Origin of the sequence: Oligoflexus sp. (assembly GCF_035638955.1) — a bacterium.
GTDB lineage: Bacteria > Bdellovibrionota_B > Oligoflexia > Oligoflexales > Oligoflexaceae > Oligoflexus.
In genome coordinates this window covers 1-57,671 of the sequence record NZ_DASQYZ010000050.1, presented here as the reverse complement: position 1 = coordinate 57,671, position 57,671 = coordinate 1, and the positions used below count along the sequence as shown (strand labels likewise).

Annotated in this window: 51 protein-coding genes and 1 pseudogene (1 of these 52 running past the window's edge); 29 read left to right on the top strand and 23 right to left on the bottom strand. The window is 52.9% G+C overall.

Going from position 1 to position 57,671, the window contains the following annotated elements:
• Positions 1–408, top strand: the end of a protein-coding gene (locus VE954_RS05235; protein ID WP_349263796.1) for an MBL fold metallo-hydrolase. 462 nt of this gene lie to the left of the window's left edge; 408 of the gene's 870 nt are visible here — the last part of the coding sequence; the start codon falls outside the window, past its left edge; the stop codon is at positions 406–408.
• An 85-nt stretch (positions 409–493) separates the two neighbouring features.
• The gene (locus VE954_RS05230) at positions 494–793 is read left to right on the top strand and encodes a helix-turn-helix transcriptional regulator (RefSeq protein ID WP_324950388.1); all 300 of its coding nucleotides are present in this window, start codon (positions 494–496) and stop codon (positions 791–793) included.
• Here the strand turns inward: VE954_RS05230 and VE954_RS05225 are convergent.
• The 3 genes from VE954_RS05225 to VE954_RS05215 form a co-directional block, all read right to left on the bottom strand.
• Positions 749–2,740, bottom strand: coding sequence for a biosynthetic peptidoglycan transglycosylase (locus tag VE954_RS05225; RefSeq protein ID WP_324950385.1), 1,992 nt, complete (start codon positions 2,738–2,740; stop codon positions 749–751). The genes VE954_RS05230 and VE954_RS05225 overlap by 45 nt on opposite strands.
• A 70-nt stretch (positions 2,741–2,810) precedes the next feature.
• Positions 2,811–5,237 carry a leucine--tRNA ligase gene (gene leuS, locus VE954_RS05220; RefSeq protein ID WP_324950383.1) on the bottom strand — a complete coding sequence of 809 codons (2,427 nt, stop codon included), beginning with the start codon at positions 5,235–5,237 and terminating at the stop codon, positions 2,811–2,813.
• Positions 5,238–5,359: 122 nt separating this feature from the next.
• A complete protein-coding gene (locus tag VE954_RS05215) occupies positions 5,360–6,151 on the bottom strand; it encodes an ABC transporter permease (RefSeq protein WP_324950381.1) in 792 nt (263 codons plus the stop codon).
• Positions 6,152–6,230: 79 nt separating this feature from the next.
• Here VE954_RS05215 and VE954_RS05210 point away from each other — a divergent pair, with 79 nt between their 5' ends.
• Positions 6,231–7,184, top strand: a complete 954-nt coding sequence (locus VE954_RS05210; protein WP_324950379.1) for a hypothetical protein — start codon at positions 6,231–6,233, stop codon at positions 7,182–7,184.
• A gap of 145 nt (positions 7,185–7,329) precedes the next feature.
• On the opposite strand, the gene rdgB is transcribed toward VE954_RS05210, so the two are convergent.
• Complete coding sequence (gene rdgB / locus VE954_RS05205) at positions 7,330–7,923, bottom strand: RdgB/HAM1 family non-canonical purine NTP pyrophosphatase (protein WP_324950377.1); 594 nt, start codon at positions 7,921–7,923, stop codon at positions 7,330–7,332.
• Positions 7,924–7,989: 66 nt separating this feature from the next.
• Here rdgB and VE954_RS05200 point away from each other — a divergent pair, with 66 nt between their 5' ends.
• Positions 7,990–8,217: a BolA/IbaG family iron-sulfur metabolism protein gene (locus VE954_RS05200; protein ID WP_324950375.1), complete on the top strand. Its 228-nt coding sequence runs from the start codon at positions 7,990–7,992 to the stop codon at positions 8,215–8,217.
• A gap of 40 nt (positions 8,218–8,257) precedes the next feature.
• Here VE954_RS05200 and VE954_RS05195 read toward each other — a convergent pair whose 3' ends face one another.
• On the bottom strand, positions 8,258–8,542 hold the full coding sequence (locus VE954_RS05195; protein ID WP_324950373.1) for a hypothetical protein: 285 nt from the start codon (positions 8,540–8,542) through the stop codon (positions 8,258–8,260).
• A 259-nt stretch (positions 8,543–8,801) separates the two neighbouring features.
• On the opposite strand from VE954_RS05195, the gene fabR reads away from it, so the two are divergent.
• Entirely contained in the window at positions 8,802–9,503 is a 702-nt protein-coding gene (gene fabR, locus VE954_RS05190; protein WP_324950371.1) for an HTH-type transcriptional repressor FabR, read from the top strand.
• A 37-nt stretch (positions 9,504–9,540) separates the two neighbouring features.
• On the opposite strand, the gene VE954_RS05185 is transcribed toward fabR, so the two are convergent.
• Positions 9,541–10,053, bottom strand: coding sequence for a hypothetical protein (locus VE954_RS05185; RefSeq protein WP_324950370.1), 513 nt, complete (start codon positions 10,051–10,053; stop codon positions 9,541–9,543).
• A gap of 235 nt (positions 10,054–10,288) precedes the next feature.
• On the opposite strand from VE954_RS05185, the gene VE954_RS05180 reads away from it, so the two are divergent.
• Complete coding sequence (locus VE954_RS05180) at positions 10,289–10,525, top strand: hypothetical protein (protein WP_324950368.1); 237 nt, start codon at positions 10,289–10,291, stop codon at positions 10,523–10,525.
• 6 nt (positions 10,526–10,531) lie between these two features.
• On the opposite strand, the gene VE954_RS05175 is transcribed toward VE954_RS05180, so the two are convergent.
• Complete coding sequence (locus VE954_RS05175; RefSeq protein WP_324950366.1) at positions 10,532–10,906, bottom strand: response regulator; 375 nt, start codon at positions 10,904–10,906, stop codon at positions 10,532–10,534.
• Between the two features lie 178 nt (positions 10,907–11,084).
• Between VE954_RS05175 and VE954_RS05170 the strand changes: the two genes are divergently transcribed.
• Positions 11,085–12,269: a tetratricopeptide repeat protein gene (locus VE954_RS05170; RefSeq protein ID WP_324950364.1), complete on the top strand. Its 1,185-nt coding sequence runs from the start codon at positions 11,085–11,087 to the stop codon at positions 12,267–12,269.
• Positions 12,270–12,285: 16 nt separating this feature from the next.
• Positions 12,286–13,680, top strand: coding sequence for a hypothetical protein (locus VE954_RS05165; RefSeq protein ID WP_324950362.1), 1,395 nt, complete (start codon positions 12,286–12,288; stop codon positions 13,678–13,680).
• On the opposite strand, the gene VE954_RS05160 is transcribed toward VE954_RS05165, so the two are convergent.
• Positions 13,677–14,780 carry a bifunctional chorismate mutase/prephenate dehydrogenase gene (locus VE954_RS05160; RefSeq protein WP_324950360.1) on the bottom strand — a complete coding sequence of 368 codons (1,104 nt, stop codon included), beginning with the start codon at positions 14,778–14,780 and terminating at the stop codon, positions 13,677–13,679. The genes VE954_RS05165 and VE954_RS05160 overlap by 4 nt on opposite strands.
• A gap of 163 nt (positions 14,781–14,943) precedes the next feature.
• Between VE954_RS05160 and VE954_RS05155 the strand changes: the two genes are divergently transcribed.
• Positions 14,944–15,474, top strand: coding sequence for a hypothetical protein (locus tag VE954_RS05155; RefSeq protein WP_324950358.1), 531 nt, complete (start codon positions 14,944–14,946; stop codon positions 15,472–15,474).
• On the opposite strand, the gene VE954_RS05150 is transcribed toward VE954_RS05155, so the two are convergent.
• A complete protein-coding gene (locus VE954_RS05150) occupies positions 15,471–17,048 on the bottom strand; it encodes a YifB family Mg chelatase-like AAA ATPase (RefSeq protein WP_324950356.1) in 1,578 nt (525 codons plus the stop codon). The two genes, VE954_RS05155 and VE954_RS05150, sit on opposite strands and share 4 nt — an antisense overlap.
• 153 nt (positions 17,049–17,201) lie before the next feature.
• On the opposite strand from VE954_RS05150, the gene argS reads away from it, so the two are divergent.
• From argS to VE954_RS05120, 6 genes are all read left to right on the top strand, one after another.
• Positions 17,202–18,989: an arginine--tRNA ligase gene (gene argS, locus VE954_RS05145; protein ID WP_324950354.1), complete on the top strand. Its 1,788-nt coding sequence runs from the start codon at positions 17,202–17,204 to the stop codon at positions 18,987–18,989.
• Positions 18,990–18,992: 3 nt separating this feature from the next.
• On the top strand, positions 18,993–20,966 hold the full coding sequence (nadE, locus tag VE954_RS05140; RefSeq protein ID WP_324950352.1) for an NAD(+) synthase: 1,974 nt from the start codon (positions 18,993–18,995) through the stop codon (positions 20,964–20,966).
• A gap of 163 nt (positions 20,967–21,129) precedes the next feature.
• A complete protein-coding gene (locus VE954_RS05135; protein WP_324950350.1) occupies positions 21,130–21,696 on the top strand; it encodes a type IV pilin protein in 567 nt (188 codons plus the stop codon).
• A gap of 254 nt (positions 21,697–21,950) precedes the next feature.
• Positions 21,951–22,988: a class II fructose-bisphosphate aldolase gene (fba, locus tag VE954_RS05130; RefSeq protein ID WP_324950348.1), complete on the top strand. Its 1,038-nt coding sequence runs from the start codon at positions 21,951–21,953 to the stop codon at positions 22,986–22,988.
• 57 nt (positions 22,989–23,045) lie between these two features.
• Positions 23,046–23,426, top strand: a complete 381-nt coding sequence (locus VE954_RS05125) for a DUF423 domain-containing protein (RefSeq protein WP_324950345.1) — start codon at positions 23,046–23,048, stop codon at positions 23,424–23,426.
• Between the two features lie 107 nt (positions 23,427–23,533).
• A complete protein-coding gene (locus tag VE954_RS05120) occupies positions 23,534–23,794 on the top strand; it encodes a hypothetical protein (protein WP_324950344.1) in 261 nt (86 codons plus the stop codon).
• A 15-nt stretch (positions 23,795–23,809) separates the two neighbouring features.
• Here the strand turns inward: VE954_RS05120 and VE954_RS05115 are convergent, their stop codons facing one another.
• A complete protein-coding gene (locus VE954_RS05115) occupies positions 23,810–26,341 on the bottom strand; it encodes an ATP-binding protein (RefSeq protein WP_324950342.1) in 2,532 nt (843 codons plus the stop codon).
• Positions 26,342–26,564: 223 nt separating this feature from the next.
• On the opposite strand from VE954_RS05115, the gene VE954_RS05110 reads away from it, so the two are divergent.
• From VE954_RS05110 to VE954_RS05100, 3 genes are all read left to right on the top strand, one after another.
• On the top strand, positions 26,565–29,351 hold the full coding sequence (locus VE954_RS05110) for a 7TM diverse intracellular signaling domain-containing protein (protein ID WP_324950340.1): 2,787 nt from the start codon (positions 26,565–26,567) through the stop codon (positions 29,349–29,351).
• Between the two features lie 133 nt (positions 29,352–29,484).
• On the top strand, positions 29,485–30,267 hold the full coding sequence (locus tag VE954_RS05105; RefSeq protein ID WP_324950338.1) for a substrate-binding periplasmic protein: 783 nt from the start codon (positions 29,485–29,487) through the stop codon (positions 30,265–30,267).
• Between the two features lie 123 nt (positions 30,268–30,390).
• Entirely contained in the window at positions 30,391–31,236 is an 846-nt protein-coding gene (locus tag VE954_RS05100) for an SAM-dependent methyltransferase (RefSeq protein ID WP_324950336.1), read from the top strand.
• A gap of 18 nt (positions 31,237–31,254) precedes the next feature.
• Here the strand turns inward: VE954_RS05100 and VE954_RS05095 are convergent, their stop codons facing one another.
• Genes VE954_RS05095 through VE954_RS05070 form a run of 6 tightly spaced genes read right to left on the bottom strand, consistent with a single transcriptional unit; the run spans position 31,255 to position 37,918 of the window.
• Entirely contained in the window at positions 31,255–32,121 is an 867-nt protein-coding gene (locus VE954_RS05095; protein ID WP_324950334.1) for a cytochrome c oxidase assembly protein, read from the bottom strand.
• Complete coding sequence (locus VE954_RS05090) at positions 32,121–32,486, bottom strand: hypothetical protein (RefSeq protein ID WP_324950332.1); 366 nt, start codon at positions 32,484–32,486, stop codon at positions 32,121–32,123. Before VE954_RS05090 ends, VE954_RS05095 begins: the two co-directional genes overlap by 1 nt.
• A 9-nt stretch (positions 32,487–32,495) precedes the next feature.
• Positions 32,496–35,015: a cbb3-type cytochrome c oxidase subunit I gene (locus VE954_RS05085; RefSeq protein WP_324950330.1), complete on the bottom strand. Its 2,520-nt coding sequence runs from the start codon at positions 35,013–35,015 to the stop codon at positions 32,496–32,498.
• Positions 35,012–35,986, bottom strand: coding sequence for a cytochrome c oxidase subunit II (gene coxB / locus VE954_RS05080; RefSeq protein ID WP_324950328.1), 975 nt, complete (start codon positions 35,984–35,986; stop codon positions 35,012–35,014). Before coxB ends, VE954_RS05085 begins: the two co-directional genes overlap by 4 nt.
• Positions 35,987–35,996: 10 nt before the next feature.
• Complete coding sequence (locus tag VE954_RS05075; RefSeq protein WP_324950326.1) at positions 35,997–37,439, bottom strand: cytochrome b N-terminal domain-containing protein; 1,443 nt, start codon at positions 37,437–37,439, stop codon at positions 35,997–35,999.
• Between the two features lie 2 nt (positions 37,440–37,441).
• Complete coding sequence (locus tag VE954_RS05070; RefSeq protein ID WP_324950324.1) at positions 37,442–37,918, bottom strand: ubiquinol-cytochrome c reductase iron-sulfur subunit; 477 nt, start codon at positions 37,916–37,918, stop codon at positions 37,442–37,444.
• Between the two features lie 133 nt (positions 37,919–38,051).
• Between VE954_RS05070 and VE954_RS05065 the strand changes: the two genes are divergently transcribed.
• Entirely contained in the window at positions 38,052–38,525 is a 474-nt protein-coding gene (locus VE954_RS05065; RefSeq protein WP_324950322.1) for a hypothetical protein, read from the top strand.
• Positions 38,526–38,543: 18 nt separating this feature from the next.
• Complete coding sequence (locus tag VE954_RS05060) at positions 38,544–39,158, top strand: DUF938 domain-containing protein (protein WP_324950320.1); 615 nt, start codon at positions 38,544–38,546, stop codon at positions 39,156–39,158.
• On the opposite strand, the gene VE954_RS05055 is transcribed toward VE954_RS05060, so the two are convergent.
• Positions 39,155–40,567: a hypothetical protein gene (locus VE954_RS05055; protein WP_324950318.1), complete on the bottom strand. Its 1,413-nt coding sequence runs from the start codon at positions 40,565–40,567 to the stop codon at positions 39,155–39,157. The genes VE954_RS05060 and VE954_RS05055 overlap by 4 nt on opposite strands.
• A gap of 286 nt (positions 40,568–40,853) precedes the next feature.
• Here VE954_RS05055 and VE954_RS05050 point away from each other — a divergent pair, with 286 nt between their 5' ends.
• Together VE954_RS05050 and VE954_RS05045 are read left to right on the top strand one after the other, a co-directional pair.
• Complete coding sequence (locus VE954_RS05050; RefSeq protein ID WP_324950316.1) at positions 40,854–42,083, top strand: hypothetical protein; 1,230 nt, start codon at positions 40,854–40,856, stop codon at positions 42,081–42,083.
• Between the two features lie 74 nt (positions 42,084–42,157).
• Entirely contained in the window at positions 42,158–42,589 is a 432-nt protein-coding gene (locus VE954_RS05045) for a hypothetical protein (protein ID WP_324950314.1), read from the top strand.
• A gap of 1 nt (position 42,590) precedes the next feature.
• Here VE954_RS05045 and VE954_RS05040 read toward each other — a convergent pair whose 3' ends face one another.
• Positions 42,591–43,301, bottom strand: coding sequence for a phosphatase PAP2 family protein (locus VE954_RS05040; protein WP_324950312.1), 711 nt, complete (start codon positions 43,299–43,301; stop codon positions 42,591–42,593).
• A gap of 150 nt (positions 43,302–43,451) precedes the next feature.
• Between VE954_RS05040 and VE954_RS05035 the strand changes: the two genes are divergently transcribed.
• Complete coding sequence (locus VE954_RS05035; protein WP_324950310.1) at positions 43,452–43,844, top strand: BC1872 family protein; 393 nt, start codon at positions 43,452–43,454, stop codon at positions 43,842–43,844.
• A gap of 15 nt (positions 43,845–43,859) precedes the next feature.
• On the opposite strand, the gene VE954_RS05030 is transcribed toward VE954_RS05035, so the two are convergent.
• Complete coding sequence (locus VE954_RS05030; RefSeq protein WP_324950308.1) at positions 43,860–44,600, bottom strand: transporter substrate-binding domain-containing protein; 741 nt, start codon at positions 44,598–44,600, stop codon at positions 43,860–43,862.
• Positions 44,601–44,822: 222 nt separating this feature from the next.
• Between VE954_RS05030 and VE954_RS05025 the strand changes: the two genes are divergently transcribed.
• The 4 genes and pseudogenes from VE954_RS05025 to VE954_RS05010 all read left to right on the top strand — a co-directional run bounded on the left by VE954_RS05025 (position 44,823) and on the right by VE954_RS05010 (position 49,214).
• A complete protein-coding gene (locus VE954_RS05025; protein ID WP_324950306.1) occupies positions 44,823–45,782 on the top strand; it encodes a hypothetical protein in 960 nt (319 codons plus the stop codon).
• A gap of 180 nt (positions 45,783–45,962) precedes the next feature.
• A complete protein-coding gene (locus VE954_RS05020; protein WP_324950304.1) occupies positions 45,963–47,072 on the top strand; it encodes a hypothetical protein in 1,110 nt (369 codons plus the stop codon).
• Between the two features lie 120 nt (positions 47,073–47,192).
• A pseudogene (locus VE954_RS05015) lies at positions 47,193–48,455 on the top strand (7TMR-DISM family protein); the annotation flags it as partial.
• Positions 48,441–49,214 carry a HAMP domain-containing sensor histidine kinase gene (locus tag VE954_RS05010; protein ID WP_324950420.1) on the top strand — a complete coding sequence of 258 codons (774 nt, stop codon included), beginning with the start codon at positions 48,441–48,443 and terminating at the stop codon, positions 49,212–49,214. The pseudogene VE954_RS05015 and the gene VE954_RS05010, both read left to right, overlap by 15 nt.
• A gap of 82 nt (positions 49,215–49,296) precedes the next feature.
• Here the strand turns inward: VE954_RS05010 and VE954_RS05005 are convergent, their stop codons facing one another.
• Positions 49,297–50,676: a hypothetical protein gene (locus VE954_RS05005; protein ID WP_324950302.1), complete on the bottom strand. Its 1,380-nt coding sequence runs from the start codon at positions 50,674–50,676 to the stop codon at positions 49,297–49,299.
• A gap of 313 nt (positions 50,677–50,989) precedes the next feature.
• On the opposite strand from VE954_RS05005, the gene VE954_RS05000 reads away from it, so the two are divergent.
• The gene (locus VE954_RS05000; RefSeq protein WP_324950300.1) at positions 50,990–53,749 is read left to right on the top strand and encodes an ATP-binding protein; all 2,760 of its coding nucleotides are present in this window, start codon (positions 50,990–50,992) and stop codon (positions 53,747–53,749) included.
• 9 nt (positions 53,750–53,758) lie between these two features.
• Here VE954_RS05000 and VE954_RS04995 read toward each other — a convergent pair whose 3' ends face one another.
• From VE954_RS04995 to VE954_RS04985, 3 genes are all read right to left on the bottom strand, one after another.
• Positions 53,759–54,940 (bottom strand): tetratricopeptide repeat protein, encoded by a 1,182-nt coding sequence (locus tag VE954_RS04995; protein WP_324950298.1) that lies wholly within the window; start codon positions 54,938–54,940, stop codon positions 53,759–53,761.
• A gap of 234 nt (positions 54,941–55,174) precedes the next feature.
• On the bottom strand, positions 55,175–55,333 hold the full coding sequence (locus VE954_RS04990; RefSeq protein WP_324950418.1) for a response regulator: 159 nt from the start codon (positions 55,331–55,333) through the stop codon (positions 55,175–55,177).
• The gene (locus VE954_RS04985; RefSeq protein ID WP_324950296.1) at positions 55,330–55,767 is read right to left on the bottom strand and encodes a PAS domain S-box protein; all 438 of its coding nucleotides are present in this window, start codon (positions 55,765–55,767) and stop codon (positions 55,330–55,332) included. The genes VE954_RS04990 and VE954_RS04985 overlap by 4 nt, the downstream gene beginning before the upstream one ends.
• A 280-nt stretch (positions 55,768–56,047) precedes the next feature.
• On the opposite strand from VE954_RS04985, the gene VE954_RS04980 reads away from it, so the two are divergent.
• Entirely contained in the window at positions 56,048–57,328 is a 1,281-nt protein-coding gene (locus VE954_RS04980) for a GAF domain-containing sensor histidine kinase (protein WP_324950294.1), read from the top strand.
• Positions 57,329–57,671 lie beyond the last annotated feature (343 nt).

Genomic DNA, 57,671 nt, shown 5'->3' with positions numbered 1-57,671 from the left:
ATTCCCGGTCTGAGTGAAAAAATTGAAAAGTCGGGACGTCTCATCGTAGTGGAAGGCGATTCCTTGCCGGACTTCCCGCGCGAGCAGCTGTTTTTCCGCTTCAGCCATGGCCACACCCCGGGCCACATGCATACTGTGGTTCGTGGTGCGAAAGATACCATGATCTTTGCCGGCGATCTGATCCCAGGGAAAGCCTGGGTTCATCTGCCGATCACCATGGGTTACGATCGCTTTGCCGAGCAGGTGATTGATGAGAAGCAGGAACTGTACGATGTCGCTGTTCCCGAACACTGGAATATTTTTTATACCCACGATTGGGATGTGGCGGCCAGCCAGGTGACCAAGGACAGCAAGGATCGATACGTCCCAACCCAGGAGCAACGCACCCTCGTGCACTATACGCTGTAAAGAGCCAGGCAAAAACTTCTACTCAGCCAAAGGATCTGCGACAATGGAGTATTCATTTCAGATCCGGTGAGAGGGAGGCGCCTGCATGGAGATAGGCAATTTTGTGCGTTCGGAACGCAAACGGCAGGGGCTTACCCAGCAGCAACTCGCGGCAAAATCCGGAGTTGGGCTGAATTTTGTCTATCAGCTTGAGAAAAACAAGGCCTCTGTGCAGCTCGACAGCGTGAACCAGGTGCTGCGGGCGCTTGGCTACCAGATTGGTGTCATCCGTGATTTCAGGCCCTGGGATCAGGATTTCACCATGCCACGTGCCGGAGCGTCAGCTGCCGACGCTGAAGTCCTAGAAGCGGGAGACGCCGGCTTCCTTCCGGCGACTGATTTGTAAACTGGACGGGCAGCGACCCCCACCCTGAAAATGCAGACGTCGCACCGAGTCCTGGTAAAGGCCGAGCAGGGCCTGACCCGGCTGCATGCTGGCGAGGCCTGTGGCGACCTTCTGCATGCGCCCCTGCAATTCCTCACTCAGCCGGCCTTCGCAGTAGCTTTCCCGATAATGCCGGTTCGGACTTGGCAGTATGGAGGACAGGAATAGAGCCTCCGCGGTGGAAAGTTGCGCGGGTTCCTTGCCGAAATAATTCTGGCTCGCCCTTCGGATGCCGTAAATATTCGGTCCGAACTGTATGATGTTCGCGTACACTTCCAAAATATCCTGCTTATCCAGCGTTTGCTCCAAAGCCCAGCTGATCAGGAGCTCCTGCAGCTTCCTGCTTAAGACCTTTTCGCGGCTCAAGTAAAAGTTTTTCACCATCTGCATGGTAATCGTCGAGCCGCCGAACAGGACCTTGCCCGCTTTAAGATTGGCTTGAAAGGCGGCTGTGAGCGCACTGGTTCGGAACCCTTCATGCTGCCAAAAGCTGGCGTCCTCGGCCGCGATCACACCCCGTAGAAAATCTTCGGCGATACCCTGGACCGCGACAAAGTCCTGGCCCCGCATGTCCTGGACCCGCTGCCGAATCCAGGTCTTGCTGAACTTTTCCGGAGCCTGGGCGATCTTGCACGAAAACGTTTGTTTTTGGCTGGGAAAATCGATCGCTCGTCCCTTTTGGGGCATCAGTTCCACATCCGCCTGGAGTTCGACCTTGCCACTCAATTGAAAGCCCTGCAAAAGTGGGAAGGAATGCTTCGGCAGGATGTTGAGGAGATCCTGGCAATCCGTTTCCGCAAGTTTCCAGCTGAGGCGCCAGGGATCTTCCGTCATGGGTTTCAGGAGATCATTTTTCGCCAGCGTGAAGCTGCTCTTCATTTGAGCTTTTTGCGCGGCCTGCAGAACGTAGACCAAACCACGTCGCACGGAAAGCGAGCCGCGTTCCGGATTGAAGTCACCCTGGGCCCGGATGGTGAAGGGCCAGGGTCCAACTTTTTCATTGCTCAGGAGCGGATGATTGATTTCGAGATTATTGCTGGCGATTTGCACATCAAAGTCCAGATCCTGGCCTTTTTTCAAACCATCGATCTGAAGTTTCACCAGAAGTTCCAAGCGATCCTTCGGTTCCAGCGACCTGAGATACGGCTGCCAGCGCGAGGGAATTCCCATCCGCTTGTGCCGAAGTTCGAGGGAATCCAGATCCTCGCTCACAGCACCCTGGAGTTGCCAGGGTTCGCTGCCCTGCTCACGAGCGGTGACAAAAAAGGGCAGACGGCCTTGCTTGGGCTGAAGAATGAGCTGACCGTCGAGCCTCTGTAAAATCTCGCGGCCGCGATAATGAAAACCCTGTAGCTGCATTTCAATATGCTGCTCCAGTGCCGACAGAGATGCATCCAGTCGATCGATATGCAGGACGCTCTCCCGACGGGAATCCAAAATCTCAAGACGCACTTTTTTTAATTTTAAATTGATACCGGGCCTGAGCAGTTTTTGAAAACGGCTCAGAGATGTCGGGTTCGCAGCCATCTGGCCTGCATGGAGCGATGCCGATGGCGCCGCTGCCTTGGCGACTGGTGCGCGCAAGAGAGTGATCCGCGCATGATCCAAAGTCACCGTTTCCGGACGACCGAAACCGGGACCGGGCCACAACTTGAAAGAGACCTCAATGGCTCCGTTCACCCGTATCTGCGGCGATGAGCAGGCCAGGCCTTCCACGCGAAAGCCGTCCCACATCAGACTGATGTCTTCATATTGAACTTTAAGATCGGTTTGTTTCAAAACCGAAGCCAGTTTGCGCGTGGCATAGGCTTTGGCCTTGGGTTTTAACCAAACCTGGGCGGCAAGTACAGTAAAACACAGCCCCGAAGCCAGGGCGAGCAGGGCCAAAATTCGTGAGGGACGTAGCATGGGAATCCGTGGGAAGTTGATGCTTCCATTATATCACGGTCCCAGTTTTGTGCCTCCTAAGCCTTGCAGCTCAACCCTTTACCACGAAGTTGATGATCTTGCCTGGAACATAGATTTCCTTAAGCAACTCCTTGTCTTTCATCTGCCGCGCGACCGCATCCAGGGCTTTGGCCTGGGCAAAGATTGCCGCCTTGTCTGCGGTTTTCAGAACATCGAGGGTGCCGCGCATCTTGCCATTCACTTGAATGGAAAGCGTCACGGTATCATCGATGCATTTCGCAGGATCAAAGGATGGCCAGGGTTCGTAGGTGATCGACTCGCGACCCCCATAGCGGGACCAGAGTTCCTCGGTCATGTGCGGCGCATAGGGATTCAGGATTTTGATCATGGCTTTGGCCGCATCAGGGCCGATCACGGATTCCTTGACGCCCATGTTCACGAGTTCCATCATCGCCGCAATTGAGGTGTTAAAGCGCAGGGACTCGGTGTCTTCACCCACTTTTTTGATGGTCTTATGCAGCTGCTTTTCAAAAGCCTCACTGGCCTGACCATCCTTCTGCGCCAGTCCACCTTCCGGTGTCACCAGGAGGCGCCAGAAGCGTGAGAGGAAGCGATGGGTTCCGACGATGCCATCTGATTTCCAGGGTTTCACCGCTTCGAGCGGGCCCATGAACATTTCATAAAGGCGGAAGGCATCCGCGCCCCATTGCTCAATCACGTCATCGGGATTCACAACGTTGCCGCGACTCTTCGACATTTTTTCATTGTTTTCACCGAGGATCATGCCCTGGTTGATCAGTTTTTGGAACGGCTCTTTGGTTGAAACCAGGCCGGCATCGAACAGAACCTTGTGCCAGAAGCGGGCGTAGAGAAGATGCAGGACGGCATGCTCCGCGCCACCCACATAAAGGTCGACCGGCATCCAGTAGCTTTCCTTTTTCTTGTCCCAGGCCTCGACCTTGTTCTGCGGATCAATGAAACGCAGATAATACCAGCAGGATCCGGCCCACTGCGGCATCGTATTGGTTTCGCGGCGATAGGTTTTGCCGCCCCTTTCATAGCTCAGCCAATCGGTGGCTTTGGCCAGGGGCGATTCGCCGGTTTTCGTAGGTCTGTAATCATCGAGGTCCGGAAGGAGCAAAGGCAATTCCGCTTCACTGATGCTGATTTCATTGCCATCCTTATCCAGTGCGATAGGAATGGGCTCACCCCAATAGCGCTGACGTGAGAAGAGCCAGTCGCGCAATTTGTAAGTGATCGTTCGCTTGCCAATGCCCAGCTTTTCGAGATGATGAACCATCGCTTCAATGGCAACAGATTTTTGCATGCCGTTCAGAAATCCGGAGTTCACCAGCGTGCCGTCGCCGATGTGGGCCGCTTCCTCAATGGGTTTATCGCCACCGTCCAGCACGCGTTGAATTTTGATGCCGAACTTCGTGGCAAATTCATGATCGCGTTCATCGTGGCCAGGCACAGCCATGATCGCGCCATGGCCATAAGAAATCAGCACATAGTCGGCAATATAAATGGGGATCTTTTCGTTGTTCACAGGATTGATCGCATAGGCGCCGGTGAAAACTCCCGTTTTCTCGGTGCTCGTCATGCGCTCGCGTTCGGCTTTATTTTTAGCGTTTTCAACATAATCACTGACCGCCTTTTTCTGAGCGCTCGTGGTGATGTTGGCCACTGCCGGATGTTCGGGAGCCAGGACAAAGAACGTCGCGCCGTAGAGGGTGTCGGGACGCGTGGTGAAAATTTTCGCCTTATCCTTGTGCCCATCAATGGCGAACTCAATCTCAGCGCCCACGCTTTTGCCAATCCAGTTTCTTTGCATTTCTTTGAGGGACTCGGGCCAATCCAGACCGTCGAGATCCTCGAGCAAACGATCGGCATAGGCGGTGATCTTCAGGATCCACTGCCGCATGGGTTTCTTGATAACCGGAAAACCACCGACTTCCGATTTGCCGTCAATCACTTCCTCGTTGGCCAGGACGGTGCCGAGTTCCTCGCACCAGTTCACGGCCTGCTCCGCCTGGTATGCCAGACCTTTTTCATAGAGCTTCAGAAAAATCCACTGGGTCCACTTATAGTAATGGGGATCCGTGGTATTCACTTCGCGGTCCCAGTCATAGGACAGACCGATCGATTGGATCTGACGCCGGAAATTGTCGATGTTGGTAATCGTCGTGTCGCGCGGATGGGTACCGGTTTTCACGGCGTGCTGCTCGGCCGGCAATCCAAAGGCGTCCCAGCCCATGGGATGCAGCACGTTGAAACCCTTCATGCGCTTGTAGCGCGCGACGATATCAGTGGCGGTGTAACCTTCCGGATGACCGACATGCAGACCGGAACCGGACGGGTAGGGGAACATATCAAGCACGTAGTACTTGGGCTTGGTGGAAAGGTCGGGAGTTTTAAAGGTCTTATTTTTAAGCCAATGCTCCTGCCATTTTTTTTCCACGTTCTTGGGTTGGTAGTCGTGTTGACTTTGCTCCATGAAAATGCCGCCTCCTTGGGTCGAACTCGAATTCAGAGGCCCCACCTTAACATAGAATAAATGGAGTTTGAAATGTCTGAGCCAGGCCAGGAGCGGCGGTCAACCCACCAACGTGACGCTCTTCAGTTGCTCTGAAACTTGAACTGAATATATGTAATGAAAAAGTCGAGGACGAGAATGGTGACATAGGAAGTCACCACGGCCTGCGTGGTGGCGCGTCCGACCCCTTTGGCGCCGCCACGGGCACGATAGCCTTCAAAGCAGCCAATGGAGGAGAAGACGAAACCAAAGAGCGCGGCCTTCTGCATGCCCATGAACAGATCCTCGGTATCCACGATCCATTCGAGTTTCGAGAAAAAGTCAGCGACATCAATTGAATAAAAGCTGATGCCCACCACGAACGAGGTCACGACGCCGGAAAAAACCATGACAATGGAAATCAGAGGCATGGCGATCATGCTGGCCAGGATGCGCGGAGCCATCAGGTAGGAAAAGGGATCGACGGACATCACACGCATCGAATCAATCTGCTCGTTGACCTTCATGGAGGCGATTTCCGCCGCCATGGCTGAACCCGCCCGCGCGGTCACCAGAAAGGCTCCGACCATGGGGGCGAGCTCCCGGGCCAGGGCGAAACCCGTCGAGGCTCCGATCAAGGATTCGGCCCCGAAGATGGCAAAGATCTCGCCGAGCTGAAAACCGAAAATGCCACCCACCATAATGCCGGCCATGACCGCGATTACGAAGCTGCGGCTGCCGACAAACTCCAGCTGGGCCAGCAGAAGGCCGATATTGATGCGCGGATGCACCATTCGGCGCAACGACAGTCCGACAAAGATCATGTAATTGCCGACCAGATTGACTGTATTTTCAACCATTCCGCCGATAAAGCTGGCTATAGGAACAACAGGCACAGACTCACTCCGGTCCTTGGTTTTGTATGTCTAGTTGACTATAATGCAAGAAAGCCCTCGCGACTCATGGAGTTTACCTGTGAAAATCATCGGCAGTCTCGGCGTCCTTGTCTTGATACTGATCAGTCAGCCTCTCCGTGCCGCCTGCGCGAGTCTGGTGCGTGGTCAGGTTATGCTAGATATCCAATCGTGCAGCAACGTTCAGCCCGAACAGGCCTTTGCTGCTCAAGAGCCTAAGTATAACTTTATCAGAGATTTACCACCACCGCAGCGTAAGGCTTTTCTTGATTCCTACCGAGGACTTTCGGTCAGGGCCAAGGTTGCCAAATCCTTTGCCGTCCGTAGCGGCCTGAGTCCGGAGCAGGGCGCCCTGTCGGGGGAAATGATTCAGGCCTTCATTCCACCGCAGGTGCTGAGCTGCGGAGCCGTCTACGGCAAGCGCGTCCAGGCCATCATGGATGAAGTCTGTTGTGAAGGGGGCGGCGAGGCGCCCTGCCTGCTGGGCACGAGTTATACGCTGAAAAAGCCCACGGTTTTGGGTTCAGCGAACACCAAGGCCGGACACAGTGATAGTCATCTGTCCATGAATCCGGAATATAAGCAGGCGCAGAAACTTCTGGTTCAACGCGATTATAAAAAGGCTACCGTTCTGCTGGAGAAATTGAATCAGAATCAGCAGCTCGACGTGCAGGGCAAGTTCCTGCTGGCCGCGGCCTACCGCGATATGGACAAATGTCCTTTGGCGCTGCCTATTCTGGAAACCTTGTATCAGAAGTTTGAGAAGAGCGATTACTGGACGGATGATGAGCCCTACATCCGTCGCGCGAACTTCCTCTATGCGCGCTGTCTTTCCATGCTGGAAAAAGCGGGCGAAGCCGTCATGATCCTGCAGGGGTTTCTGGTGGAGCCCAAGAAGTACCGCAAGGAAATTACCGAATCCTTTTCCCATCCAGACTTCGGCTACATCAAGACGGCCAAGCCTTACATGGAATATAGAGAAGCCGCTTCACGGGCTTTGGCAGAAAGACATTGATGCGGAGCCTTGCGAGTGATGCCGCACGGGCCTCGGCAGAAAGACATTGATGCGGAGCCTTGCGAGCAATGCCGCACGGGCCTTGGCAGAAAGACATTGATGCGGTGCCTTGCGACGCTGGTCCGCGTGGAGCATGGCTCAAAGGTCATTGGTTGCGAGTAATCAGAAACTCTTGAAACGCGACCATGGCCTTGTTGCGGTGGCTGATGCTGTTCTTCTCGGCCGCGTTCAATTCAGCAAATGTTTTATCCTGCCCTTCCGGGACAAAGATCGGATCATAGCCAAAACCCTCGCCACCACGCGGCTGGTCGATAATGCGGCCATCGCAGTACCCTTCAAAGTAATGCGCAATGCCTTCCGCATCCAGATAACAAAGCACACAGACAAAGCGGGCCCGGCGCTGCTCTTCAGGGACGCCTTGCAGCACGCGCAGAAGCTTATAGAGGTTATCGCGGTCGTTGGAACCCGGTCCTGCGTAGCGCGCTGAAAACACGCCAGGCGCACCTTCCAGCACCTCCACTTCAAGTCCGGAATCATCGGCCAACACAGGGGACGGGGTGCGGGTTCGCAGCGCCTTGGCTTTGATAAGAGCATTCGCGCGGAAAGTCGTGCCGTTTTCGTCCCAGTCGAGCTGCGGGTCCAGCTCACGGCTGGAGGCCACCCGCCATTCTGAGCCTAAAATGGCCTGTATTTCCTGCGCCTTATGCTCGTTCCGCGTCGCTAAGTAAAGTGTTGGCATCTGGTCTTCCCGCTGTGGTAAATAAGAGCCGCTCAAGTTCTCAAGCTATCTCACCTGGAGGTCATCGTGAAGGCCGAAGATATCATCAACCGAATTCGGGAAAGCATCCCAACCGCCGAGATCAAAGCCTATGATATGACAGGTGGCGGTGACCATTGGCAGCTGTCGATTCAAGCGCGGGAATTCAATGGACTCAACCTCGTGGAGCAGCATCAGCTGGTCTATAAGGCCTTGGGTGAGTGGATGCATGGACCCATTCATGCGCTGAGTCTGAATACACGCTCAGCTGAATAAAGGTCCTGGGGAAAGTGTCGCGGGCCATCGGGCCCGGGGCTCAGTCGGGTCGGCGGCTTTGGCGGCGCATAAGTTCCTGCATTTCGGCTTTCTTTACGATTTGGTAGATTTCCGGCGAATTTTGTAACCAAACAAGCAGAGTTTCCTTGAGTTCGGTTTCCATTGTGGGTAATACGGCAAAGATACCCATTTCGCGAAAATAGCTCACAATCATTTTCTGAAGCTGTTCTGGCTCAACGCGCCAGTTTTCCGTGATATTGGTGATCGATTTCTCCGTAAACCGTGTGGCGACAAAGATTTCGATTGGTAAGGGTTCGGTGAGCATAAGACCAGTCTCCTTCTGCGCTGTATCAGCTTATATATCGGAATTATCATAAGCAAATAAAGCGTAGTCCCTTGTCGGCGAACACCAGCGGGGTTTGCACGCTTGTTTGCGGAGTTTGTTTGTGTTTCCCTTCAGTTTTGTATAAGAATTCAGCAAATAGCAGGTTTCGCGTGATCCAAAGCCAGGACAAGGCCCCAGTTAAGGCAGAGAGGGGCTCCCTGGTGTCGAAAGACGGGCGCGCACACGTTAAGGGGGTAACATGGGAACTCGGGCTGAAAAAAAAGCAAAGACACGCAAGAACATCATCGGGGCGGCGCTTTCTCTCAGCACAAGCAATGGATTTGCCTGTTTGAGTTTGCGCGAGGTAACACGGAGTGCTGGCATTGCGCCAACGTCGTTTTATCGCCACTTCAAGGACATGGAAGATCTAGGGCTGGCTCTGGTGGATGAAGTGTCGCTGACACTTCGGCAACTTCTCCGTCAGGCGCGTCGGCGCGCACGCGTGCGGCGGGGTGTGATACGGACATCCGTGGAAACATTCATGGAGTATCTGGAGCACAACGAACAGCACTTCCGCCTGCTGATTGGTGAGCGTCTGGGTGAGCAGAAAGGTTTCCGCAAGGAGATCAAAAAAGAAACAAGACGCTTTGTCGAGGAATTGGCTGAGGACATTCAAAAGGAATCAGAAGCCTCACGACGCGAGATTATCAATCCTGATCTGGTCGCGGAAACCATGATCACGGTCGTGTTTAATATCGGTATGGAAGCTCTGGAGTTCCCACCCAAACAGCGCATTGAATTTGCTGAGCGCATGGTGCAGCAGCTGGAAATGATTCTGTTAGGTGCGGAAGCGATGTCGAAAGGCTGGAAGGCAAGTTCGGGAGATCGTCTGCCACGCGCAGCGGTTGCCGACTTTGGACCACTGGCTGAAGATGCCGAATACGCAGCCACTCCCATGTAATCCATGGAACTGAGGCCTGGTCCAACCGGGCCTCTTTTTATTGTCTGGCGTTGAGCAGTTCAAGGTGGGCTTTGATACAGCGGACGTGCTCCTGCAGCTGCGATCGATCGCGATAGGGAGCTTCGCTCAAAGCCAGGAAATAACGTCGACGCAAAGCTTTTTCCAGTCGTATGCAGCTTGTGAGGTTGGTGCGGCGCGCCATGTATTCGGGCAAATGCCGACCGATGCGACTGGCAAAAAGTGAAATCTCCGACGGGAACGAAAACTTTTCCTTATCCGGAATTCCACGATTGCTGATGATCATCACCGTCAAAGCTTGTGCGTGCATTTGATGCTCCGTCGCAAAACGTTCGGCATCAATGCTGGGAATGTTCAGGGCGCAATGCTGATAAAGTTCCACTGCTCCCAGTTCCATCAGAAGAGTCTGATTCAGGAGTCGAATGTAATTGTTATTTTCAAAGAGGCTGACGTTTGGCATCGAATTGGATCTTGGAAACCGCAGGGTTATCATGGATCCTGCGTCTTGAGCGAGCCATCCCAAAGAGTTCATGAGCGACCTCCCGAAAGAGCAGTCCTTATAGCGCATGCCCGTCAAAAATTCAAAGTCTTTCTAAAAGCAAGTTATATTAGGACATTAAAAGAAAGCCTGGGCGCGCGACGAGGGCCGTGCTTCCAAACTAGCCTGCTTCGCTTCTTCACGCAAGAGGCAGAGCCGCCCGATTGCCTGGCTGGCGCTCTTAAGCTAAGGTGAACCAATGTTCCTTTATTATAAGGGGATTCCCTCTATGTCATTCGAAGACGAACGCAAGTTTCTGCATGATGTCGCCAATCCCCTGTCCATTGCTCATGGCAATTTAAAGATTGCCCTTCGCAAATTGGACAGTTTCAAGGACGTGGACCCGCAGTTACGAGAGGTTCTGGACCGATTGAACAAAGCCCTCGATGCCTGCGATAAAATGGCAAAACAGGTCGGCGCGCGACGCCAGGAGCTGATGGATAAGCAAAGTCCAGCAGCCAGCTGAAGCGTGTCACGACGCTTTTTTACCGAAATCCTGAATCAATGACAGTAGCCGATTGAAATCAATCGGCTTCACTTCAAAGGCCACACAACCTGCGGCCATCGCCTCTTCCCGGTCCCTATGCAAACCATTGGCGCTGACCCCTATGACCGGAATATTTTGAGTTTTCGGGATCGCTTTCAGCTGTCTCACCGTCGTCCATCCATCCATGATCGGCATGCACATATCCATCAGAATCACGTCCGGGGCCTCACGGCTGGCGATGTCGAGCGCATCTTTGCCGTTTGCAGCCGCAAGGACTTCGTAGCCTCGCTTCTGCAGTCTGCGGATCAGCAGCTCCCGGTTCATTTCATTGTCTTCCACGACAAGGATTACAAAAGCCATGTTAATCTCCGGCTTCTTCCAGTTGGTCCAGCGACTTGGAGGAAAAATGGGTTGGACATTACCTTCTTGTATTGTCCCAAATTCATGAGCAAATGGAAACCATTCTAAACTTCGGTTCCCCACTATCCGATAGATTGATCAGGCAAGAGCGCTAGAGTTAAAGGTGGGTTAGGCGAAAATGGACAGGGTTTGTCTGCTGGTTGACATCGATCTTAAGGGACTGGATCAGACCTGGGCCGAACAGGCTGAAGGCCTGAGCTTTCCTTTGACATTGAGCTATGTGACCATGGATGAAGTCAGACCGATGTTCGAGACAGGTGCCGTGGCTGCAATGGTTATTTTTGCGGAGAAATCGCATCAGGATGTCATGACCTGCCTGGAGCTCTTCAAAAAATATGTGGGCCCCCTCGCCGAATTTCAAGCCATAGTCTCCAGCGATCCTGATCCCGAATACATGTCTGAGCTCTTTGAATACGGCATTGAAAAGTTTTTTCTGCCGGAAAATTGGGCCCTTGAAACCCTGGCTCTGGGTGAACATGTCGCCCTGCGTCTGGCTGATCGGAACGGCATTGAAAGCAAAGCCATCCACCTGAATCACAGCATTGTTTATGGTGATCAGGCCCAGATCAATCAGTCTCAGGATGCTCTCGGCGACATGCACAGCTGGGATTACGTGGCAGCTTATGTCAAGGCCAATGCCCTGCAGGCGGTCGGTAAATTTAATGAGGCTGCCGAAGCCTTTCGCAGTTCGCAAAACATGAATAAGATGTTTCGTCAGGCTTCCAGTGGGCTGGGTGAAAGTCTTTTGGTTTTGGGTAAAGTGGACGAGGCCATCGAAATTCTGGAACGTCTCGAAAAACAAAACCCCCGGCATGTGGAGCGCAAAGCGCACCTCGCCACGGCTTATATGGAAAAGGGTGACAAGGCCAAAGCCGAGGCCCTGTTGGCTGAGGCTGAAGCCATCGCTCCCGATCATCCACGCCTGCTCGAAGCCCGCGCCGAAATCCTTCTCGTCGAAGGGAAGGTCGGTGAGGCCTTCAAAATGATGGATAATCTGCATGATGTGGGCCCCTTCTTTGCGGCCAAGCTCAATGAAATGGGCATCAAGCTTTCCCAACAGGGCAAAGGCAAGAGCGCCATGGCGCTTTATAAGAAAGCCCACAAGATTGTCCGCCATGAATTGCAGTACAAAATCAGTTTGAATGCGGCGTTAGCCTGCTATCGCATGGCCGAGTATCAGATTGCCCTGCAGTACCTCGCGCGAACTGAGAAGGAATTCGGGGGACGTTATGAAAAAGTTGATAAGATCCGTGGTGCCATAAAGAAGATTTTAAACAAGGGCACCGCGAAACAAGTGGGTTGACAGGGAGAGCAGCGAGATGGAGTTCGCCAAAGGACTCACACCACACACCATACTTATACTCGTCGACAAACCTGAAAAGATTGTCACGATGGGTGCGCTGTTCAATAAAATGAACTTCAAAGTCGTCACGGCCGTGAGCCTCTATGAAGCTCTGAAAATGATTGACCAGGAAATGCCGCATTTGATCATCTGTGATGCGATCATCGCGGATGGCACAGCCGGTAATCTCTACGACCGCATGCAGCAGCAGATTCTCTTCAAAGAAATTCCCGTTCTTGTTCTGGTGGCCAGTAAGACCAAAGAGCAGCTCAGCCCACTCAAAGGCCGAAAATTTGCCGGTTTTATGCTGGGCAAATTTGATGGCAAAGCGCTGACCACCAAGGTCAAGGAAATCCTGGAAGGCCATGGTGATATCTCACCCTTCTTTGTCACCGCCGAGCAGTGTCAGCTGGCGGAAGACTGCACCCTGGCTATCAACGCCAAGGTCATCGGTCGTGTGGGTGATCAGATGATCTGTCAGTCGGAATCCGAGGTGGATGGTGAAGCCGCCCTTCTCTGTCTGCCGAACGATAAAGCCAAGGGGCCAGCCCTCTTGAAAATGGGCAGCAATGTTCATAAGGCCGGCGTTCTTTATAATTTATTCCCGATGAACGTGATCAGGGGCAGCGGCCGTACCTGGATCAGCATGTTGCCGGAAATCAATCTGGACAGCGTGGCGACGACCAACGATGGACGGCGGGTCATGTTCTATGATCCCAAGCCCGAGCGTTTTGAGCAATTTAAAAAGGTTCTGTCCGGTTATAATATTGAATTGATCTATGCCGGCAATCTGCAGTCGGCTGCCGCCATGATCATTCGCGAAGCGGATGGAACACTGGGCTGTGTGTATCTGGATGAATTGCCCACCAACTCATCGGGCATTGCCATCAAGGAAGCGATCGCGCGCATCAACGAAAAAGCGCGGCCCCCGGTGATCGCCGGAACCACATCGCTGAATGCCAAATCCAACAAGGAAATACGCTTTCTGAAAAAGCCCTTTGGCCTTGGCATGCTGGTGGAATCCATGGATCAGGCCATTAAATCCAAGACCAATTTTTCAGATGGGGCCAGTGCCAATATCGAAGTGCAATTCCAGACGCCGGCGAAGCTGTTGGGTCTGGATGAAACCGGTGGCATTGTTCAACTGAAGTTTCCGGTCGTGCCCGGCAGCAAGCTCTTCCTGCAGCATCCTGTTCTCAATGAACTCTGGGGTGGAGCGAGCGAAGTTCGGATCATCAGTGCCATGCGCCTGGAATCGACCAATGTCTGGCAGGCGAAGTTTGAGAACTTCAGCGCTCAGGGCAACAAGTCCCGTTACTGGGAACGCCTCTCGAAACAAATCGGTCAGCGTCTTGTCAGTGAATCCGCCTAATCACTGAAAAAAGTCTCGGCCCGCCCCATCAATCGCCTGAAAGCTTTACGATCCTTCTCTTCAATCGCGGTGCGATAAGCGTCGAGCAGCGTTTGAAATTCCTGCAGCAGCATGGGCGTTTCATCATTCAAAGCCTGGATATCGTAATAGAGATCCTGATTCTCGGCCACCACCTTGCCTGTCACCTGCGTTTGCTGCAGGAATGTGGTGCCACCCATGCTTTTCAGCTTCTGCAGGCTTTCGCCAGAATCACTCAGGATGCCGGCATAGAGAAGATTGATCAGGTGCGATGAACCGAGCACATAGCTCATCACGCGATCATGCTCCTGCAGATCCAGGGTGATGAGTTGGGCGGATGTTTGCTGGAAGTGGAGCTGCAGGACCTCTTCCGAGACAAGGCCGTTCGCCGTGCAGAACACAATATTTTTTCCCGCCAGAAGCTCCGCATCGGGACCAAACATCGGATGAATGGACGCTATACGAATGCCTTGGGCAGCGGCTTCCAAAATGGAATCAATCACGGGCGATTTGAGTGAGCATATTTCAATGACCAGGCCGCGTGGCTTGAGTGCGATAAGCTGCTTCAGCATGGCATCGGTGACAGTCATCGGCGTGGCGAGGACGATTAAATCATATTGGTTGATACTGGCTTCCAGATCCTGGACCAGCGGATAGTTATGCTCGGTTTTGCTGTCGGGGTCGTAGATGGAAACGGAAAAACCCATCGATTCATAAAATTGCGCAAACCATTGACCCATCTGCCCGCCACCACCCACGACGACAGCCTCCTGGCCAAGGCCGGCAGGCATGGTGACGCTTTTTCTTTTCAGTTCATCCTGCCTGAGGACGGAATATTTGATGATGGTGGTCATCAGATCTTCGGCAAGAGACGGATAGAGTCCCAACTGAGCCGCCTGGTCGCGTGATTTTTCGATGATCTGCTTTTCCACCCGAAAATCTTTAACCGGCAGGTTATGCTTCTGTTTATACGAGCCTATTTTTTGCGCCAGATGCATACGTTCGGCGAGCAGTTCCAGGATCTTGGCATCAATATCGCGAATGCCCTGGCGCCAGGGTTCCAGCTCGTTTTGGTGGCTCATGGAGTCCTCTATTGTCCAGCAGTTTGACAGGCGTAAGGGCCTGGGATGAAACCCCACCATGATTCCACGTTAACTCTTGAAAATCAATGGAAGGGATTTACTCACGTCTGGCCTTTAAATTGCAAAACACAGTGCGGTAGGTCCTGCTGTGGAGGCTCCTGACATGCTGTTGTGTGGATTGCGGAAATCATTACTGTCCTTTTGTTTGGGTTTGATAGCGTCATCCGGTTGGGCACAAACGCCAACGGAATGCTTGCAGCAGGCTACGGCCGTTGAGCAAAGTTCCGCCTATTTACAGGCGTTCACGTCCCTGCCGACCCCACCGTTTGTCCCTCTGATCACGCGTGGTGAAGCCCGATTCGTGAATACGGCGGCGCTCTTCGCCGAAGTTATCGGCGTCTCGCCAAAAGCCATTATACTCAATGAAATTGAAGAATTACGATTCATTTCCTATACGCTGGCCGGATCGTCCCTGCTGCTTGTCCTCCCATCCGCTCCCGATTGGACAGCGGAAAAAAGTCGCAAGGTCGTGGCCGTGGCGCGTGCCCTCAATCTCTCCCTGTCCCTCGTGTGGTTGGATGAGAGCGCCATTCCTTCTCAACTCGTGACAACCATTGTCGAAACCAATGGCCACGTGGTTCGTCTCAATGAACTGACGCGAGCGGTGCTTGAAAAATTTTGTGTGGCACCTTAAACAGACCTTTCTCCTCGCTCCTTGGCCGCCATGACCGCTTGCCATGACACGGCTTGCCGGACATGTGGGATCCGGATGGCCTCGCTGCTGTCGCTATCGGCCAGAGTTCGTGCGACGCGAAGACTGCGAAGAATGGCTCGATTCGACAAGCGCAGAGGAATGAAAATATCCACCAGTGATTCAAATTCGCGTGCGGCACAGCCCGAGGCTCGCGGCATCTGGTCGGCGCTGATTTCAGAATTACTCTTCACACCGAGCTCGGCATGGCGCGGGCCAGCAAATTCCACACAGCGTTGCACAGCTTCTCGTAATTTTTGAGTCTGGCCCTTCGGTGCATTCTCAGGGCTCGCAAACAGCTGGATCGCGGGCTGATCCGGTTCCGGCACGTTGAAGTGAATATCAATGCGATCCAGAATAGGTCCTGAGATGCGGCTCCAATAGGCCATCAGACGGTTGCTCGGGCATCGGCATTCATGCCGCGTGGACCCATACCAACCGCAGGGACAGTTATTGCAAGCGGCTACAAACTGAACCCGCGCCGGCCACTGACATTTTTTCTGCGCGCGTGAAATATTCACGAGCCCATTTTCCAGGGGCTCCCGCAACGCCTCGAGCAGGTCCCGCCGAAATTCAGGCAACTCATCCAGAAAAAGAACGCCCCCGTGCGCCAGACTTAAATCCCCCGGTTCAATCGCCGTGCCGAGCAGCGCCTGTGGACTCGAACTATGATGCGGATGGCGGAAGGGAGGCCGCCCCTGCAGGATGGAAGTGGGGACGAAACTCTGATGCATGCTGTAGGTTTGCAAAGCCTGAAAATGCTCCTGCTGATTCATGGCGGGCAGAATGGAAGGGAGCCTCGTCATGAACATGGACTTGCCAGCACCCGGGCTGCCGCGCAGGAGCAGACTATGGCGGCCCGCAGCGCAGGTCACGGCCAGTTGCTTGAGCTCAGGTTGAAGGTGCATATCATCAAAGTCCTGATCATTCCTTTGGCCAGGTTCAAGCGGGATGTCGGCGCGGTTTTTGCGCGGACTTTGATCATCATAAAGCCATCCGAGGACATCCTGCAGCTGATCAAAGAAAAGATACTGGACGGACGTTTGGGCTTCCACAAAGAGCCGCCGCATGGCCTCGATTTCTGGAGCATTCGCTGCGGCCAGCACAATCCCTTTCAGACCATTTTTGATCGCAGCCAGCGCCAGGGGCACCGCTGCCCGTATCGGCCGCAGCTGCCCATCCAGAGAAAGTTCAGCTGCGAAAAGATAATCAGCCGGGACATGCATCGGTGGCTTTTCACTGCAAAGGCAGGCCAGGCTCAAAGCAATGGGCAGATCAAAGTGATTGCCTTCCTTGCGCAGATCCGCGGGCGCGAGGTTAATCAGGATTCTCTTGTGACCAAGTTTGAACCCCAGTTTTTCCAGCGCGGTTTTGGCACGTTCCTTCCCGTCTCGCAGGAGTTCACTGGTGTTGCCAATAAGCTGAAGACCGGCAAAGCCGCTGGTTGTGCAGCATTCCACGTCAATGATGATGGGATTCGGGCCTTCCAAAGCGGCGGTCCGAGTCAAAGTCTGCATGCGCATTCCTCCTTGGCGTCCACGGTAGCGGGAAGGGCGGGAAAAAGGAGCGGACATCTTCCCCTCCTTACTGACATCGAAGCCGACCTTGTGCTAGGCTGAGGGGGCTTTTCGACCTGTTTTGCCGAACCTTTTGGAGTTATCAAAAGCATCATGACCGCATCATCCACCCCTGTCTCCTCGATAGATTTCGGCCGGGCGACTCTGTCCCAGGCTTTGTATAAAGCACTCGCCGCAATCACTGACAACAACGTGCCGGAATCCATCACGCCTGCGCTTCTGGCCACGGCTTTGGAACGCCCGCCGGAAGCTCATCTGGGTGATTACGCCTTGCCTTGTTTTCGCATGGCCAAGGATCTGAAACGCAAGCCGCCTGAGATCGCATCGGCACTGGCGGCCGCTCTGCCAGCCGCGAATCCCGAGTGGATCGAAAAAGTGGAAACGGTCGGCGCCTTTTTAAATATCACGCTGAAACCTGCGGCTTTGGCCAAGGTTCTGGTGCCGCAGTTGCGACAGGACGAATATTTTACCCGACTGAAAGCTCCCGGACGTCCACGCGTGATGATTGAATATTCGCAGCCCAATACCCATAAGGCCTTTCACGTGGGCCATATGCGAAACCTGGCTTTGGGTGACGCCCTGGGTCGCGTGTATGAGGCCTGTGGTTATCCCGTGGTGATGGTCAACTATATCGGGGATGAAGGCGCGCATATTGCCAAGTGTCTCTGGCACATTCACAAAACGCAGCAGAAAGCACCCGCGGCACGTCGCGGGGAGTGGCTGGGCGAGATGTATAGCCAGGCGACCATCACCCTGGAAGATGCTCCCAAGGACCAGGTTCCGACGTTGAATGCCGAAGTTTCTCAGGTTCTGCGAGCTATTGAATCGAAACAAGGGCCCATTTACCAGGAGTGGAAAGAAACCCGGGAATGGTCGCTGTCAGATTTTAATGATATTTATCAGTGGATCGGCGCCCGCTTCGATCACTGTTTCTATGAATCGGAAGTTTCCGAGGAAAGCCAGCGAATCGTCGACGATTATCTCAAGTCCGGGGTCTTCGCTCCCTCCGACGGGGCGATTGGACTCGACCTGAAAGAGGAAAAACTCGGCTTTGTGATTGTGCGCAAAAGCGATGGCAACACCACTTACGCGACCAAGGATCTGGCGCTGGCCCGGGTCAAATATCGGCAATTTCAGGTGCAAAAATCCATCTATGTCGTGGCGTCGGAACAAAACCTCCACTTCAAACAGGTGTTTCGCACGCTGGAAAAAATGGGCTTCAGCGAAGCCAAGGACTGCTTCCATCTGAGCTATGGCATGGTCGTCCTTCCCGACGGCAAGATGTCGTCCAGAAAAGGCAACGTGATCAAATTCCGCGAGCTGCGGGAACGCATGGAGCAGGAGCTCGACAAGAACCTGGAAAAATATCGCGGGGAATGGAGCGAGGCGGAAATTCTCGACATTCGCCGCAAGCTCGCCGTCGGCGCCATTCGCTATGGAATGATCTGCTCCGACCCGGCCAAGGACATCGTCTTTGATTTGCCCGATTGGCTATCCTTTGAAGGCAACACGGGTCCTTATTTGATGTATACCTATGCCCGGACGCGTTCGATTCTGCGCAAAGCCCAGGAGCAATCCTTCGCTCCGGATCACGGTCATCTGGAGCTTTTACAGGGTCCCGAGGAACGGGAACTGCTGCGCTATCTGAATGACTTGAATGGTGTGATTCAACAGACTCTCGATCAGAATAAACTCAGTCTTTTGTGTCACCACATCTTCAACACCTGCAAAGTTTATAACCGGTTTCTGGCTCAGGTCCAGGTCCTTAAAGCAGAATCGAACGAGGCCCGCGGCGCGCGTCTGGCTTTGCTCGACGGCTTGAGCCGGGCTTTGAAGTACAGCCTGGAACTCCTGGGCATCCAGCCACCGGAAAGGATGTGAACTATGGATCGACTCAGAATCGCCGGGGCGAGCATCAATCAGACGCCTATGGATTGGGACGGTAATGTCGAGCGGTTGGCTCGACTGATTCGTCAGGCGCGGGCGCACAAGGTTCAGGTTATGTGTTTCCCAGAGCTTTGCATCACGGGCTATAACTGCGAAGATACCTTTGGATCCGTGCATACGGCCCGCCGTTCGCTGATGGCACTGGAACAGTTGATCCAGGAGACCGACGACATTACGGTTGTCTTTGGTCTACCGGTCTATCACCGCGGCAGCATGTTTAATTGTGCGGCAGTCGCCCAGAATAAAAAACTGCTGGGCATCAATCCGAAAAAACTTCTGGCGCGTGAGGGCGTTCATTATGAACCCCGTTGGTTCCGACCCTGGCCTTTTCATCGGGTGGATACGATCGCGCTGCTTGGACAGAGCGTTCCGTTTGGTGACGTCACCTATCAACTCGGCAATCTGCAGATGGGGATCGTCATCTGCGAAGAAGCCTGGTCAGCGGAAGGCACGGCCTCCGATTCGGCCTTGAGCCGCTGCGAACTCGTGGTCAACCTGAGTGCCTCGCATTTTGCATTGGGCAAAGCCCGCGTGCGTGAAACCCTGGTCGCCGATGCCAGTCGCGCTTTTCAAGTGCATTACCTTTATACCAACCTTCTGGGGTTGGAGGCGGGTCGTTCCATTTATGATGGCGAAATCATACTGGGGGAATGCGGTCGCATCAGCAGCCGATCGCATCGGTTTCAGCTCAGCGACGGGAACCTTCTGATCCGTGATGTGGATCTGGATATGGCCCGTGTGGCCAAATTGAAAAATCGCTCGGTGCTCGACAGCAGCATTCCTGATGAAGAGACGGAACGCGTGGTCAGTGGCCAGCCGATTGTCAGTCTGGGTAAAAAGGCCCCGGAAATTCCCGCGGACTTTTTGGGTCGTACCAATGATCCTTATAACAGTCCGCAACTGGAATTTTTGCAGGCGGAAAAACTGGGGCTGTTTGATTACCTGCGAAAATCACGAAGCAAGGGCTGCATGATTTCACTGTCGGGTGGTTGCGACTCCAGCGTGATTGCCGTGCTCTGCGCTCACATGATCGCGGAAGCTTTGAAAGAACTGGGTCCTGTCGGTTTAAGCCAAAGGCTGCATTGGGCTGTACCATCAGGTGATCCCAAGGATCCCCGCAGCTGGATTCGTGAGCATGTGAGCACCCTGTATCAGGGCACTAAGCAGAGCGGTGACGTGACCCGCCGTGCCGCGAGCGAACTTGCATCGGCTTTGCATTGTGACCATCATGAAGTGGAAGTTCAGGATTTGGTCAATGCCTACATAGGCAAGGCAGAAGCCCTGGTCGGACGCAAACTTGAATGGCAGACGGATGATGTGCCGCTGCAAAATATTCAGGCACGCGCCCGCGCCCCCATGGTCTGGCTCATGGCCAACCTGCGTGGATTCCTGCTGCTGGCCACGAGCAATCGCAGTGAAATTGCGGTGGGTTATGCGACCATGGATGGTGATACAGCCGGTGGACTGGCACCGCTTGGTGGTATTGACAAACACTTTTTGCGGCAGTGGCTGCGTTGGGCGGAGCACGACTGCCCGCTTGGTTTGGGCCGCATTCCCGCTTTAAAATTAGTCAATGAGCAGGAACCCACCGCGGAATTGCGACCGGCGGCTGCGGGGCAGAAGGATGAGCTCGATCTGATGCCTTACGAAATTCTCAATGCAATCGAAGCTGCTTTTGTTCGTGATAGAATGGAACCAGAGTCACTACTCAATACCTTGCGAGAACGGTTCACTGCCTATTCCGAGAAGCAGCTGCGGGATTTCCTTGCGCGATTCTATCGACTTTGGAGCCAGAACCAATGGAAACGTGAGCGCTATGCTGCCGGTTTTCATCTGGATGATTACAATTTGGATCCGACGTCATGGTGCCGCTTTCCCATCCTTTCGGTCGAATTAAAGTTCCCCGATTGAACCCCGGTAACGGGGAAAACTGCAGACCCTAACTTCTCGATATTATGGCTTATTTAGTAGGATTCCCGGCTGGCCGAGGAATCCTTCTAAAGAATCGGTCTTACAAACCCGAAATGTCTGTATAAGCCTTTCGTCGAGATTCAATCAATTAGGGGAGTCTGCAATGAAGTTTGTGTCGCTTAAAAACCAGAAGGGTTTCAGCCTTGTCGAGCTGATGATCGTAGTTGGTATCATCGGTATCCTTGCAACCCTTGCCTTGCCACGCTTCAAGCAGTTCCAGGCGAAAGCCAAGATGGGCGAAGCGAAGAACATTCTTTCGCATGTTTATACCCTGCAGCAAACCTATTCTCTGGATAACAACACATTCATCGCCGTTGAAGCCTTGGGCGCAGGCTTGGGTTCGGTGAATGGTAATAACCTTTGTACCCCAACGGCCGGTGGCGGCGCTGAATTGATCGGTTTCCGCCTTGATCCCTGCCAGACGACTTCTCCGGTACCTCGATATCAGTATTCCGTTCCAGCTGGTTCGGTGACAGCCTCGGCCTTCATCGCCCAGGCCGTAACTGGTGCCTTAGTGAACAACCGCGTATGTCCTGGTAATGCTGCCCACCACTATGCCATCAACCAGGCGAACACCGTTTATGGTGCGACCGGTGTGGCCCCTGTGACGATTACGGGCGTTGCCCAAAACGTGACAGAGCCAAGCGTCGGTGCGGTTTGCGGTAACTGATCTCAGTTAAGTTCCTGCATTGAGTATTCTGCAAAGCCCCGGTCCATCCGGGGCTTTTTCTTTGCCTTATGTCGAAGTGACTTTGCAGCACCTTGTGCTTTTCCTTCCAACTCGCTATAGCTGGGTTTGTCATGCCTTGCAGGCTCTTGCCGAGCAGGGTACGATGCGGCGAAACCATGTGAGCCTTCCGCCCAAGCAGTCGAAAAGGCTATTTTTCCAGCGGAAGGCCGCGAGTCCAATGAAGGAGCGGTACTATGGCCTTGATTCCCTTGAGAGCATTGCTTGATCACGCGGCTGAGCACAACTACGGCGTTGCCGCCTTTAATGTCAATAATATGGAACAAATTCAGGCCATTATGGAAGGCGCTCGGGAAACAGACAGCCCGGTGATCATCCAGGCTTCACGAGGCGCCCGTAAGTATTCGCAGGATGCCTATCTTGTGGGTTTGATGCGCGCCGCTGTGGAATTGTATCCTGAGATTCCCATTGTAATGCACCAGGATCATGGCAATAGCCCCGAAACCTGCTTTTCCGCCATCCGTAATAACTTCACTTCGGTGATGATGGACGGCTCGCTCAAAGAAGACGGCAAAACCCCTGCTGATTTCGATTACAACGCTCGCATTACGCGCAAGGTCGTGGACGTGGCTCATGCGTTCGGCGTCTCGGTTGAAGGCGAGCTGGGTTGCCTCGGTTCCCTGGAAACCGGTAAAGGTGACAAGGAAGATGGGCATGGGTTTGAAGGCACTCTCGATCATGATCAACTTTTGACGGATCCTGAAGAAGCGGTTCGCTTCGTCGAGTTGACCAAGGTTGACGCTTTGGCGATTGCGCTCGGCACCAGTCACGGCGCTTATAAATTCACCCGCAAGCCGGACGGAAAAATCCTGGCCATGGATCGCGTGCGCGAGATTCACCGCCGCCTGCCCAACACGCACCTTGTGATGCACGGCTCGTCGTCGGTGCCTCAGGATCTGCAGGATATCGTCAATCAGTTCGGTGGCAAGCTGAAGCAAACCTGGGGCGTACCCGTGGAAGAGATTCAGGAAGGCATTCGTCACGGCGTTCGTAAAATCAACGTCGACACGGACAACCGCCTCGCCATCACCGGTGCCATCCGTAAGGCCCTGGCCGACAAACCCGAAGAATTCGATCCGCGCTATTACAATACACTGGCCCGTGATGCGATGAAGAAAGTCATCAAGGAGCGCATGATTCAATTCGGCCAGGCTGGCAAAGCCTCGAAAATCCGCCAGGTGACTCTCGCTGAAATGGCAAAAATCTACGGTTGATGACCCAGGGTTTCGATGTCGGTCGAAACCCTGTCCGGTCTCTTGAGGAGTCAATGTATGCTTTGGACCCTCTGGGTTGGCCTCGGCGCCCTCTTTGCAGCGATCGGTGTGGGTCTTGGAGCCTTTGGCGCGCATGCGCTCAAGGTGCGTCTAAGTCCTGAAGATTTGGCCATTTTTGAAGTGGGTGTTCGTTATCAGATGTACCACGCCCTGGCGCTGATTGGTGTGGGCGCAGTCGCCATGCGGCTGGAATCCAACCTTGTGAAAGGGGCCGGCTGGGCCTTTGTCATTGGTATTCTCATCTTTTCCGGCAGCCTCTACGCCTTGGTCGCAACCGGAACCCGCATCCTGGGTGCTGTTACTCCGATCGGTGGCGTGGCGTTTATCGCCGGCTGGCTTATGCTGATGATTGCGGCTTTCAAGGCTCATTTCTCGTGACCATGGGGGGCTGAAAAAGCCCTCATTTTCGCAATCGCGGTCCACACTTCCGGAAAAGTCTCTGCTAGAAATTGTGACGTACAGCACAATTTATCTGGGGGAACTCCATGGAACAGTCCAACATGCAAACCTTAGCCACGCCTGAAACCACCGCCGTCCCTGCTGCCAAAATCAAAGTCCTTCCCGCTGCCGTCATTAAAGAAATCGAGCAACAAAACAAAGCACGCCGCCTCATGGGTCTGAGCGCGATCGATATCAAGATTCGTAATTGCCTGCACTGTGGTGGTCTCTTTCAATCGGCCGGTCGTCGGACCTGCGGTTGTAATACCATCCATACGTCCAGCCTTGCAGGCGTTGAGATCATTTGATGGGCAGCGGGTTTTTCACCCGCTTTTTCCGGATCCGCCTATGTATTTCTTGATAGCCTGAATCAGACTCAATCGATCAATCGGCTTCACCAGATGATCATGAAATCCAGCATTGAGACTGTTCTCGCGATCGCCTGACATGGCATGTGCTGTCAGAGCCAGAACCGGCTTCGCATACGCCTGGGCACGCAGGTGACGCATGGCACCAAAGCCATCGAGTTCCGGCATCTGAATATCCATCAAAATGATATCGAATTCCTTCCGATCGGTCAGCTCAATCGCCTGAAGGCCATTGGCAGCCGTTTCAATGAAAGCGCCTGCCGAGGTCAGAAAACTTCCAATATAGGTGCGGTTATCGGGGTTGTCATCCACCACCAGGATGCGCAGTCCCGCCAGTTCCTGCTGTGGTGAAATTTTGAGGGTTGAAACGGGCTCGATGGATGGAGCCATGATGCTTTCGGGAGCGCCGATATCAATGGTAAACGAGAACGTGCTGCCTTCGCCGACCACAGATTTGACCAGGTGCAACTCACCACCCAGAGCCTCTGCCAATCCTCGCGAAACGGCCAGTCCCAAGCCTGTTCCGCCGAACTTCCTGGTCGTGGATGAGTCCGCCTGCATGAAGGGTTCAAAGATTCGAGTGTGTTGAGACGGTGGAATCCCAACCCCCGTATCCACAATATTAAATCGAAGTTGCGAGTTGCCGTTGGGCGTCCGCTCACGGGACATGCGAATCTCGATGCGACCCTGGTCGGTAAATTTAATCGCATTGCCGAGCAGGTTGATCAGAATTTGCCGCAGACGTGTGGGATCGGAATGAATCACCTCCGGAAGATTGCCAACCGCCGCGAGCACCAGCCGCAGATTTTTCTCCTGAGCCTTGAATTGCAGAAGCGAGATGACTTCCTGGACCAACGGAATAAGTTCAAAGTCGATTTGCTCCACTTCGAGTTTTTCCGATTCAATCTTCGAAAGATCGAGGATATCGTTGATCATATCCGCCAGCAGATGGCCATTGCGCAGGATCCGGGCGATACAGTCGGCCTGATCCTCGTGGCTCACGCCGTCTTCACTCAGCAGTTCAGCAAAACCTATGATGGCGCCCAAGGGTGTGCGAATTTCATGGCTCATATTAGCCAAGAATCGGGATTTTGCCAGGTTCGCGGCTTCGGCTTCCTTGCGTGCGGAACGCTCCAATTCATAGAGTCGCGCCCTTTCAAAAGCTTGCGCGCATTGATCGGCAAAGGTCAGAACGAAGCGCTGAAAATCCTTATCAAAGATCTGGGGCTGATCATATTCAAGCCCGATGACTCCGAGCAGAGTTTGATTCAGCATCACTGGAATGGCGCAATGGGAATCCGGTTCCTCTTGAAACAGAGACTGACCTTTGATGCTGGCCTGAGCGATGGGCAACAGAGAATCCCGGGCAACGTTTTGCAGCTGGTCCAATGCGTTGGCCGGATGACCGTGGGCCTGCACCAGCACCAGCTGGGATGTTTCCTCACAATAACGATGAACGGTCACGATCCGGGCCTGAAGATTCTGGACAGCGAAATCCATGATAATGGCTGCGAGCTGCTCCATAGTCATGGCCTTGGCTATCTGCGAACCCACATCACGCAGCTGATTGGCTTTGATTTCGGCCAGTCGAGTGTCTGTAACATCAATGACAGTCCCGCTCATACGGATGGGGCGACGGCTATCATCAAGGAAGACTTCACCGAGTCCCATGACCCACTTGACGTTGCCATTGACGAGCACGCGATGGTCTGCAATAAAATGCTGATCCTGGGAACCTTCGAGGGCTTGCTTGATCTCATTGACCATGCGCTGTTGATCGTCAGGATGAATGGCTTTGTGAAAATCATCCATGGTCACCTCCTGAGTGAGCGGGAATCCGTAAATATTCTTCACGCGATCGGACCAGAATAGTTCGTTGGTGATGATATTCCATTCCCATATCCCGACGCCACCTGCTTCGGAAGCCATACGCAGGCGTTCCTCGCTGCGGCGCAATCCTTCGCGGTTTTCGACTTCTTTGGTGATATCCTTTTGCATGCCCCAGGCACAGATCAAGAGGTTATCCTTCACCACTCCGATCAGGTTATTTCTGAAGTGCAGGATGCGTTCGTGCTTATCCCGCTCGACGGATTCCAAATCCGAAAGGCGGTAGTTGCTTTGAACGAAGCTGCGCAAATAGAGAAGATTTTCTTCATTTTCAGGAACAAGCAATTGGTTCAAACGGGTACCGATGAGCTCGGATCGATTCGAATACCCATACATGGCCGCCATCGCTTCATTGCATTCCGCAAGATAGGCTTTTTCAAGCATGAGGGTGACCTGCTGTTCGCATGGCAATCGGATATCGATGGGTACATCAATTTCAACGAGCCAGATGCCTTCATTGCTTTGTTCAACCAGCTCACGATACCGATCGTAGCGGCGTTTGAATTCTTCGCGCAGATGGCTTTGCCCGGCAAGGTCCTGCAGAAGAGCGTTGGCGCTCGATGGGGGTTTTCTCTTTTTAACGACCCGGTGTTTTCTCATCTTGATACCTTTGACACTACGGCAACGTGTCAGTCTTGGGCCATCCCAATGGAACCTGCTGGTTTGAATCATGAGTTCGCCACCATACTAAGGGGAAAAACGAAGCCTTGTCCACGCTCGTCTTCGCTGCCCGTGGATCAGGCATAAGGTCGGCAGCTTTCGCCCGGTCCCAAGTCGAAACCAAAGCATTAAAATGGAGAAGGACCCTTGCGGAAAGCGAACCATGCGTTTCTGGTTTATCATTTTGGGTTTTCTCCTTTCGATTGCCATTCAGGCCCAGGCAGGCCCTGGTGCTGTGATCGATTTGAAAGGCCGTGACCTTGGCACTCCCTATCGATTGGTGGAGGAGGGGCGTTTCCATTGGCAGGAGCTGCTCGGAGCCGGACAGGAGCCTGCCAGTGAGGGGGTGATTACCCCGGCTGCGATATGGAATGGCTTGACCATTCCCGGCCACGGCGTGATTGATCGCTTCGGTCATGCCACCTATGAATTCCAGCTGCGAGGTTTTACGCCTTCGCGCCTGGGTTATCAGATCGGTTTGCGAACAGCTTCCTCGGCCTTTCGACTGATCGCCTATCCCCAATCGCAACCCGATCAAGCCGTGTTCGCCAACTCCGGGCAGGTGGGAATAACAGAAGATTCCATGGTGCCCTCCCAACGCTATGCGATCGTTACGATACACCCTCAACATGCTGATGAAATCTGGGTGGTGCGCATCCAGGTTTCAAATTTTGCCCACAAAAAGAGCGGACTCTGGCAGAAACCGTTCATTGGGTCTGATACTTCCGTGGAACGCATGTTTTTGTACAATGAACAGAAAGATGTCTTTTCTCTCGGATTCATGCTGCTCATGACCTTTTATAGCTTGATGCTTTATGTGCGGCGCAAAGAGGATATGGAAAGCCTCATGCTGGCCGCGACCTCGGCCATGGTTTTATTCCGAACCCTGGCGACTGGAACGTTATATTATTCGGCTTTGGATCAGGACAGTTTTGGAGCTTTTGCGCTGCAGTTTCGAGTGGAATACATGACGTTGGCCGGTGGCCCGGTCTGTTATATGCTGTTCGTTCACTATTCCTTTCGTCAGCAGTCGAATGACCGTATTGTCTGGGTCCTGGCTCTTGGCAGCGCCTTCAACATTGTTTTAGCCATGGTCGGACCGGTCCAGGTTTTCACCGGCCTTATCATTTGCTACCAAGTCGTTTTTCTCTCCATTCTGGTCTATTTCTACGTCGTCCTCTACCGGGCCTGGCGCGCGGGGAATGAGGGGGCCGGGACGGCACTGCTCGGGGCGATGGCTGTGTCTCTGAGCGGTGTTTACGATATGTGCGTGAGCATGGATATCTTTCCACAACCTTATATCGTTCAGTACGGTATCGGGATCTTTCTCCTCTTTCAAAGTCAGGTCACGGCAGGACGATTTGCCAATGCCTTCCGGACCGCCGAACGTTTGCAAAAGGAATTGCGTCACGAAGTGGAACGACAGACGACTGAGATCCGCTCCTTGATGGAAAATGTGCCCCAGGGGATCTTTATTCTGCAAAGCGACCTCCGTATTCAGGGGAACTACTCTTTATACCTGGAACGTCTGCTTGGCTTCGATGAGCTGGCCGGGCTTAATGGGCTTGATGTTCTTTTTGCGGGTTGTGTCCAAAGCAATGAACAAAAATCCATGGCCATGAGTGCACTGATTGCTGCCATGAATGAAGAGAGTCTGGTCTGGTCGTTCAACGAAGGGTGTTTGCCTCGTGAACTCCGAAGGCAGCATCCTCATGGTGATATCCATAGTCTGGAACTTGATTGGCATCCCATTGTGAATTCGCGCGATCAGATCGAACGCGTGCTGGTGACAGTGAGGAACGTGACGCGCGTGCGTGAATTGGAGGCAGCCAGTCGGCGCCATCAGGTGGATTTCGAAATTCTGAGTGAAATCATTCAGGCCGGACGTGCCGATGTTCTGCGGTTTTTGGAACAGGGTCGGCTTTACATTACGCGGTGCCAGACGATTTTGAACGATCACGAGGAGAACCTCGACACCAGCGCGGGCAAGATTTTTCTGCATATCCATACGCTCAAAGGCCTGGCGCGTTCGCTCGGACTCAAGACCATGACCACCCAGATCCATGATCTCGAGCAGGAGCTCAGCGCGCATCAAAAAACCAAATGGCAAGCCTGGACTCGCCGGCGTGCCAGCGAAGTCGTGGAACTCACTGGCAGCGTTTTCACAGCCTATCAGTCGATCATGGAGGAAAAGCTGCATTGGGATGGTGACAAGGGTGGTGAAATGCTGAGTGAAGTCGAACTCAAAGATATTGATCGCGAAATACGCCGTTTGCCTCCCTGGAATACCCTGCCAGTGGCCGTCAGGCCGCTCGTGAAAAAAGTCGAAGGCATGGTCACGCGCCTGGCTTATCATACGGTCGATGCTCTGCAAGCTGACCTGAGTCGTGAAGCGCGCTCACTTTCACTGGAGTTGGGCAAACCCACGCCACAGGTTGCATTTGTAGCGAATGGCATCCTGTTAAGCCACGCGGCCGAAAGTCTTTTGCGATCCGCCCTTCTGCATCTTGTGCGCAATTCGATGGATCACGGCCTGGAATCCGTGGAAGAGCGACGCAACCTTCATAAGCCCATCGAAGGACGAATCCAATTAACCTTTGAGGCTCAAAACAATAGGCTGCTCATGCGATATGCTGATGATGGCAGGGGTCTTAACCTGGGTGCCATCCGTGAGCGTGCTGTCAGCCTGGGCCTGCTTTCACCGCAGGACCAGCCGCCACCTGAGATGCTGGCCGAATTCATTTTTGAAAGTGGTTTCAGCACCAAGGCCAGAGCGGATATGATCTCAGGTCGTGGGGTTGGGATGGATGCCGTAAGGCACCTCTTCGCCGAAGCGGGCGGGCATATTTGGATTGACCTTGTCAAAGATGGGGCTGCTGCCTTTGTCATTCTTGGTGAACTCCCGGGAAACCTTTATCGCTTGACTGATGAGCTGCAAAAAGGTGCTTAAAGTCGTCTCTCCAGGCTGGGCCCATGTTCCACTTGGGGATTCTGGGTTTTTGCTATTCACTGCCATGTGGTTGGAGTAACCTTCTGCTCCTGGTAAGAAAGCTGTTCATGTAGTCCTGCACTCAGGAGCCGCGATGAAGTTTGCCATTGTTTATCTCCTCACGTCCTGGGTTCTGTTGACGAACTCAGTGCATGCGGAATCTTTGGTTCTGCGGGTAGGATATGACGATTACTGTCCCTATACCTGTGCCAATGGGCCTCAAAAAGGTTTTGTCATCGATATCCTGAACCATATCCTGGCGCCCCGAGGCATGAAAATTGAACCTGTCATAGCCAGCTGGCCTCGGATTAAATCCATGGCTAAAAAAGGCAGCCTTGACCTTATTCTGCCGGTCAATCAACTCGAAACAAAAGAACTGGGCATCCAGCGGACTCAACAATCCGTGGGATCATCTGAAGCCGCGTACTTTGTTCATAAGGATTCCTCCTGGGCCTTTAAAGGCATCGAGTCACTTAAGAGTCAAATGATTGGAACTATCCAAGGCTATACCTACCCGGCTCCGCTGAGTACCTGGCTTGCCGATCCCCAGCATAAGAAAATGCAAATCATCCTGGCGAGCGATCAAGGGAATCAAAGGCAAATAAAAATGCTGGCCTCGGCCCGTGTTTCGGTCGTGCCTTCGGAACGCCTGGTATTTTGGTATATGGCTCATACCCTATCGCTGGCTCACAACTTCAAAGAAGCTGGCGTTTTGGAAATGCCTCGTGATTTAGCGCAGTTTTATATCGGTGTGGCGACGAAGCAGCAACCCTTGGCCCAGGATCTTCTGAAATGGCTGGATCAAGGACTCGAGGATATAAAACGCAATCGAAAGCTGGACGATATTTTGAAGATCTATGGTCTGGGTCCTTCCTAAAACCCAGGCCCTGTCTTGATGCGAGGACATGCGGAATTTTTTGTAAAGGGAAATTTCCGACCTCTTTTCGGCAGCCTATGTTATCGTCACGTTTGGTTTTTGACTCAACATGTGGAACCCAACATGACTATCCATACTTCGTCGTCTTCACCGCAGCACGTGGCCGCGCATTATGATAATCTGGATCGATTCTATCGGGATATCTGGGGTGAACATGTTCATCATGGACTCTGGGAATCAGGCCAGGAATCCACCGAAGAGGCCGTCCTTCATCTCAGCCATCGCATGGCGCAGCTCGCGCAGGTTGGTCGTGGCGACACGGTGTGCGACGTGGGCTGCGGTTACGGCGGGACCTCGCGCATTTTGGCCCGTAATTATGGGGCCAAGGTCACAGGATTCACTGTTTCCAACCAACAGTATCAATATGCCAAAGCTCGAATCGACGGCGATGATGCGCTTCAGTATTACTGCCAGGATTTTCTGCAGCATGAATTGCCTGATGCCAGCTTTTCGGCCCTAATTTCCATCGAATGTATCGAACACATTCAGGATAAAAAGGAATTTTTCCGCAAGGCTTTTCAGCTTCTGGAGCCCGGCGGAACATTCGCGATTGCGGTCTGGTCAGCGGCTGAGGATGCCTCCGCCTGGCAGCAAAAGACGCTACTGGGTCCCATCTGTGACGAGGGCCGCATGCCTGATCTTCTTACAGGTTCGGCATGGAAGCGCCTGATCGAAGATGCAGGATTTACGTTGACCCACGAGCAGGACGTCGCCCGTCAGGTGAAGAAGACCTGGGCCATCTGCTGCGGTCGACTGATGCGGAAGGTGGTCACAGATGCCTCGTATCGCAAGTTTCTGTGGAATGATCCGGCCAAAGACAAGGTTTTTGCCCTGACCTTATTCCGGCTCTATGCGGCCTTTGAAACCAAAGCGATGAGCTATTGGATCTTTGCCGGTGAAAAAACGTAATCCACCTGTTCCTCAGGATCAGGTGCGTGTCGCAGGACCGGGCTCACCAGGATCACGCAGCAGCCTCAGCGTCAACCAAACAGCGATCAGAACATAGCTCAAGCCGGCTGGCATCCACATGATATAGCCAGCCAGCTGCTGGTCCTCCAGTGCAGTCAGGCCATGGGACCCCGTGGTGTGAGCATAAAAGCGGTACCAGATTCTCGGTGACATGGCCATGAGCACGCCAAGAGCCGTGGCGTGCAGAGATGTCGCAAAAAGATAGAGTACTCCCGCCGCCGGATTCAAAGCCGGTCGACCAACTCGTCGCAAGAGCACCTTCCAAAAGAAATAGGAACTGATAAAAAAGGCCAGATGCTGCACGTTGTGAATCAGTCGATTGCCGAGCGCAGATTCATAAAGATACGGCAGGTGCCATATCCAAAGGATCAGAGCATAGAGTCCAGCGATCAGCAGGGGGCGGGTGACTCGATTGATGCCGCTCCCCACCAGGTGGCGAGTCGTTTGCCAGAGAAGACGCCGGGACGACCGAGCAAGACCCATTCGGATAAAAAAATCCGAGTAACTGAAGACAAACAGGGGCGCGGCCGCCATCATCAGCAGCATATGCTGGATCATATGGATGGAAAGAAGTTCTTCACTTAAGAGATCAATAGGGGGAAGAAGTGCGGCCAAAACCGAGCCGATACCGCCCGCAAAAAACAGCAGAGGACGCCATTCTCTCTGTCCCTTGAGCCTCCATCCACGGAAATAGAAAAAACTGGCCAGTGCAAGATTGGTAAGGATGATGCCATACCAGCCGAGGACCTGCAGAGGTGGGCCGGAGCCATGAGCCCAGGCACTTTCGGGCCAGGTCACAGCGATCATAATCCATAGGGCAGGCATCAACAGTTGCCTCCAAGAACAAGGATGGGAAAGGCCTGAGCCACGATCACAAGCAGAAAGAGTCCATTACTCAGAAGGCTGGTGCGTGCCATGAAATGGACCAGATCGCCTTGATGGTGGCCTTCGCGCGTGAGAGATGCGAAATGCTGACGAGGCGAGAGCCAAAGCGCAATGCCAGCCATCGCCAGGGCCACCAAAGTCAGCAGGAGAAGACACCAGATCATGGCATTCATGCCCAGCAGGGATAAAGGTGCGGGATGCATGCGGCAGAAGGCTTCACTGATGGCGTAGGACCCCATAAAATGAAGAGTCCAGGCGATAGCTCCTCCGAGAAATGCATACCAGATCCTGAACCTTTGCAGCATGGCATAACCTCAAAAAAACCGCGGTGAGAGATAGAGCGTCGCAAAGACAAGGGCAGTGACCACGATCGTAAAATACCAAAAGAGAGCTGTAATCTGCTGGTGCAGAATCAGAGTGCCGGACGGAGCCTCGTCACCGCTGCGAATGAGATGGAGGATCACGGACACCAGAAGGGCGAAGGCCATCAGAACCAAAGTCACCATGTGCCAGGTGATGGTATGGAAGAGGGAGGCATAGGCATTGAGTTGCGGTGTGAATTCTGCCTGAACAGACTCCAGGAGAATCACCACGCTGGTGATCAGAGCCAAGGCACCACAACCTATCAATAGGGCGAGGGACGACTGCCGCTTGCGAAATCGCTTCTGCGCCAGCAAAAAAGGCAAGCCGCTCAGCACGATCGCACCATAACCTAAACCCGGCCAGAGCAGGCCTGGCAACGGGATATTGCCCTGAGGCCATTGCGGCGAATACACACGAAGATAAAAATACGAAAAAAACAGCACACCGAAGACAACGGCGATCACGGTCAATGTTCCGGTCATCGCCCACCAACCGACGGCCTGGGTCCCTGTGGGTTCCACGGGCAAACCCGTGATACGACTGATGTCACTTTTCCGCATTTTTTCCAGCTCAGCGGAACGAGGCCAGAGCCAATAGCAGACGACACCCAGGGTGAAGATGAGGGCGACGGCAGCTACGATGTAGCCCTTAAAAAGCGTGGCCACCGACATGATAATGATGCCGGAAGCCGCGACGACGGGAATATACGATGGGCCTGCGACCCTTTGAATGGCCTGCGGTTCGCCCGTTATCGCATCAGTCACAAGAGTGGCTCGCCAGCCTGAAGGCTGGCCCTCCAGGGCATTGGCAATACGGACCAAATGTTCCGGTTTGGGGCAGTCGGCGTCATCCAGAGGCTCGCGGTTGCAGATGACCCGGGGCTTTAAAAATACGTAATTCGGCATATCCACCGTTCCGCTCCATTCGAGCGACTTGCCTCCCCAAGGATTTATGACAGCCTTGCGCCCCCGCATGCCAAAATAAAAAACGTTCAGGACCACCAGGACAAAACCCACGCCCAAAACAAAGGAGGCCACGGTCGACAGCATATTCAGTTCGCCGATCCCAAGGTTGGCGGAATAGGTATAAACGCGACGACTCATTCCCAAAAGCCCGCTGATATGCATGGGAAAAAAAGTGAGGTTAAAGCCCGCGAAAATAAGCCAAAAGCTCCAGCGTCCGAGCTTCTCGTTTGCCATGTAGCCTGTGATCAGCGGCAGCCAGTAATGAATGGCCGCGAGAATAGGAAAGATGACGCCGCCGATGAGAACATAATGAAAATGCGCGACCACAAAATACGTGTCATGGGCCTGCAAATCAAAGGGCAGAACAGCCACCATCACGCCTGTTAAACCGCCCAGCACAAAGATAAAGAAAAAACCGACAATGAACAGCATAGGTGTGGTGAGCGCGGCGCCCGAACGCCAGAGGGTCGCAATCCAGGCAAAAACCTGCACCCCACTGGCCAAACCAATCATGATGCTGGCGGCCGCGAAAAAGCCTGAAGCCAGCACCGGCATCCCGGTCGTGAACATATGGTGAGCCCACAGACCGAAACTTAAAAAGCCGGTCATCAATACAGCCACGACCACCAGGCTATATCCAGCCAAGGGCCGCCTCGCAAAGGTGGGCAGAATCATCGACACAAAACCGGTCGCGGGCAAAAACATGATGTAAACATCGGGATGACCAAAAAACCAAAAAAGATGCTGCCAAAGGACAGGGTTCCCACCCGCTTCAGCCACAAAAAATTTGGTGCCGATGGCCCGGTCAAACTCAATCAAGACTGTCGCGCCGAACAGAGTGGCAAAGGCAATAATAATCATGACGCCGGTGACCAGCCAGGTCCAGGCAAAGAGCGGCACTCGGCCCAGGCTCATGCCCGGTCCGCGCAATTTAAGAATGGTCGTTACAATTTCGATACCGGTGCCGACCCCTGCAATTTCGATGAAACCCAGGCCGACCAAAAGGAAATCCACGCCCAGTCCCGAATAGGATTCGAGTGAGAGCGGCGCATAAACAAACCAGCCAACATCCGGCACCGCATTAAACAGAAATCCCATGAAAAAAATAAGTCCACCGGACAGAAAAACCCAGAAACTGAAGGCGCTCATGCGTGGAAAAGCCATCTCTCGTGAACCGACGAATTGCGGCAAAAGATAAATGGCAAACCCTTCAATGAAGGGCAAAATCACCAGGAACATCATGGTGGCGCCATGCATGGTAAACAGGCGGTTATAGGTTTCGGGGCCCATAAAGTTGTTATCAGGAACAGCCAGTTGCAAGCGCATGAGAAGAGCCATGATGCCAGCCAAAAGAAAAAAGACCAGGGCCGACACCATGAAGCGGTTGCCAAAGGGTTGGTTATTGACGGTCGCAAACCAGGCACCAATGCCTTCGGGTTCGGTCCACACTCTTTCGAACTCGTCGTGGCGTTTGGTGTCATGCGTTGGGTCGGCAGTTTGATTCATTCCAGGCTCATGAGATAGGTGATGAGAGGATGGTAATCCTCGGCTTTGACATAAGAAGGCGGCATGCGATTGCCGGGTTTTAAAGCCTGCGGATTAGCGACCCAGCCGGCCAGGGATCCGTAGCTATTGGCAACGACGCCGGCGCCCAGGGAGCTGCGGCTGCCGATATGGGTCAAATCAGGACCCACTTTGCCCTGAGCTGCTGTGCCGCGAATCGTATGGCATTCCCCACAACCCTCATTCATAAACGCTCGTTGCCCCTGTTGCTTCGTGGCATCCTCGGCCACAGCCATCGGCTTTTGTCGCTGGGTCGTCCAGGCAGCGAATTCTTCGGGTGAAACAGCGATCACGAGCAGGGCCATGCGCGCATGCTGAAGGCCGCAAAATTCTGCGCACTGGGCGCGATAGCTGCCGGCTTGATCGACCTGCAGCCAGTGAACCGTTGTCTGGCCCGGAATGAGATCCGTCTTGCCGGATAAACTGGGAGGCCAAAAACTATGGATCACATCACCCGACGTCATCTCCAAACGCACAGGTTGACCAACAGGAACGTAAATCTCGTTGGCGATTGTGATGCCAGACTCAGGGTATTGGACATCCCACCACCACATATAGCCGGTTAAACGAATGGTCAGCGCATCACCCGGCGGCTGCAGCTTTTTCGTGGTGATCAGAGTATAGACCAGCAAAGGCACCAGAATGAGGGCTGGCATCACGAGGCCACCCCAAGTAATAAAGCGGATATCACCCAAGGGCGGCTGTGGATCTTTGCTTTGACGACGGCGAAGGAGGCCTAGAGCCAAAAGCACAAGGACCAAAAGAAAAATGGCCGTAAAGACGGCGAGCATCACCCACCACAAGTCCGAGATCATGGCTGCGACCGGTCCAAACGGATGAAACCCAGAGGACTTCGCCTCCAGAAATTCTTCAATCCGATTCGCCGCTGACTGTGGGTTGGCATATATCTTCATAAAGGCCTGACTAATATTTGTGGGGAAAGGTCTGAGCGACCAGCACGAAATCCACCAAAGCTTTCAGTTCATCTTCAGACAGGCGATGACCATAGGCCGGCATCGCAACATCCTGGGGCGGCTGGCTGATGAAATGCCTTAACTCGTCCGCCGACAGCCTAACAGTCAGGCGCGTGAGTTCAGGGCCAATTTTTCCACCGGTTCCCCCGAGTGCATGACAGCTGAAGCAGCTGTATTTGGTAAAGAGCGTGTGCCCCAATTGTGCGCTCGGCGTAAGTTCTGTGTTTTGCGGTAAAGGGGCCAGCTCTGCCCTTGGCCAGGCTGTCCATTCCGATTGCAGGCGCAGGCCCGTCAAACTCAGAAGGCCGAGCCCCACAACAACGGTTAAACCCACAGCCAGAGGCCGGCGCCTTAAACCTCGATTCGCACCGTGATCCACAAACGGCAGGAGCATGAGATAAAGAAACAGGGCGATCGGGAAGCCGACATAGAACCACGAGGTCAGCTGAGGCGGAAGATAAGCGACCAGGGCGCTGTACCAATGAAACCACCACTCTTCAGCAGGGAACGACGTTTCCGTAAAGTTGGCTTCACGCATCAATTCCTGCGGGCCCAGAGTCAACGTGAGAGCAAGGACGATACAGAAGATGACAAAGGCAAAGATCTGGGATTCGACCATGGTATAGGGAAAAAATGTTTCCCCTTCTTTCTTACTGTGTTTCAGCTGATCGTAGAGTTCTTTCTGTTCCTCGGCCGTTTCCACGGGATGCACCCGCTCCGGAACGGTGGTGACACCATGAAACACCACGAGGTAGAGGTGATAGCTGGCCAGACCCAGGAGCAGGATGGGAACGATCATCACGTGAACAGTATAGAGTCGGCTGAGTGTCGCGTTCCCCTGGGTCCATCCACCCTGAACAAAGTAAACCAGTTCATCCCCGATCCAGGGCACACGGTGAAAGATATTCAGAGCCACACGGATGGCGTAAACCGATCGTTCATCCCAGCGCAGCGTGTAACCAATATAGGAGTTGATGATGACCAGGAAAAACATCAGCACGCCGATGACCCACGTGCCTTCCCGAGGCGGCAGATAACCCCCCAGCAGGATATGCCGGAAGACGTGATAGAGGAGGATGACGACCATCATGCCGGCTGACCAGTAATGCAGACCCCGCACAAACCAGCCCATGGCCTGGACGTTGGTGATATGCACCAGGCTTTGGTAGGCCGTTTCTGGTGAGGGTGAATACATGAGCCCCAAGGCAAAGCCTGTGACGATTAATATACCGAGAAGAAAAAGCAGGGTGGCGCCATCGCCGTAGTACCAGCGGGCTTTCGGAACGCGACGCACGAAAAACTTTCGCCAGATTGGGCCCAAAGCCAGTCGATCGATGATGGTATGAAGGGCGGAAGATTTTTCGTGTTCATCCTTGTTCTGGTCTTTACTCATGGTCATGCCATGGGTGGGACAGAGCGAACGTTGATCTCAAGGATTCCATCCTGGATTCGATTTGCGTACTTCCAGAGACCTCGTTTGGGTGGGCCAGCTTTGCGCTCGCCCTCTTTATCAAAAATTCCACCATGGCAAGGACAAAAAAACCATTCACTGCCTGCATCCCAAACAATGGGGCAGCCGAGATCGGTACACGCCCGCGAATAAACGCTGAATTCCTGCTCGCTTTTACGCCAGACATAGAGCGACCGTCGGCTCAGCTTTTGATGCTCTTTTTGATCCGAGATCACGACTTCCCGATTGTGCATGGCTCCCACGGGAAAGTCGGACAATGGGCCCACCGGTCGCCAGTCCTCACCATCCTTCTCCGCAAAGGCAGGGGCCGCCATGTTAATAAGAACCGGGATTCCGACGGCACCTGCGATGGCACATCCCGTTCCCGCAACTGTGAGCGTGAGAAGTTTTCTTCGGTCCATGGCGATCTCCTTTCACTCGTTTGTATGTAAAGAATTTTCAGAAAATTAGAAATGCTTGATAACTTGTATATGAGCATGGATATTGCTTGAAGCACGGAAGCGCGGTTAAACGCAAGAAAGGAATTGATTCCCCATGCAAGGATTTAACTTCTCTTTCCTATGGGTCATCGCGGTTTCAGGGGTTTTGTCCCTGCTTTTCATAGTGGGTAATTACTTTGGCTTGGGTTTGCATCGCTTTCCTGGCGAGCCGCGACGTTATTCCCTTGTTGGAAATTCGCAACAGGGGAGGGTGGTTCTGGAAAGATACGGTTGTGGTTCCTGCCATATCATTCCTGGCGTGCGCGAAGCTCATGGGCGTGTGGGACCCAGTCTGGAAAAAATCGATGAACAGATTTATCTTGCCGGGCTGCTGCCCAATACCCCGGACAACCTGATGCGATGGATCATGGAACCACAGACTCTGGATCCGCAAACCATGATGCCCAATCTCAAGGTCAGTCGTGCCGAAGCGGAAGATATGGCGGCATTTCTTTATAGTCAACCACGCACACCGTTTCAACGTGTGGTGCAGGAATTCCAGCATATGAGCTCAGAAAACGTACCTTGATCCGAACCACCCGAAAGGATGATGATGAAGCTTTGTTCGCCTGCAGCCGAACGTAATAAACTGCCGATCTTTGAAGTTCTTAAGCCGATTCTGCCTGCCAACGCCCGAGTTCTGGAGGTGGCCAGCGGTTCTGGCCAGCATGCGGCGTTCCTGTGTAGCCAGAGGCCCGATGTCTCATGGCAACCGACGGACATCGATCAGGATGCGTTCGATAGTATTCGGGCCTTTCAGCTGGACTGTCCCACGACGATGAAGGAGCCAGTCAAGTGGTCCGTCACCGACGTCAGGCCTCCGAGTTTGGAGGGTCCATACGATGTGGTCGTGAACATCAATATGATTCACATAGCTCCCTGGGCCGCCTGCCTGAGTCTTCTCCGGCAGGCCTCGCAAGCGCTGGTACCTGAAGGTAAACTATTTCTCTATGGACCCTTTGTGCTTAAGGATAGAGAAACGGCGCCTTCGAATCTGGAATTTGATCGTTCGCTGAGAGAGAGAAATCCCTTATGGGGTTTACGTGATCTGGATGAAGTCATAGCGGAAGCCAAGGCGCGGGGACTTATATTTCAAAGTAGGGTCGACATGCCGGCGAACAATATCTCAGTTATTTTTGAAAAAGTGATGCAGCCCACTTAAAGTGACTTGAGAAACTCCATCACCGCTTGGCGCTCGGCATCAGTCAGGGCATCGCCATAGGTATGCCCCTGATTGCCATATCCTGGCCATGTTGTGTCATAAATATAGCGTCTGGTTAAAGCTGATGACTCGCGTTGCCCATACGGAAGTTCTTTAAACTTAACCGCCACGGCGGACGTATCATAATCCTGCCCTGTCCCTACGCTGAGCTTGAGCCAATACCGCGGACGAATCCTGGAATTCAATACGCCTTCCAACGAGGGAACCGATCCATTGTGGAGGAACGGAGCCGTGGCCCAAATTCCGTTGAGAGGCGGCGCCAGGTAACCAGGATGTTTTTTAACATGAAACCCATCCCCATAAAGCATTTGAAAGGATGCCTCACCCCATTGCCGAAAGCGCTCATGCTCCGGTCCTGTCTGCTGATCCATCAGCGCGCGATCCGTGCCGATTTTATCGACGGGGATAATCCTCGCTCGATAATTCAGGCTGCCATCGTCCGCATAGGAACCATGACAGTCGGCACAGAGTGTTTCATAAAGGGTTTTACCGGCGGCCGCCTTGGGAGCATCGATGCGTCCTGGATAGGCGGGGGCTTTCAAAGTTTTAATATAGGCTTCAACATCACGAAACGGCTCTTCCAGAGCTCGCATGGCTGCTGCGTCCTCGATGCAAAGTGTGGAAGCCAGCGTCATGATACGATGATGGTTGTCCGAAAACTCAGCGTTATAGAACATGGAGTCTTTTAAATTGAGGCGCCACCAGGGAGGCACATCAAGCGGCGGAAAGTCGGGGGATGGAGGCGCTAATGTCAGCTCGTCACTCCAGGTAAAATCCTGGGACCTTCGATTGGCAAAGAGCGCATAGGTAAGATTAATCGCGGGATTGACGCCAATCGTTCGGGTCTGGATATAGGGGGCAATCGCGTTCATGGACTGCTGAAAAAGGGCAACCTCCTGTTTTTCCGCGGCGGTCCAGGCCAAAAGGGGAAGAAAATTGGTAAACGCCCGAAGGTCCTGAGTGAAATCGCGGGATCGATTGCCGAGTCCTACCATGTACTGTCCATTGATAGTATCGCCATGACATGAAAAGCAATTCAGGCTCATGGCTTTCACGCCACGAGGGGTTTCAAAGACATTGAACGACGACGTCACGCCTTGGTTGTCGCGGTTTCGGCCACGCAAACCGCTGCTTTCAAAAATTTTCGACGCCGCCATCGGAAAAAAAGCTGCCATGACGGGAGACGGAATCAGGGCTGTCGCCGTGAGAGCGCGTTTCATGACAGTCACGGGAACACCACAACCGATGTAGTTCCCATTCACCAAAAATTGATAGCCTCTCTCCTCCTGCGATTGAGCAGAAGCGAGATGGCTCATCACCAGAGCCCCCAGGGGAACGATTTTTTTCATAAGCCGTCCTTCTTGAATCATGGACGCCTGAAGCACGGACGCGCCTTGGTAAATACGTGAATACAATCATACAGTGATTATTTATGCGGCGGCCAGCTTCCCCGCTCCAGACAACGCTGATATCCCTCGGGCCGTCCTATTCAGGCCTTGATCGACTCATTATTTGTAGCCTAATTATCTATAATTTTAGCAAGTTAGAAGTAAAATTCAGGTGCTAGCCTGGGCTATTCTCACGCGACCCTTGAATCATCCGATAGCAGACTGGGTTAGATCCTGGAGGTTACGGATGCGAATGAAGAAGAGAGGCTGGCAGAACGCGGTCAAGGTCCTTTGGATCAGTACGGGTGCGATCACATTTGCGTGCGTCGACAACTCCTCAAAAGATGATTCGGCGGCTTCAACAGGTCAGCTGGCGATCGCCACTGATTTCACGGATATGGGACTTTCCACCGCGCTTTCCACAGATGTGCCGGCCGCCATGAAGGGGCTGGGCGAGGAAGCAACGCCTGCTGCTGGAACCATTGCGATCAGTTTGCCCGGACTTAGAAAAATGGAACGTCAACGGGCTATTGAAGGCTGCGAGATCCGGCGCAGTGTTAAAAACGGATTGAATATCATTCGCGAGATGGCCCAGGAGATTTGTTATATCGAAGCCGGCGCGAAATCATTCAAGCCCAATGGCAAATATATTGCGAAGTATAACGAAGAAGGCTGGCAAGGTGACTATTCCGTTTGGATCGATGATACGGTCAAGAACCGTCGACGCGTCTCGTTCTGCTCCAATGGCGAACTGAGTTATATTTTTGATCTGGAAGCGGCCAATGGCGGCAAGGCCAAAGGTGTCGTCACCCGGATTAATATCGACCCGGAAGCTGCAGAGGGTGAAACGTGGACCGTACAGGCCGATTTTGATAGCGGCGTGACGCAGCTCGGACGCACGATGATGGACATTCGCGGCGCTTATGCCACGTCCTATGGAAGTTCCCGGGAAAGGCTCTATATCCGATTCGACGAAAAAGGGCTGGCCCTTGTCGCCGAGTCCAAGGTCGGTGAGACCCCACTCGAAGATGGCTCGAAAGAGCTCTGGACCTCTCAAAGTGCCGCTCTTATGGCGCTCAATCTCGGCAGCGTGGTCAACAAATATTCGTTCACCACAGACGTATCCGAGGAGCCTGCGGAAAAGGGCGGCTACCGGGCCTACTTTGATGGCAAGGGCTATGCCCTCGCCGCTGCGGACTCCGAGGCCTGGCAGCCAGGTGGTCCTCTCTACGTTGAACATAAACTGCTGCCACGTCTGCCCGATTGGACAAAGATCGAGCTGCCTACGGACGCCTGGGATTGCAGTGGAACAACCGAAGTCATTCCTGAAGGCACAGCTGCTGACTATGCAAAGTGTGATGCGCTGAAAGTCGATTGGGAAGAGGAAAATTGCGAGGACGAATCGATCTTCACCTACACCGGTGATGCAGAAGAAATCAGTGATGACGCAGTCGCGCCCAACGACAAAATTGAGTAGACCGTAGGTTCCATTTGCAGTGGCTCTTGCAACGCTTTAAAACATGGAGTTTAATGCGTTGGAAGGAGCCCACTATGCGCACCCCATATCTTATTACCCTATCCTTACTGACAGTCTCAATCAGTTCCCAGCTGAGGGCGGGAACCACACAATGCTCAGATCCGCTGAGTTCGATTCAGTATTTTTACAGCACGCCGGACGGCGGAGCCCCACGACCCCCTCTGGAACATTGGACCATTCATGGTCAACAGTATTATCCCAGCTCCTGCGAGTTTGACGATTGGTCGCCATGTCCGGCGGATCCTGAACATAAAGTTGTGGCCACGTTTCAGGATGAGCAAGGGCTCTGGCAGAAACAACATGGCAGACCAGGTGAAGGCAACGCTTTCTTCGAGCGTTACTATACGGTCAAGGCCCAAGTGACATCGGTTGATGCCGGCAAGCTCCTGGCGTCGTCCTATCTGATTTGTCACCAGAGCTATCATAACGGTCTGCCCCGGCCTTGAGTCAATTTTTGGATCGTAATGCATTCAGCCGCGCGATCAGCGTGATCAGCGCGGCCCAGAAGAGCCCCGCGCACCAGCCTGCCATCACATCACTGGGATAATGCACCCCTAAATAAATCCGGCTGAGCCCGACCAGGAAAGAAATAAACATGGCAGAGATCAAAAAATAGCTCTTCAATCGTTTACGGCTCACGAGTTCAGTCATCAGGGCCCCGAGCGTGAGATAGACAATGGCGGATAACATGGAATGACCGCTTGGAAAGCTATAGGTCATGATATGAGTCGCATGGGAAACAATGTCAGGTCGTGGTCGCGCAAAAAAAATTTTGAGCCAATGACTGAGCAGGGCGCCTCCGGCAGCAGCGCCCATTACAAAAAGAGCTGCCTTGCGGCGCTTGATGAGGATGAGGAATGCCAGGACAAAGCCCACAAAAAGGGTCAGAACCGTATGGCTTCCCAAGGCTGATAGATCGCGCACCGCTTCTTCCACCCAAATGGGTCCAATCGGATTGGAAAGGTCATTCGGTTCCCTGAGGGCCATAATAATTTTTTCATCCAGGGTCTGGGTGTCACGCTCCACCACTTCATCCGCAATTTCGATGAAGAGAAACATCGAGGACGCTGTCATCAAGGCAGCGAGAATAAGTTTAGCGTCCTGCTCGCGAATCCATCCCAGTGCGAGGCGTCCATAGTGCAGCATTCTGTGTTGCATAATTTCCCCAGCTATCGATAAGCGAAACCTCAACCAGGCAGGCTCCGCAACCGGGGCCAAGGTCTGCAAAAGGGTGTCCAAAGCTATGGACTTCACGCCGAAAGCAGGCTAAATTCCCTGTCACTGCAATCAGCAAGAGAGAGATAGCGTATGAATAAAAGCCAAGAGATCGATATTTTTATTGCGGGCAAGGTTCTTGGTCATAGCGTGTATCATGAAAAAACCGGGGCTGTTCGTGAACAACTGCCTTCAGGCCAATCCCGTCCCTTGCGATCCTACAGTGAAGATATCTCGGCTGCATGGGAAGTTGTGGAGAAATTAGGGATCACGCTGCTTCCCGTGGAAGATGGTTGGTTTGCGTTGGTGGGACAGAAGCGTGGATGGTCCAGTCCAGCTGAATTTCTTCTTTATCTGCAGAAAGCCGACTACGTTCACTCAGGTGCAGCCCTGGGCAATAAAGCGCCCATGACCATCTGCATGGCGGCGATGAAAGCCCTGGAACATCGGGACATTGAGATTTCAGACGATACCGTTATCAACTGATGGATCGCAAGGCTCTCAATTTGTCGCTCCATTCTTCTTGATAGCCATCAACTCTCTATTGAAGTCGGCCATCATCTTTTGGGCCTGCGGATGATTCCTGGATATGATCAGGTGCATTTTGAGAACCAGATCCAAATCGGTTGGAATTATTTTCGCTTCTGTGCCCAGGATCTCTTTGGACACCGATGAAAAGTCTGCAAAATAGAAGTCGATTCTCTTTTCCTTGATCATTTTAAGGCATTGTGACAAGTCCGTGACGCGTGTGACGGTGACCTGCTCGTCGATGAAGAGTTGGCTTTGAAAGTGACTGCCGAGCAGATCACAGGCTTTCTTTCGACGTGCGCTCTGACGCGAAAAGAATTGCAGATCAGACGACGTCGGCACGACGACTCCACCGGCTGTGGAATCCAGAGTGTCGGAAAAAAGAAAATCCTTTTCACGCTCTTCATCCTGGAACCAGGGGAATGAAGCCAGGTACTTGCCGTTTTTGGTATCGGCGTAAGCTCGCTTCCGCGGCAGGAAACCAATTCTGACTTTCATACCCATGGCTTCAAACGTAGCCTTCACGAGCGCAGTCACCTTTCCGCCATTTGGTAATTTGGATCCACTGTAGGCGAGATAATTTTCAATTCCAGCGACCTCGACAGTTCCGGTGGCCTCCGCTGAGTCTGCTTTTGCAAAGCTTACTCCGATGCAACTGGCGAGCACGACCATGAGGGCTTGGTGCGCGGCTCGTTCTGTCCATCCTTGGATCATTTCATATTCCTTTAAGTTGGCCGCGGGCTGTGAATTCACACCATACTGCCTGGCTGGACTGATTCTAGCAGGAGTTGGACAGGGCATGGTAGCATCACCTTGAAATGTTGGCCCTGAAGCTCACGACCCGTTTGATGAAGCGATGATGAGTCCAAAGGACGAATAGAGTTACCAGGACTTGGTATTTCTGCTATTCGCAGGGAAACTTTTCAGAGGTCCCTGATGACGTTTCGCCTATTTCAGATCGTAAGTTTGGTTTCGCTCCTTTCCACCATGATGGCTTCAGGGTTGGCCCTGGCGCAAGGTCAGGTCAGAATCGTAGTCAGTGTGGACTGGGAGGGTCGGGAACTGCAGAGCCGCAATCTGCAGGCTATGCAGAAATTCCGGAAGGATTACCCTGAAATACCTTTGCAGCATTTCTTGAATGCGGCCTACTATACCAAGCCAGGGGCTGTTCCCAGTCAAATCACTCAGACGGTGCGCTCCGTTTTGCGTCCCGGCGATGAGGAAGGTCTTCATGTGCACGCGTGGCGTAGCTTGGTGCGAGCCTCAGGCGTGGCCTTCCGCACGGGACCATCCTTTGTGGAAGGTGAAGTTGACCTGAGGACCTGTACCGTGGATTGTGGCCACGATGTTGCCCTCACAGCTTATACCCAAACCGAATTGCAAAAAGTTTTGCGTTATAGCGTCTCCACTTTACAAAAACAGGGCTTTGCTCGGGCGACCAGCTTCCGCGCAGGTGGATGGCAGGCCAATTCCAAGGTCTTGCGGGCCCTGGCTGCTGAAGGTTTCCGAGTGGATTCGTCAGCCACCTACGCCGAATACCTGTTTGAGTCCTGGGGCGACGCCAACCTTTATAGCTTTGTCGGAAAACTCTGGCCTCAATCCCAGCCGACCAGCCAGCCTTATCGCATAAATCTTGGATCAGGATTGAACATTGTTGAACTGCCGAACAATGGTTGCCTCGCCGACTATATGGATGCTGAGGCGATCAGCACAGCCTTCATTCGCAACGTCGAATTACTGAAGCAGCAGCCTGACCGTGATGTTTATCTGTCCATAGGCTTCCATCAGGAGACCGCCGCCACCTATCTGCCCAACCTGCGAGGCGGTATAGATCAGATCATTGCCTATGCCAAGGCCAACAATATTCAGTATACATTTGAGATTCCGAACTTTTGATCCAACGGGCGGAGCGCTTCGGCGCTTCGGCGCTTTTGCCAGCCAAAATAACTCCGAGCGATTCGTTTTGGTTAAAAATACCTGCCAAATGCCTCTCTTTATACAAACGATGTCCATTGACCTAGCTCGTTCCGTCATTTAGATTCCACCCCCTTGTTTAATTTTTGATGAGATGACTTCATGCTGAAGATTCTATTGTTCGTTCTGTTTGCCAATGCCGCTTATGCTGGAAACACAAGTTTTTTGAATGAAACCGAAACCGCGAACCTGGTCCATGAGATCGATAACGTCTGTGGCGATTCCTGGTGCGCTGGTGATGTCAATTACCGCTTTGAAAAGCTGGTTTGCCAACCTTCGGAATGCTATTTCGATGTAAGCCTCTGGCCCAGAAATGAAGGCAACGAGCAGGATCGTCGCCAATATCGCTGCGAGCTCAAAGGGTTCACGTCGCGGAATGACCTGCTTCGCGACGCCACGTATTCGGATAAACTTTATGATGCAGTCAGCAGCTGCATTCAAAATGAAATCACCGTTAAGTTTCCATTGATCTATGTTCCCATGGCCAGTTCCTGCCTGAACAGCCTGCTGCAAAAACCCTATTACGCAAGCGCTGCGCATAGCGCCTACACTGACGTTTTCCATGAAACGCCGGATGCGGCCCAGGCGTCGAGCCAGACTTTGGGTCAAATGATCGAGGCTTATGCAAAAACAGACAGCAGCTGCTCATTGCAGTGGTATGCCGCCTTCAAAGACACGGCCCTATGTGAACGCATCGCAGGCCTTGGAGCCGTATGCTCGCTCGCCACCGATCAAGGCCGCTATGTCGTGCTCAAGGATTATGTTGATGGGGCCGCTGTGATCTATTCCACCCAAAAATCATCGATCTTTTCATTGGGTCAATTGAAGCCTGAAGCGCTTACCGTTCGCGTTCCTGACCCAGGCCTTTGCTATACGGAACTCTTGAACTTCGACGGCAAACAAAAGCCTTCGACACCATCCAGCAGTCTCGACCATCGCAGCTACTACGTCAGCGCTCAGGGCCTGAGCTTGAAATCTGATGCGCGCAGCAACGCGGCCGAGCTGATTACAAGGACCGTTACATCCTTGCATAAGCAGTCGCCGAAAAGCTGCAAGCTCAAGTCAACCAGCGTGAACCTGCCGGCAAATGTCTGCAAAAATATGGCTGGTGTGGATGTGTGTGTCATCGCCTCCACACAAACAGGAGGCTATTATATTGTGACCAAGGCCGATGCGAACGGCGCGTTTGTTACCTTTGTACGCTACGACTAAGATGAAAAAACCTTGATATGCGGTCACTCTCCGCCGTCAAGGTTCATTCCGAAATCAGCACGCGACGGGCGCGTCGCCGTATTGGCTTGATTGACAAAAAATGCACGTTATAAAAGAATAATGATCAGGAATCAGCCTAAGTTCATTATTCTTTTGGAACCATCTGCATGCCCTATTCCTCCATCCAACCTATTACGCTCGAGCTTATTGACTCTTCCGTGCCCTTGCTCTGGCCAGGAACTCAATGAGGCCCTCTTGAAATTATTTCACTCCATCCTTCTGACTCTGATAGGCTTCATTCTGAGCCTGTGTTCGTTCGGAAACCTTGCCGCCCAACCCCAGCAGCCCAGCCCGATCGCTTTGAACGAATTCAAACCCACGCCGATTCAAAATTTTACGTATTATGTGGATGCCAATGGAAAGCTGGAGGTGGGTGATGTCCTCCGCGCCGATATTCAGAATCAGTTCACTCCGTTTCTAAATGAGCCACTTGCACGTGGGTATACTGGGGCTCATTATTGGCTATCGGTCGTTATTCGCAATCCGACGGATCAGGAAACCTGGTACCTTGCGGCTGATCATCCGCTGCTCCAGGCTACAGTTTATCGTGTTCAGGCTCCTGGATCGGCCGTGCAGGCAGCGGCTTTGGATGAGCGCTACGCGATCAGCCGGCTGCAGCTTCTGCCCCAGCAGGAGGCTCACCTGCTGATCAAGGCCACGTCGCGGGCCACTCTGAGTCTTCAATTCAGATTCATGACCGAGTCCCAGCTTGCCCGGGAGCTGCACCGCGAAGCGTTACTCCTGGCTGTGATCGCCGGATGTTTTCTGGCCATGATTCTTTACAATCTGTTTCTCTATCTTTCGCTGCGTGATCGGGACTATCTTTATTATCTGTTTTTCGCCGTCATCAATTGCCATCTCGACCTTCTGACCGTTAATTTTCCCGCTGGGATCTGGACCTGGTTTGATATTCCGTGGTAGGATATTATCAACATCTATCGCCCTTTGGCTCCTATCGCCACGCTTCTCTTCGCTCGATCCTTTCTGCAGCTTGAGACGGATCATCCGAAACTGAATCGTTCCTTCCAGGTTTGCATTTTGGGCTTGTTACTGCTCATGGGGGCGAACGCCTTTGTGGAAACCGCCATGCTGATGACCGTGATCGATCTTTATTTCCTTGTCACCATAGGTTTGCTTTTTTACGCAGGCTTCCATCGTTTTCGGGAAAAATTTTCGCCTGCTCGATTCTACGTCGCTGGGCTGGGCATTTTTTTGATCGGAGTCGTGATCTGCCTGCTGCAGATGATGGGCTGGTTGCCAACGCATCCCCTCACCGTGAATGCCATTGTCGTGGCCCAGGGTGCGGAGATGATCCTGATGTCGCTGGCCCTGGGCGGGAAGGTGAAACTGCTGCAGGATGATAAAATGCGGGCTGAGGTGACGGCGCAGATCAAAGGCCATTTGCTTCGCATTATTTCGCACGATATTGCCAATCCTCTGACTGTTGTCAAAGGCCATTCCAGACGTCTGCAAAAAGATCTGCCTGCCAACCGATCCATCGAAAGTATCGTGCGCGGGGTGAATATGATCGAAGAGATCATGCACTTTGTGAGAAAAACCGAAGCTCTGAATCAGGGCATGGCCATGTCTATGACGTCAGTATCTCTGGCCGAAGTTTTTGCCAAACTGACTTTTCTCTTTGAAGAGAAGGCTCGCGATAAAGGGATTGAACTTAAATTCAGCCTCGAAAGTCCTGATCTGGCTGTTCATGCTGAGAAGGTGACGTTAAGCCATGAAGTTCTGGGCAATCTGCTGTCCAATGCCATCAAGTTTTCGTCCCCTGGTGGCACTGTACGCCTCGATGCCCGCCGGCATGAAAGCGATTCGATCCTGATTACAGTGCAGGATCAGGGCGTCGGGATGAGCCGCGAAACGTTATCACGACTCTTCGATCCTCATCAAAATCGCAGCGAACCCGGGACGGCAGGGGAGCAAGGTATCGGCTACGGCATGCCACTGGCCAAGGCCCTGCTGGATGCGTATGCAGCCATGATTGAGGTGGATAGCACGCCGGTCGCTCTGGACCCGGAGCGTTGTGGAACTATTTTTAGGATCTTTATTCGGGCTGCCAAGGGCATGTAAGCAGGACGGTTGGAAAGGCCGCCTGGGCCTGCCTTGTGTCGTGAAGACAAAGGTCAGCCCAGGGGGGGCGTTTGTCATGCACTTATTGCAGAGGAATGGTAACGATGGCCGCATCATCATTGCCGCCTTCGCTGCCTGCCCCTTTGAGGCCAACGATCACGGCTTTATCACCAGCCGGTGAGACGGCTGCGCCCCACAGGAAGTCAGCCGAGCCACCGAAGTCAAAAAGTTTCGCTCCACTTTCTGTGAAGCTGGTATCAGGCTGGCCATCCGTATTCAGAATTGCGGCCATACCATCGATAGTGGTTTCAGCGGTGCGACCACCACCGACGAGCAGAAGGCGCCCATCAGGAAGCGTCGTCAAATTCCGACCGTTATCATTGAAACCGTCGGCGTCGATACGAGCATAACCGTTCGTACCGTAAGTTGTATCGCGGGTCCCATCAGCCTTCACGCGCAAGGAGAGAAAGTCCAGGTTTTCCTGATCATTATTGCGGCCATAACCTACAGTCACAATGGAATCACCCTGAAGCACAGCGGAATAAACTTCCGTGACCGCGGTCAGCACGGCTTCACTATAGACGCCATTCGAGCCGAATGTCGTATCCAGTTGGCCGTTCGCATCCGTCCGATAGACAACAGGAACGACAGCAGGCGTGGCAAGTGCTGTATCACGCATATAGCCTGTGGCCAGGATCTGACCGCTCGGCAGGAGCAGAACTGTTTTGGGTGTCGCGCTCAGGTTACGGATGTCGAGCGTGGATTTTCCGTTGGTGCCAAAAGTCTGATCGAGCACACCGTCTGCGTTCAAGCGGACCAGAGCAAAATCGGTATCCGTGGCACCTGTGCGTTTTTGAGCCGCATGGACCAGGAGTCGGCCTGTGCTGTCGGCCGTCAAACCACCAAAGCTGTCGGCGACGAAAGCCGTGCCGTTCACTTCACCTTCGCTGAGATCCAGAGTGACCACACCATTGGTACCAAAGGTGCTATCCAGGCTTCCGTCGGTGTTGAAGCGAACCAGGGCAATGTCACGGTCCCTTGCGTCCTGCGCTCCAGCATGTTCCATTGTGCCGGCAATGACGATTTTTCCAGACGATTGCACAACGATACTGCGGGCCACTTCGCCGGAAGTTCCGGTGGCAGCATTATGAATGGCATAGCCGTTGGTGCCGAATGTTGTATCCAATGCGCCGTCAGCTTTAAATTTTGCCACGAGCATTTTGGAATCGGCGGTGGCGTCGGTGGTATCAGCAACGGATCCGGTCGCGTAGTAATTGCCCTGGCTGTCGAAGGCAACCCCGAAGAAGCGATCGTGACCGGTGGCAGAAACGGCGACAGTTTTCTGCGATGGCTCGCCCAAGGTGACGGTGGTTTCATTGTCGTTGGAATCACTATCGCCGCCGCAGCCGGCCAGTACGCCCAAAGCCAAAGCCCAGCTAAAGGCACCAAAATTCTTGACCATTTATCGAGTCTCCTCAGTTGTTCGAGGGATATGATAACGAAGTTGGGAATCATTTTCAAAGATAAAATTCCTTGGAAACTGGGACTGGGGCTGGTTCTGTGGCTGGTAGCCCTGTCCCTCTTTCTCTTGATGGGCCGTTTTCCACGTCGATTTGGATGCGGTTGAAAGCACTCGACGCAAGGCCTTACCGAAAAATCAGCCCCGCCAACCGCTCAAGACCACTTCGGTTCGTAGACCTATAATCGCAGCGATGCTGAAGAATTTACCTTCCTGCCGGCTTTGCCGTTAACGATAGAGAGGAGCAACATCCTTTATGAAATTCAGAAAATATTGGTTAATTTTACTCGCAGTCGCGCTTTTGCTCGGCAAAAGCACGGAAGCGTTGGCTGGCCCTGTGTTCGAAAGCCCCTGGCTTCTCACAGAAGATGAGCCTGCGGAATGGTCGCGCGATCAAGCCCTCGTTCATCCCGAGCAGCTGACCGGATGGAAGCCTTATACGGCGACCACCGTCCCGGCAGGCATCAATAAAACGATCTGGTTGCAAAACCAACTGCCCGTGATACAGGACCAACGGCAGGTGCTCTACTTTGCCAACGGCCTTGAAGACATTGCCGTCTATATCGACAATGTCCTGGTCTACAGCAGTGGCCTCTTTACCAAGGGCTGGGGCGATGTCAGTCCTCAGCGCTGGCACGCCATTCCACTGGGACCCGAGCATAGCCAACAGCTTTTGCAGATTCGAACCCACTATGCGTTGAGCTATGTCGTGCGCACTCTCTATCCTGTTATTCGGCCTCAGTCTGAAGCTTTGTCCGAACACACAAGTCGATCGTTCCCACTCATTTATCTTGCGGGCTGGTTCGGTCTCTTGGGATTTATGGTTCTGGCTGTGGCGCTGATGCGTCGGCAGGTTGACCTTTTCCTCTATTTTGGCCTCATGGCCGTCTCCGTTTCATCGTGGGTTCTCTTCAATCAGGATTCGCTCATCAAACCCTATACCGGGTTGCCGCCTAGGAGCTGGAGCTATTTTGATCTGATTGGCATCTATCTGTCAGGAGCCTGTTTAATTTCCTTTCTTTCCATTGTTGCTCAGTCCAAAAGCCGACTCATCCGCTTCGTTTTTTGGATGAACTGGGGCATGGCTTTAACGGTGGCATTGGCGTCGGCGTTCGCAGGCATCCATGCCTGGTATCTCCTTCCGCTTCTGCATATAGCGGTTTTTCCAGGTTTGCTGGCGCTCATACCCTTGATCATATGGTCCGCAGTCCATCGCAACACGGAAGCTCGCGTTCTGATGATCGGAAGCGTGGCCATTGCCTTATCATCCATTCACGACATTGTCCGCTATTCGTCCAATTTCAAGTCGCCTCTGACGACGATGATCCCCTTTGGGGGGCTGGTCATGCTTATGGCCATGCTCATGATTCTGATTCGACGCTACCAGGCGGAGCGTGATGCCGCTTTCCAGACCCAGGCCAGATTGCTTACTGATATTCAGGGCCTCAATGCGCAGCTTCAGGTGCATGTAGAAGAAGTCGAGGCGCTGGTCGAGGAGAAAACGAGGGAAATCGGTTCCATTCTGGGTCATATCCAACAGGGTATCTTTATGCTCATGGGTCCCGACCTTAAAATCCATGCGGAATATTCGCAGCATCTGGAAACCGTGCTCGATAATCAAGAAATTGCGCATCAAAGCTTTGAAAGCATCTTTTTGAATCGATGCCGGATGGGAGCAGATCAACGCAGCCGGATTAAAGCGGCTCTTGAGACCAGTTTGGGCGAGGAAATTTTCAACTTTGAAGTTAACGCAGCCAACCTGCCCCAGGAAGTTGTCTTCATCCATGATCAGGGGGACAAGATCCTGGAGCTTTCATGGTCCCCCATCGCCGACGAAAACAATCTCACAGATAAAATTTTGATTACGGCGCGGGATGTCACCAGTTTACGGCAGCTGCAGCTGACGGCCCGGCGTAATCAGGAAGAAATGCAGATCCTGCAGATCATATTGTCAGCCAAGCCCGAGCGCTTTGCCCGATTTTTAGATTCCAGTCTACAGATGCTGGCCAGAGCTGGTCAGGCCCTTGGTCACGCGCAGAGCCGGGATATTCAGAGCGCTTTCCGGGACCTCCATACCGTCAAGGGCAACGCTCGAACATTTGAATTGAACGAGCTGGCGAACATGATTCATGACGCAGAGAGGATGCTGCAGCAAAGTCTCCTGGCCTCGGCGAGGCCGAAACATCAGAACTTCACGACCATGATGGAGCCGATTCAGGCTAAAATTGAAGGTTATAAGAACCTGTTTGATAAGAGCATTCAGTTGAATTCAGGAACGGATCGCGCCGCCGTGGGCCGACAGGAGTTGGAACAGCTCTTTCAGGATACGAGTACGGCCGTTGCCGATCGACTCAGACGCTTCGAGGAACTTCTTCTACCCCAAATATTCACGCCCGCTGACGCTTTTTTTCGTGATATTGGCCAGAGTTTGGGGGAGCTGGCCTCGAATCTAGGCAAGCTTGCGCCCGAGCTTGCGATCGAAAGCCACGGTATTTACCTCACACAGGCGGCTGTCGATCTCCTTTCCGATTGTTTAGGCCATCTCCTCCGGAATGCTTTGGATCATGGCATTGAAAGCCCATCGGATCGTTTGACCGCCGGAAAATCGCCGAAGGGCCGACTTTTTCTGCAGTGTCGCCCTGAGGGAGAGGAGCTTGGAATCTATCTTCGGGATGACGGTCATGGACTGCACCTGCAAAAGATAAGGCAGCGTGCGCTCGATCGAGGCCTCGTGCAAGCCGATGAAGTTTTAACGGAAGCGCGAGTCGAACAACTCATATTTTCTTCTGGCTTCAGCACTAAAAATGAAGCGTCGCTCATTTCAGGACGTGGTGTGGGCCTGGATGCAGTTCGCGCCGCGCTCGAACATCATGGCGGCACTATCCGTATGCGGTTTACCAGCCGCGATGAGGTCCAAGGCGCCTGGCATTTTCATTTTGAGATGCACCTGCCTGCCGTTTCATTCATCGAAATTCCAAACCTGGGTCCCTCGTCTGTGACCCAACAGGCGTCGTGATGCAGGTCATTACGAGGCCTTCTGGAGCTTTCGCACCGGTTTTAAAATGGAATCGAGATGCACGCGGGCTTTCTCATAGCCGGGGTTATAGTGCAGGGCTCGTTTCAGACATTTCACCGCGTCCTCGGCTTGACCCAGGCGCCGATGCGAAAGGGCCAGGTTGAAGTAGATAAAGGGCTTGAGCTTGTCTGTGACCAGGGCTTTGAGAGCTGTATTATAAAGCGTGATGGCTTCTTCTATCTTGCCTTCTCGAACGGCGTGGACCGCGGCGTTGTTAAAAAAGCCTGCCGACTCCTCTTCCGACATGCTGCCTTTAAAAAGTTCCAAAGCCTCTTCCACTTTACCCTTGGCAAGGTGCACCTGACCCATTTGCTTGTGAGCGAGATCTTTCACCGAGGGATCGATATCGATCGCTTCCTGATAGCAGGCCATGGCTTTGTCCAGATCGCCTTTGCCGTAGAGGGCATCGCCCATCAGAATCAGCCGTTCTGGATTTTGGGGACTGAGCCCCTGGGCAGCCGCAATGCAGTTCAATGACTGTTCCCACTTGCCCTGTTTCATGAAGCACTTGGCCAGAAGATTCATGGCCCGCATATTTTGTGGCTCTTTCTTGAGCAACGTCTGGGCCATGTTTTCAGCTTCTGGATACTGTCCCTGGCGGAAGGCGAGGTTGCCAAACTCCAGCTTGATTCGTGGATCATGAGGGTAGCGTTCATGCAGATCCGTGACACGACGATCAATCTCGGTCTGATCATAGCGGAACTCACCTGACTTGAGTTCACGCATGAACGTGGCCAGCTCATTGCCATCGATCGACGCGACCATCATATCCAGTTCGTTGCCCAGGTTAAGGGATGCATTACCGATGGTGATGACTTTTTCCACTAACGCATCGCTGGCAAAGGCCAGGATGCTGGGCGTAATTTCAGGAACGACAAGAACCCTGAACAGGTCGATGGCCTGGCTCGTGTGCGAGAAGTTGAGGTGAAACTTCATGGTCTGACTATGCTCAATCGCATCCCAGTCATGCACCAGGACCCTGGGTTTAAAGGCGGCGATTGACGGAGTGACTTCGCTCTGCGCGCTGATGAAACTCACTTTGTATTCGGCTGCGGACAATGATTTGCGAATGACTTCGCGATTGCCCTGGGTGCAAAGCGACAAAACCCGTCGGTTCATTGCATTCGACATATAACACCACTCTGCAAAAATGCTTCGATCCGCGAAATACGGAGGTCCTCTCCTGCCTAACACAATACCCATCGGCGCGTCGTCCGCCGGCTTCCAATGCCCTCGATTGAGAGTCGATAAATGCAATCGGTATCCGGGGATAGAGAGTGTGCTGCATTAGGAAAACCTGACTCATTGCGGAGGAATGGAGGAGGAATAGGCACGACCCTTACCTCGCGTCAGAAAGTGGAATGCCTAAAACTCACGCTTGACTTCGATGCTTCCATCTTTGAGGGCGATCAGAGCAATGATTGGTTTGACGAAGCCTTGGGAACGAAGCTGCTTGGTGGCGTCATGACCGTTCATGACCGGCATTTGGATATCCATGATCACCAGATCATAAGATGCTTTCAGGGCCTTCTCCCCGCCTCTCGACCATTGCCTGCGATGTCCACCTTTGCACCGGCTATGGTGAGAAATCTGGAAATCATTTTCTGATTATCGGGGGTCCTGATTTCATGACTGATATTGGCCACGAAAATACTCTTGGCTGTGCTGGCATCTTCGGCTTTACGCAGCGCATCCTGCAAACGCTTTTGTTCGGTGATATCACGCGTTATTTTAACCCAGCCTACGAGCTGCCCTTCGGCGCTTTTGAGTACGGTCAGGACAACATTGGCCCAAAAATGTGACCCATCCTTGCGTCGCCGCCAGCCTTCACCGGTGTGACGTCCGTGCTTCGCGGCAAATTCCAGCTCCCATTCGGGCCGTACTGAGCTGCAAAGCCATTTGCAAATTTTTCCTGGTTTTGTCCGGCCTTGACTCGGTTTCGACCTCTCGCGCTCCATGTATCGATGATTTCCTGCTTTCTGGAATGCAAAATCATATCAATCCGCTGACCATCCTGCATGGGTCCCTCCGCATGGATCGGGCTGGTAAGGACAAACCCCTATTTATCCTGATGCAAATCGTTAGCCAAACGAAAGATTCTGAGGCGATCAAAATTTGTACAGCAGCCAATCATGCGTGAAAGGTATGAGACGCACGGCAAAAGATTCATCTTAAGTAACGGTTTCGGGGGTAAGATTTACCGATGGATGGCTTATCTCATATTCACTGGATGCAAACGTGCAAAAGCCAAGCAGACTCGACAATGAAGACGAACGACTGAATGAGCTTTTGGATTATAAAATCCTGGACACGGAATCCGAGCCTTCGTATGACGACATTGCCTTGCTGGCTTCGTCCATCTGCGGCGTGCCTGTTGCGCTCATCAGCCTCGTGGATAAGGATAGGCAGTGGTTTAAGGCCAAAGTGGGAACGGATACTTCAGAAACTGAACGCGATATTTCGTTCTGCGGTCACGCGATTCATGAAACTGAAATTTTTGTGGTTCCCGATGCCAAAGATGATAAACGCTTCTTTGACAATCCTCTGGTTGAATCCGGTTTTGTGAGGTTCTACGCAGGCGCTCCTCTGATGTCTGCCAATGGCTATGCCCTCGGAACTCTTTGTGTCATCGATCAAAAACCCCGAAGCCTAACAATCGAACAGATCAGTGCTCTCAAAGCCCTGGCTCGGCAAGTCTCACGAAATATGGAGTTGGGGCGGAGTCTGAGCATTCTCAATAAGAAGTACTCAGAAATCACCCATCTCTCGAAAATAGTTTCGAGGCAAAAAGCTGATCTGATCGAAGCGGCGAAGATCTCGGCCATAGGCACGTTGACAGCGGGCGTGGCGCATGAGGTGAATAATCCTTTGGCCATTATCCTGGGCAAGTGCCAGCGGGTCAAGAATGGGGTCACCAAGGGTACCTATGAAAAGGAAAAAATCCTCGATGATTTGTCGATCATTGAAAATAGTGTCAGTAGGATTTCGAATGTAACCAAGGGCATGCTGATGTTCTACGGTGCTTACGAGGACAGTGGGTTTTCGAATCTTGAAACCGGCACGATCCTCGACCAGGTTTTGGCCTTGTGTCGGGAAAGAATTAAGCTGGCTGGTATCACCTTGGAGCTGGTTGAGATCCCCGACATTCGGTTTGAGGGTTCAGCTGGACTGATCGTTCAGGTTCTGATCAACCTGATCAATAATGCTTTTGATGCCGTTCAATTTGAAGATAAGAAGTGGATCAGATTGTCGGTCTTTGATCAGGGTGAAAAGGTGATTTTCTCGGTGATGGACAGTGGACCTGGTATTCCCAAAGAAAATGTGCACCGTATCATGGACCCATTCTTTTCCACGAAAGAGGTGGGTAAAGGAATGGGTCTTGGCCTCAGCCTTTCAAAGGGTATTGCCGAAACTCACAACGGACGTCTCTACCTCGACACGGGGTCACAGCCTACGCATTTCGTGCTGGAAGTGCCTAAATCACAGATCGATAAAACCCACCATAAGCCCGCTGTTTGATAGCCTGCGAGGGCCGCGCCAGACTCATCCAAAAGGACGAAGGAAAAGATTCTTCCTGCGTGTAAATTTCGTTGTTTGGCAAAATCGTGCAGCCGCTTGCCTGCTTAGCAGCAGTTCTTGCGTTATCCATTCCAAGCAGCGGCTGCAATCACAAGGTGAACAAAACCTCGGCAAAGACCATGGATAGTCAGGCTGAAAAGCATCCGGCCAGCCTTAAGGCATCACTTTTCCGAACAGCTGAAAAGCTCGGAGGTCGTGGGGAACTGATCAACACTTTTCATACGCGTTTGTCGCAAACCTGTCTTTGTGGTGAAGTGAGGAAGAAAGCCCTGAGTGAACGCAC

Excerpts from the sequence above, each read along its gene's own strand:
- VE954_RS05230 (WP_324950388.1), top strand. The coding sequence starts at position 494 with ATGGAGATAGGCAATTTTGTGCGTTCGGAACGCAAACGGCAGGGGCTT.
- VE954_RS05225 (WP_324950385.1), bottom strand. The coding sequence starts at position 2,740 with ATGCTACGTCCCTCACGAATTTTGGCCCTGCTCGCCCTGGCTTCGGGG.
- leuS (WP_324950383.1), bottom strand. The coding sequence starts at position 5,237 with ATGGAGCAAAGTCAACACGACTACCAACCCAAGAACGTGGAAAAAAAA.
- rdgB (WP_324950377.1), bottom strand. The coding sequence starts at position 7,923 with ATGCCAACACTTTACTTAGCGACGCGGAACGAGCATAAGGCGCAGGAA.
- VE954_RS05195 (WP_324950373.1), bottom strand. The coding sequence starts at position 8,542 with ATGCTCACCGAACCCTTACCAATCGAAATCTTTGTCGCCACACGGTTT.
- fabR (WP_324950371.1), top strand. The coding sequence starts at position 8,802 with ATGGGAACTCGGGCTGAAAAAAAAGCAAAGACACGCAAGAACATCATC.
- VE954_RS05185 (WP_324950370.1), bottom strand. The coding sequence starts at position 10,053 with ATGAACTCTTTGGGATGGCTCGCTCAAGACGCAGGATCCATGATAACC.
- VE954_RS05180 (WP_324950368.1), top strand. The coding sequence starts at position 10,289 with ATGTCATTCGAAGACGAACGCAAGTTTCTGCATGATGTCGCCAATCCC.
- VE954_RS05175 (WP_324950366.1), bottom strand. The coding sequence starts at position 10,906 with ATGGCTTTTGTAATCCTTGTCGTGGAAGACAATGAAATGAACCGGGAG.
- VE954_RS05170 (WP_324950364.1), top strand. The coding sequence starts at position 11,085 with ATGGACAGGGTTTGTCTGCTGGTTGACATCGATCTTAAGGGACTGGAT.
- VE954_RS05165 (WP_324950362.1), top strand. The coding sequence starts at position 12,286 with ATGGAGTTCGCCAAAGGACTCACACCACACACCATACTTATACTCGTC.
- VE954_RS05160 (WP_324950360.1), bottom strand. The coding sequence starts at position 14,780 with ATGAGCCACCAAAACGAGCTGGAACCCTGGCGCCAGGGCATTCGCGAT.
- VE954_RS05155 (WP_324950358.1), top strand. The coding sequence starts at position 14,944 with ATGCTGTTGTGTGGATTGCGGAAATCATTACTGTCCTTTTGTTTGGGT.
- VE954_RS05150 (WP_324950356.1), bottom strand. The coding sequence starts at position 17,048 with ATGCAGACTTTGACTCGGACCGCCGCTTTGGAAGGCCCGAATCCCATC.
- argS (WP_324950354.1), top strand. The coding sequence starts at position 17,202 with ATGACCGCATCATCCACCCCTGTCTCCTCGATAGATTTCGGCCGGGCG.
- nadE (WP_324950352.1), top strand. The coding sequence starts at position 18,993 with ATGGATCGACTCAGAATCGCCGGGGCGAGCATCAATCAGACGCCTATG.
- VE954_RS05135 (WP_324950350.1), top strand. The coding sequence starts at position 21,130 with ATGAAGTTTGTGTCGCTTAAAAACCAGAAGGGTTTCAGCCTTGTCGAG.
- fba (WP_324950348.1), top strand. The coding sequence starts at position 21,951 with ATGGCCTTGATTCCCTTGAGAGCATTGCTTGATCACGCGGCTGAGCAC.
- VE954_RS05125 (WP_324950345.1), top strand. The coding sequence starts at position 23,046 with ATGCTTTGGACCCTCTGGGTTGGCCTCGGCGCCCTCTTTGCAGCGATC.
- VE954_RS05120 (WP_324950344.1), top strand. The coding sequence starts at position 23,534 with ATGGAACAGTCCAACATGCAAACCTTAGCCACGCCTGAAACCACCGCC.
- VE954_RS05115 (WP_324950342.1), bottom strand. The coding sequence starts at position 26,341 with ATGAGAAAACACCGGGTCGTTAAAAAGAGAAAACCCCCATCGAGCGCC.
- VE954_RS05110 (WP_324950340.1), top strand. The coding sequence starts at position 26,565 with ATGCGTTTCTGGTTTATCATTTTGGGTTTTCTCCTTTCGATTGCCATT.
- VE954_RS05105 (WP_324950338.1), top strand. The coding sequence starts at position 29,485 with ATGAAGTTTGCCATTGTTTATCTCCTCACGTCCTGGGTTCTGTTGACG.
- VE954_RS05100 (WP_324950336.1), top strand. The coding sequence starts at position 30,391 with ATGACTATCCATACTTCGTCGTCTTCACCGCAGCACGTGGCCGCGCAT.
- VE954_RS05095 (WP_324950334.1), bottom strand. The coding sequence starts at position 32,121 with ATGCCTGCCCTATGGATTATGATCGCTGTGACCTGGCCCGAAAGTGCC.
- VE954_RS05090 (WP_324950332.1), bottom strand. The coding sequence starts at position 32,486 with ATGCTGCAAAGGTTCAGGATCTGGTATGCATTTCTCGGAGGAGCTATC.
- VE954_RS05085 (WP_324950330.1), bottom strand. The coding sequence starts at position 35,015 with ATGAATCAAACTGCCGACCCAACGCATGACACCAAACGCCACGACGAG.
- coxB (WP_324950328.1), bottom strand. The coding sequence starts at position 35,986 with ATGAAGATATATGCCAACCCACAGTCAGCGGCGAATCGGATTGAAGAA.
- VE954_RS05075 (WP_324950326.1), bottom strand. The coding sequence starts at position 37,439 with ATGAGTAAAGACCAGAACAAGGATGAACACGAAAAATCTTCCGCCCTT.
- VE954_RS05070 (WP_324950324.1), bottom strand. The coding sequence starts at position 37,918 with ATGGACCGAAGAAAACTTCTCACGCTCACAGTTGCGGGAACGGGATGT.
- VE954_RS05065 (WP_324950322.1), top strand. The coding sequence starts at position 38,052 with ATGCAAGGATTTAACTTCTCTTTCCTATGGGTCATCGCGGTTTCAGGG.
- VE954_RS05060 (WP_324950320.1), top strand. The coding sequence starts at position 38,544 with ATGATGATGAAGCTTTGTTCGCCTGCAGCCGAACGTAATAAACTGCCG.
- VE954_RS05055 (WP_324950318.1), bottom strand. The coding sequence starts at position 40,567 with ATGAAAAAAATCGTTCCCCTGGGGGCTCTGGTGATGAGCCATCTCGCT.
- VE954_RS05050 (WP_324950316.1), top strand. The coding sequence starts at position 40,854 with ATGCGAATGAAGAAGAGAGGCTGGCAGAACGCGGTCAAGGTCCTTTGG.
- VE954_RS05045 (WP_324950314.1), top strand. The coding sequence starts at position 42,158 with ATGCGCACCCCATATCTTATTACCCTATCCTTACTGACAGTCTCAATC.
- VE954_RS05040 (WP_324950312.1), bottom strand. The coding sequence starts at position 43,301 with ATGCAACACAGAATGCTGCACTATGGACGCCTCGCACTGGGATGGATT.
- VE954_RS05035 (WP_324950310.1), top strand. The coding sequence starts at position 43,452 with ATGAATAAAAGCCAAGAGATCGATATTTTTATTGCGGGCAAGGTTCTT.
- VE954_RS05030 (WP_324950308.1), bottom strand. The coding sequence starts at position 44,600 with ATGATCCAAGGATGGACAGAACGAGCCGCGCACCAAGCCCTCATGGTC.
- VE954_RS05025 (WP_324950306.1), top strand. The coding sequence starts at position 44,823 with ATGACGTTTCGCCTATTTCAGATCGTAAGTTTGGTTTCGCTCCTTTCC.
- VE954_RS05020 (WP_324950304.1), top strand. The coding sequence starts at position 45,963 with ATGCTGAAGATTCTATTGTTCGTTCTGTTTGCCAATGCCGCTTATGCT.
- VE954_RS05010 (WP_324950420.1), top strand. The coding sequence starts at position 48,441 with ATGATCCTGATGTCGCTGGCCCTGGGCGGGAAGGTGAAACTGCTGCAG.
- VE954_RS05005 (WP_324950302.1), bottom strand. The coding sequence starts at position 50,676 with ATGGTCAAGAATTTTGGTGCCTTTAGCTGGGCTTTGGCTTTGGGCGTA.
- VE954_RS05000 (WP_324950300.1), top strand. The coding sequence starts at position 50,990 with ATGAAATTCAGAAAATATTGGTTAATTTTACTCGCAGTCGCGCTTTTG.
- VE954_RS04995 (WP_324950298.1), bottom strand. The coding sequence starts at position 54,940 with ATGTCGAATGCAATGAACCGACGGGTTTTGTCGCTTTGCACCCAGGGC.
- VE954_RS04985 (WP_324950296.1), bottom strand. The coding sequence starts at position 55,767 with ATGGAGCGCGAGAGGTCGAAACCGAGTCAAGGCCGGACAAAACCAGGA.